The following is a 57671-nucleotide window of genomic DNA, read 5'->3' on the forward strand; positions in this document are numbered from 1 at the left end:
GTATCTGATTGAAAAGGATAAGGAGATTGATTCCCAAAAGAAGAAGGATCTGGATTTAGAAGCACGTTTAAGTCAACTTGAAAAGCTAATAAAGAAATAAATATGATTTTTCAACTACGCAACAATAGTTGAGTCTTCGCTTTGTTGGTTCTGTTTTTAGTGAGCTATATTCCTGTCGCAAGAGCGTAAAATGGTGTTTCCTCATTGCCGCAGTCAGTACCCCCATCACCTACTACCGGCTCTCTCGGTAAGTTTGATGACGTGCCTCTTCGTTACTATACAGGAACACATGACATGTCCATTCCTTTTTATGAAATTAAAACAAAAGATCTTTCCGTCCCCATTACCTTATCGTATGATGTCAATGCTTAAAGGTTGGGCAGGACGCCAGTTGGATGGGATTAAATCGGTCGCTCTTTGTTGGTGGTTTAGTTTCACGTATAATTCGAGGGAATGAAGATTTTACAGGGGCTTTGGGGTTCTTATGATTATGCACAATTGCCAAATACCTCATACTCGCCCACTGAATGGCCTACAACAAGCTAGTATTACCTTGAAGTTCAAAATGGGAAGAGGACTTATTATTTTATCTTTTTCGATCAAACGTTTATCTTTGGTCACAAATCATACCTTAATTTTATCACGATGAAAGAAAATTCTATTGACCCAATCCTTGAGTTGATCGTTAGTTAATATCGCTGCCCCCCAAGCTTAACCTTACAATAAAGCCTTTTTTAGCCACAACTTATCATGAAAAAATTAGTTTTCTCTTTATTGGCGATGTCATTCGCTTGTAGTTCTACTTATGCCCAAAATACATTTCCGGCGAGTGGGAGTGCAGGTATCGGTACAACCAATCCGACCGTAGGTGCGTTACAGATCAACGCGCCGGACAAGACCGTATCATCAGCGATCGCCATCAGGCAGAGCAACAATCCAGCATATGGCTTCGACCTGGCATTAGATCAGCTTGTTGATGGGAAAGGTTATATCTATGGTGTCTCTAATAATACAAAGACCTCTTTGATCGAATTCGACCGGACAGCCAGCGTGGTGCGATTGCCCAATCTGGCCCTAGGTACAGGAACTCCGGCAGGGCGTTTCGACATTGCTGCTTTATCTGGGGGGCAGCATTCAACAGGTATTATACACTCATCTGGTTCCCAGGCTTGGGGGCATACGCTCATACTTGCTACAGACGCCGCTAATGGGGACGATGCCAGATTACTCTTTAGCTACCGAAATAAAGCGAAACAATGGGGAATAGGCGGACAATATTCGTCCACCCGCTTTAGTATTTGGGAGGACTGTGGAGACGGTTTTATTGGTTCGACATACGGTGCTGAACGTTTGACCGTAGCCAGCGGTGGTAACGTAGGTATAGCCACCTCAACGCCGATCTCTCTTTTTCAGGTCGACGGCGGTCAGGCCAAAGCTTGTATCGGTGATGCTGGTGGAGCGGATCTGAAATATGGTACCAGTTATTTGGGCTTCAATGCCGGGCGAAGCGGAAGCAATTGGACGATCAACGGTGATAATGTACATAATGGTGCTGGCGTGATCTATTCAACAATAGAAGGTGAGATCTTATTCGCGCCCATCGGTTCAACAGCGGGTAGTGATAAAACGTTGACCGATGCCAATATAGCAAGTGCCATCAACTTTAAGATCACACCAACGGGAACTTACGCTAAGAAAATAACGGTACAGACGACCGGCTTTCCCGACTATGTATTCAAACCGACCTACAAGCTACGCCCGCTTTCAGAAGTAAAGACCTATATCGATCAAAATCAGCATTTGCCCGAAGTGCCAGCTGCAGCGACCGTTGAGAAAGAAGGAATGGACATTGCTGAAATGAACAAGTTACTGTTGAAGAAAGTTGAAGAATTGACACTCTACCTGGTCCAACAGAATGGCCGGCTTGACGAGCAGCAGAAATTATTAAAAGAGCAGCAGCAGCAGATCAAAAAGCTGACCGACCAAGGTCAGCATGCTCGTAAATAAAACCAATGATCTTACCTACAGAAGCGATCATGTATTCGGAAGGATACAGTCGACTTTGGTACCTTATTGTGCCCTGATAATGCTCAATTCATCTTAAAAAGTAGCAAAAATCTCAAATTTTAAATAATGTCAAAAACTGTTAACGACCGACTGTCTAAACTGCTTGTACAAGCTTATTTTGTGCTTATCACTGTTGCTGTTCTATACCTGTTGTATGGACATTTTTTTCAGGCCGATAAGATCGCCTATGTAGATTCAGGAAAAATACTTAATGAGTATAAAGGCGCAGTCACCGCAAAAAAAGAATACCAATCCAAAGCGAAAGTTTGGCAGGCCAATATAGATACACTGACGGAAAGGGTAAAAAGCTCGATCGCTAATTATGAAAAGACACTTGCAAAAATGTCGCCTAAGGAGCAAGCCTTGGCAAAAGAGCTGATCCAAACCAAACAGAAACAATTGACAGACTATCAAAAGGCGATACAGGATAATGCAAGGGCAGAAGATACAAAGCTGACGCAAAGAGTTGTCGCTGACGTTAACAGTTTTCTACTTGATTATGGCAAAAGGAATCATTACAAAATGATACTGATCGCTAATCAATCAGGAACGATCGCTTACGCCAGAGAGGGACTGGATATTACCGCATCAGTATTAGATGAGTTAAATTCTGGTTATGCTTCAAAATAGAAGATCGGTATTACTAGTTCATCTGATATTAGGGTGCTTTTTTTTCTCATGTTCCAGGTCACCTCAAAATAAAGCTGAATTGTTAGCTTATGTAAATGATCCAGCTAATGGATTAACCAAGAATACGCAGATGGACGGTGTTAAAATATCTTTAGCCTATCGTCCAAAACAATTGGCGCCTTCATGGCGAACAACGGTGTCAGGTAGGCCTTGTTGTTTCCTATTAGGACTGTCAAAGAATAATAAAGAATTGCTGAGGCAATTATCTTATAATGAGTATAGTGACCTGGTGCAGATACTATCTTTCAGAATCAGTGATTTTATAGCATTGGTTCCTGACGGCAAAAAGCCGGTCAGCCCTATGACTTGCTACTTTTTACAGACGTACGGTACAACCACCGCCAACCAGGTATTGATCGTTTTTGATGAAAGGGACCTGGAGCGTTGTCGTCGATTTAAAATACTAATAAAAGAATTCGGATTAAATATAGGAAGTCTTTGCTTTGAGTTCGAGCAGAAAGACATTACTGCAATTTCAACTTTAAAAATAACATCATAAACTAAACCTTATGTATGCCTTTCGAAAAATGAAGCCTGGTCAAAGAAAAGCTATTGCCATTTTTTTTGCCTTGCTGATTGTTAATCAATTTCTATTTCCCTGTGTCGCCTTGGCGTTAACAGCGGGGCCCACAGCGCCGGAAGCAACGAACTTCGAACCGGTCGACACGACCGATATGGTAAATCCGTTAACCGGAGATTTCACTTATTCTATGCCATTGCTAGAGGTTCCGGGGCCAGAGGGTGGCTATCCGTTGGCTTTAGCTTATCATGCCGGTATTCAGCCTAATGAAGAGGCTTCCTGGGTTGGGTTGGGTTGGACACTTAATCCAGGAGCTATCGCCAGAAATGTTAATGGCTATGCAGATGATTGGAATTCCGTGCAAGGAGTGCAAAGAACTTACTGGAGTGGAGGAAATACCAAAACTTTTGGGGTCGATGTAGGGATCGGTGAGGGGCCTGTAAGTGTTAATTTCGGATTGTCCTTTGCTCAAGATACCTATAAAGGTTTTGGTGTAGGATATTCTTTAGGAGCCACGGCTGGTATGAAAAATAGCCCATTTCGAGTTGGAGTAAGAGTGGACGTAACCCCATATGGACAAGAATATGTAGGGACAAGTATCGGTATAGTAAGTGGAAAGACCGATGAAGGGTTATTCGCTAGTGCCGATCTGGGGATCTCGACCAATTTTAAAAGCGTAAGTGCTGGGGTATCCGGAGGTATCAACGTGAGTGACGGTAGTACTACCCGATCGCTTTTAGGGGCCTCTATCGGATCAAATGGTCGAGGGACCTCAGGAGGTTTCAGCGTTGGCGGTGCATCCGTATCGGTGAGCAATGCTAATGCTGGGAAAATTCAAACAGAGTCTTCCGGATTTGGTTTTACATTGCCTCTACCGGGGTTTAGCGTCGGGGTCAGTTATAATTATGAGCGATATTGGTCGGATGAAACGGCAACCGTCTCGACGAACGGAGCACTGCACAATGTTGATCCATCAACGCTGGTAAGTAGTAATTTTTTTGATAACAATGCCTTTGATACTTATAGGTTGTTGAACGACCGACAGACAAATATCGTTGATAATCCTGATCCTGATCGTATCGTAGGGGGGACCTACCCGAGCTTTGATGATTATGTCGTTACTGCCCAAGGTTTGAGCGGGAATATACGGCCCTATGCATTCCAAAATATTTTGTACAATCAAAACAAAAAGAATAATCAAGATCCACAGAACGACGTAGTGCAAAATGTTACGAATGTGGTCAATATATCTACTAAAACAAATTATCAGTTCAGATTTATTAAGGACTTTTCAAATAAATACACACAAGATCCGAGTTATGATCCATCTGGGGCTGTCGTATTTGATACAGCTCCTAAGTATGGTGAGGCCGCTAATGACGGGGGGTATAATTCCAGCACTAACCAGTTGGAAGGATCTCGACATATAGAATACTTTACCAATCAAGAGATCGCTGACGCAGCGGCTAACCCCAATTCTACTAATCGTGTTAAGACATTGGGTTTTTTACAAGCCCATGCCACAGGGTTCGTGCGTAATCATGATGGACAGATCGGTGGATTTATGATCACGAACGAGAGCGGTGTAACTTATCATTATGCGTTACCCGCTTATAGTTCGAATGAATTGGTACATACGGAAAAGGTCGATCAAAGTGGAGGCTATCGCTTTAACGATTTGCAGAAGACAGGCGCTTATGCTTATACGTGGTATCTTACAGCTATTACCGGACCAGACTATGTAGACGTTGATAACGATGGACAAGCTGACAATAATGATTGGGGGTATTGGGTTTCTTTTGAATATGGAAAATGGACAGGAGATTATACATGGAGAAACCCATCTGAAGGATTTCACAAAGATCTGGATAATCAATTTCAAAGTTATTCTACCGGGAAAAAGGAAGTATATTATCTGGATGCTGCTAAGACCAGAACTCATACCGCCTTATTTGTAAAGGAGATACGCGCAGACGGAAAATCATTAGGTTCTAATGGATATGATGTGCCAACCCCGGGGCGTACAGATGTTTGCCCTAGAGCGACCCTGAGGTTAAATAATATTTTGCTGTTGCAGAACGATCAATTCACTACATCTACAGATGCTATTCGGTCGGCGTCGACAGTTTACGACTGGTCGCAGGAACGTCCCGTCAGCGGTGTATATGATTATACTCATTTCGGACATAACATTATTGATATCCATGATATCGAACAGTTGAGTGAAAATCTGAACCAGAAGTGCTTACGGCGTATTCAATTTAATTACGATTATTCATTATGTCCTGGAGTGGTCAACAGTTATGATCCTAGTGGACAAGTGTATAGTACGTCTCCCGCGTCTATTCCATCTGATCCGACAAAATTAGGTAAGTCAACGCTACTGTCCGTTGATCTTCAGGGCAAAGGTGGAGCTGAAACGATCCCTCCGGTTCAATTTGAATATGATCTGGATCCCAATGATGTGAATAATACCGATATACTGATCGCTAATCAGCCAAGCGGGAGATCAGGTACGATAACAGCGGGGAATATTACTAATAGGTTTCAGGAGGGCGATATATTGACCTTTACTTCTAATAATGTAAAATACTATTGCACATTATTAAAAGATACAGGCAACGGCAATTTTAATGTTTTGTATTTAGATAAGATCCCGACCAGTGCGGTAGGGCCTTTAATTGCTTATAAAACAAAGAACCCGCCTTACAATAAGGATGCCTTTGACCTTTGGGGGGCTTACAAGTCTGATTACATCGGGTCCGACAATGAGAACCTCTCCAGGATCACCACTAAAATATCTAATCTCTCTGCCGACGTTTGGTCTTTGAGAAAGATCAAGTCAAGTATTGGAGCAGAGATCAATGTGAACTATGAAGGAGACACCTATAATCGGTCGGTTTTGAACGATAATAAGAGTCTTGTTATCAATAGTGCTATTACAAAGACAGGTTCGCAAACGTTTAGTTTTTCGGTCAATAATGAAGATCTCAATATTAACAATGCGCTCCAGCCGGGTGGTAAGCTGGATCTGCTAATAATGAAGTATGTCTATACTGATCAATATCCCAGCACCCGGATCATTAATCCCGCTAAAGTAATTAACTCCGAAAATTATGGCTCTCCGGTCAGGGTGCAAAGTTTGAATGGTAATGTTTTGACGATAAAAGTGGATCCTCAAATGGATTACGATCTAACGACACTCGCTGGATTTGAATGGGTTAATAGTAATGGACAAACTGGGTCGACACCATTATCTGGTGAGCAAGTGTTATTGGCAGGAGGAAATGTGGCCGCAAAAGGGATCTCTCTCTTTTATGGGGGCGGTATAAGAGTGAAAAATATAACAGTAGACGATCTAGCAGGTCAGATCAGGAGAACCAATTATGATTATGGCCTATTGGGGAATTCGGGGAGTGATATTCCCTCCGGTGTAACATCTTATCAACCGGTAATATTTGATGTCTACAAGTTTCAGACTTTTTTTTACGGTCACGACATGTTCTCCGATCCATCTTTAGAGCCTGCGCCGTTATATAAGAAGGAACTATATAAAAAGATGAATTCTTTACTGGTCGTTAGTAGAGAAGTTCCTCCTCCTGGGGTAATGTATGAAAATGTCACCGTTAGTGATGAGGTACTTTTGCCGGCATCTGGCGGTTCTTCAACTTATCAGCATATTGCTTCAGCAGGAAAGACTACTTATGAATACGAAGTATTTAGCCGGGGGATGCTTGGTATCAAGGATTACTATTTCAGCCAATCGACCAACGACAGAAGACTCAATACGTCCATCAAAGATTATACGGCAAGGATCGGGAATCTGAAACGAATGATCACCTATGACGATAAGGGGAATAAACTGACCGAAAAGATCAATCATTATCTGCATGACGATATCGCCGATAAATCATTTGATACACAGGTTCAAAGCTACGAGCCCCGCTTGAGCGCTTATAACAATATTGGAGTTATTCAAGAAAGATACGCTGATGCCCGAACCGTTTATCAAAGTGGTATAGCTGTCGATAAACGCGTCATGTCGGGAAGAGATGTATTTCCTGCCATCATGACGGGTACGACCCAGATCGATTATAAAAATGGTACCAAAACTGAGCAGCAAGATTTAAGCTATGATTTTTATTCCGGTGCAATTTTAAAAACCCGAATAACAGACTCTTACGGGAATAAATTTATCAACGAAGTATTGCCAGCGTATCATATTTATCCTGCGATGGGACTTAAAACCGCAGATGCTACTAATAAACACATGCTCATCCAACAAGCTGCTAGTACTACCTTTAAAGTGGACGGCTCGGACCAACATCTTGGAGTGGTGAGCGCGTCAGCCAATACTTGGAGCAATCAATCACAAGTATTGGATCCGGACGGGAATCTGACCAACACAGGGCAGTCAAATATTTGGAGAATGAAAGCCAGTTATGCTTGGATGCCAAGTGGGACCTCAAGCGATGATCTTTCCCCAACGAACAGTTTTCAAGCATATTTCGACCCGGGAGGAAGTGGAAACTCTTCTTGGAAAAAGGTCAGCGAACTGACGCTCTATAATGTGTTTTCAAAAGGTCTTGAGCAAACTGACATCAATAACAATTACTCTGCGTCAAGGTTGGGCTATAATAATACCAAGGTCATAATGACCGGTAATTTCGCAAAATACAATGAAATAGCATACTCTGGCGCTGAAGATGAGTTTAAAAACAATACGGGAGTAACTAGTTTTATTGCACCGGGGGACGGTGTGTTAAATACCGCAGTTGCTCATACCGGTACTAATAGTTTAACGGTACATGGAGGAAATGGAGGTTTTAATTATAGCGTTCCGTTAACTCGTCTAAGTGCCAGAGATTATTATGTGGCGGTTTGGGTCAAGGCCGCTAATGGAAATCAGAACGATGCAGGTCTCTACTATAAGATCGGTAATGGTGCATCACAAGCTGCTACACTTAACTACAATAAGCAGGCTGCTGGATGGTATTTATTAGAGATGCGTATCCCCAAAGCTGCCATTGTGGCTGGGACCGGTAATTTACAAGTTGGGTGTGTTAATAATGGAAGCCTGGATCTGTATTTTGACGATTTCCGTTTCCAGCCCGTTACTGCCGCGGCCAAGGCTTATGTATATGACAAGCATACTGGAGAATTGAGCTATATATTAGACAACAGTAATCTTTACTTGCACTATGAATATGATGCGGCAGGTAGACTTACCAAATGTTACAAGGAAGTATTGGGCAAAACCAGTGTGCCGCTTATTAAGTCAATAGTTTACCATTATAGCAAAATGCAATAGCAAAAAATGAACATGAGAAAACGAGTTTTAATTATTTGCGTTTTTTTAAGTATAGTTGTTACTGCTACGGCGCAAGACATTCATTCATCGACGGCAGTAGTATTGCCTTTGCCTGGCGACAATGCTTATGTTGTGTCCAATGGAACAATAAGAAATATATCTAGCGCTCGGTCCGTTGTGCTCGGGCCCGGAACATTATTCGAAGAAGGTTCTACTGTTAAAGTAGATATAGATAACACGACAGTTTTACCGCCGCCACCAGACAATCCATCAGCTGACTTGAACCGTAATTGGGTCATGACAACCAGCTATGATGAGGACGGACAGGTAGTTGGCGAGTCAAAAGATTTTTACGACAATAATGGCAACTCGATCCAGTCTCAGACGAAAAATCAAACTACGGGTCAAGTATTGGCAACTCAGACCCTTTACGACGCAGAAGGAAGGGCCGCGCTTACCACCTTGCCCGCACCAACCAATAATGCTTCTTTTGCTTATAAAGAACATTTTGTTCAGAATTCGAGCGGAGGCGATTACGGATATTTGAACTTTGATGGAGATCCATCTAATGTGAGTAGCCGGTATACCAAGGTAAATAACCCTGATCCGATCTCTAATACCCAGATCGGCACGCTAGGCTGGTACTATAGTAATAATAATACATTGGAGCCTTTAATACCGGCTACTGGATTCCCTTATTCGCGGATAGAGTATGTAAATGATGGTAGTGGGGATCAAAACCGAGCCGCTAGTGCAGGAGAAGGATTAAATATGGGTACAGGCCATGAACTATCCATTCGAAGTTTTCCAGTGATATCCGAACTGGATCATTATTTATCCATCCGTAATAAGTATTGTCCGGCGACGCAGATCGGAAGTTATCCATCCGAGATGAGTGGAGAGGGAATACAACAAATTTCCGTTGACGCGAATGGGAATCAAACACTTAGTATCAGTGACCTTTCCGGTAAACCTTTGATCAGTGGAAGAGCTGATGAGAACGGATGGTTCAGCGTGGAGAATAATATCACACTGGTGCCTTCAGCAAACGATTTTGAAGTAACCATCAATACCAACAATAAGTCGACCGACGAATTCTACCATACGAACAGTTTTTCCTTGATCTCTTCGTATAATGTCCATATTACGCGAGACGGTGTCACGGTATATGATGGTTCTGGTAATGATTACTCCTTTGATAACGTCGCCGATCCTCAATCCAGTGCAGGTTTCACTTATGTGATCAGCTCTACTCAGCCCTTTTATTATACAAAAAAAGCGTTCGTTAGTCCTTTGCAGAATCCCAATGTGACCTTGGTGGACAATGCGCCGGCAAGATTGAAAGAATCACCTACGACCACGGCACAATACTTTTATATCACAAAATCTCAAAGTATCAATATAACAGGGCCTTATCGATTGTTCGATATGCGAACAGGGACAGAGATCACAAGCTCTTTCAATAATGGCAGTGATCTACCGGCCGGCTATTATAAAGTAATGGTAAAACCCGGCAATGATGGTAATTCGGCTATGGCAAATGTGCAAATGTCTTATATCAATACTTTCGCTGATGTCAGTTACAATTTTTATAATCAGCTTGGTCAATTGATCTTGAATGTCGCACCGAATGGTGTAAAAGAGTTGATCCTGCATCCTGATAATTATGCGCAGGGAGGAACGGCGCCATTTTCTACGGCTAATGAATACGATCTGAAAGGACGCTTGGTCGCATCGACATCTACAGATAACGGCCGTACCGAGTTCATTTACAGTACTGACGGAAGAATTAGATTCACTCAAAATGCTGAACAGCGAACTGCACTGTTCGGTGGCCGTTTTTCTTATATTAATTATGACCCTTTAGGGCGCTCAATCGAATCGGGTGAATATACTCCGCAAAACAGCGGCGATCTGCAGTTCTCTGCCTTAAAGACCAACACAGGATTACAGGATGCTACGGACGATGCGTTGACCGGAGGATTAAGAGGGGATTGGGTAAAGATGCACTATGATCTGCCTGATAATAGCCATGGACTTAGCGGTTATACACAAAATGAAGGAGCAATGCGAGGGCTGGTCAGTTGGACAGAAAGCGAAAATAGTAAGACTTGGTATAACTATGACGATCAAGGGCGGGTCAGTTGGTTAATTAAGAAGCAAACTGGTTTGGAGGCGAAAACGGTCAATTATACCTATAATGCAAAAGGATCTGTAGCCGTTGTCGATTACCAGCGGGAACATCCGACAGATAGATTTTTACATTATTATGATCATGATAGCGACGGTAGATTGGTAAATGTTAAAACCAGCCGTGATAACGTCAACTTGATCCAGCACGCGAAATACTATTATTATTTACATGGTCCGTTGAAACGAATTGAATTAGGAGATCAATTACAAGGAATAGACTATGTTTATACGCCTCAAGGTTGGCTGAAAAGTGTTAATAACGCTAGTGGGGATAAGGCCAAAGATCCTAACAATGACGGGCTTTATAACAGCTTCGCGCCTGATGCTTTTGGGATGCAGATCGAATATTTTTCTCACGACTATCAAAGAGACGGCAGTAATATTGGAAGTATAAACACAGGTCAAACCTCATATTACAATGGGAATGTAAACGGTATAGCTTGGCGAAGTGCAAAAACTCAGGCAGATGCTGGCAGCACCCCTGGAATTGATGATCCGGCGATGTATAGTTACAGTTACGATGCTAAATATCAAATGACCCAAGCAGAGTGGGGCTCACCTGATCTTACTAATGGTACATTTAATGTTGCTAGTAGTTTCAAGGAAAAAAATATCAGCTATGATGCCAATGGTAATATTCTTGGGCTGCAGCGCTATGATAAGAATGGTGCTTTACATGATAATTTTAATAATTATCAATATCAACCAGGTACTAATAAGCTGGTTAGTGTAGGTTCTTTATCTGATCCTACTGGATATGCAAGTTATACTTATGACAATGTTGGACAATTAAAAAGTTTAAAACACGGAGACTCGAATCTTTATATCAAGTATAATTCGAAGGGTTTGATGACAGGCGTTTATGACGATGCCGCAATGACACACTCGTTGGTTTCTTATACTTATGACGAAATGGGCGACCGTATCAGTCGTACGGATGCCATGAACGGTACTCCGGTAACCACAAATTATGTATATGATGTGATGGGGAATATACTTGCGATATATAACGGGGCGTCGGTGTCGGAAATGCCTGTTTTTGGCTCAGACAGACTCGGTACCTATTATGCTGAAGGTAATAATTATGTTTATGAGCTGAAAGATAACGTTGGTAGTGTTCGTGCTGTTATAAATCGGAACAAAAAGGCCGACGGCTCCGTGGATGTAATAAGTTACGATGATTATTACCCCTATGGCGCAGTAGCACAAAGTGGCGGAAATGGTTACCGTTATCAATATCAGGGCGAGTATGCGGAGAAAGATGCTGTTACTGGCTGGAACAACTTTGATCTGCGGATGTATGATGGCATGATAGGGCGTTGGTTAACGATGGACCCGATGGGACAATATCATTCTCCCTATGAGGGAATGGGTAACAATCCAGTTAATAGTTTTGATATCAATGGTGGTTGCGATCCATGCAACGTGCCTCCGCCTAACGCACCAAGCAATCCTAAAACGGGTACGTCTTATAGCGATGGAAAAAATACGTATATTTACAGCGAAGATGCACATGGCTGGACAAAACTGTACGCACCGGGCATTTCTGGCGGCGCGTATGCATATGGGCCTAGGAGCTACTTTAGCGACAACGGTGTGACATCGAGTTTTGGAAGGGTTGGTGCTAATTTTGGTGTTAATTCAGGAGTGTACTTTGCGAACGGTGATATAGATTTAACTACTTTAGGTGCTGATTTTACCGTGCAACCGTTTTCTTTCAAAGATGGGTTTGAAGAGTCGATCGATGCCTATGTTTTTAAAGGTAATGCCTCTTTCAGCACCGGTGTGAACGTTAAAGGCTTCAAAATAACTAATAAAATAACCGGTAAAGTTGAATTCGTGAGTGTAGATGGCAAAATCGCTCTCCTTACGCCAATGAGTAATGACAAGGAGAAAAGAGGTTTTAATGCTGAGGTTAGCCTTGGAGTGCATGCCGTTAAAGCTGAGATTGGTGGAATGTTAGATATATCAGGATATAAAATAAATTATGTCGCGGGTGCTGATGTCGGTGATCATATAGGATTAGGATTTGGAGCATACTATGATAGCAAACAACAAGCTTTCATCATCAAGTTTGAGCAGAATTTAGGTTGGGACGTAGGTGAAAACTTGGGCGTCGATGTAAAAATACCTTGGAAATGAGTTAACTTAAACTAAAGATATTTTAGAGATTTTATTGGTAAATTATAATGGACTATTTTTATATTGCTTACTTTGCACTAGTAAATTTGATCATCTATCTGAGGCTAAATAGACAAAAGGTGATCGGTAAGAACGTGTTTGGGTTTTTCATAATTATTGTTTTGATATTTTCCGGATTGCATTTTACAGGCATATCTATTTTGATGGGTTGGCGGTATTATTGGCCATTGATCTTTATGCAAATGGCACCTGTATTAGCGAACTTTTGGTTTCGCTATATTGTACTAAATAAGATCGAAAGATTAAATATCGCCGCTTACGGTGGGCTTAAAAATATTAAAAAAGTTTTTTCTATTTTCTTTTTACACCTGACCTATATAATGGTGTTTTGGGTACAATGCAGTTTGATTCTCGATCCTATAAAATAACATGATCAAATGGCGTTAATATTAATTTTCCTTGTTTTTTTGATACTCCTAGGCTTTTTTATTTTAACCGTTAAAATTTCAATTAGTAGGCCAAGGGATAAAGCGCAAATTCAAAATGGGATAGCTGCGATTGGAGAGATATTAGTGTAAATAATACTTTTGTGGAATATGGATCAGGGCTTGATACTCGGCGGGTATTGAATATATTATTAAGAATAAACGACCAGGTTGTTGGCACAAGAGAAGTGAATGTTGAACAAGCGTTTCGATATCGGTCTACGCCACAAGAAGGGGAGAGGTTTAATATTTTGATCGATGTAAATGACCCCAATAAGATAGTGATCTTAGAGAAATTAGAAGTGTAATTGTTTATCTCTTACTTTAATTGTAAAACAATGGCGCCGTCAAAGTAGTACAGGAGAATAACTACTATGCATTTGGCCTGATTATGTTGAGCCGCGCGGTGGCTACACAAACTGATACCAATAAAAAGTTATACAACGGTGACGGCGAATGCCAGAATGATTTTGATAACCAACTTGACCTGTACCAAACGCTTAATCATTATGTGCCTACAATGTGCCGGAACATCAACAAGATTTTAATTACAGGTCTAATGAAAGTTTTCTAAATTAGTGCTGCAATTATTTTGACATGGAGCCGCCTGAAACCTTATTGAATAAAAAAGTTAAAGCCTATACGCTCACCGAGATTTTGGTGGTACTGGTGATCATCGGCATATTGGTGTTACTGGCTTTGCCTAACTTACTCCCGCAGATTACCAAAGCCAAAAGCATGGAGGCCAAGTTGCAACTGGAGCACGTGCAAACACTGGAGCGCAATTACTTCTACGAGCATTCCAAATATTCGAAAGACTTAACGGAGATTGGGTTCATCCAGGAAAAACTGGTGACCGATGGTGATGGCGGGCATGCCAACTACCGGATTGAGATCACCAATGTTTCCAGTTCTGGTTTTACCGGTCGCGCTACCTCTGTGGTTGATTTTAACCAAAACGGCGCCTTCAATACCTGGGAAATTGACCAGGACAAGAACTTAAAAGAAGTTACCCCCGATTAACGTGTTGTTAGCCTGTAAATTACTGGTGATGATGCTACTGCTGCTGATCTTTAAACAGGATGTAAAAGACAGAATGGTATGGGTATGGGCGTTTCCCTTACTGGCTGTGGCGTTGGCATGGCTTAATTATAGGGAGCAACACATATATGATTTTCGGCAGTTGGCCGTCAATCTGATCTTTCTCTTTGTCCAACTGGGCTTAGTGTCACTTTACTTTTCGATAAAGAATAAGACCTGGACAAATATTACCAGCGAATTATTGGGTTGGGGAGATATTCTCTTTTTATGCGCATTGGCTTTTTATTTACCGGTAGTAAATTTCATTGTCTTTTATCTATCGAGCTTGCTATTGATCCTTTTGTATTGGGTGTTGCGCAAACCTAATAATCGGCATATTCCTTTGGCTGGATTGCAAGCTTTGCTGTTTGCACTTTTGTTGTGTTCTGGTTGGTTGGTGCCAGCTCTTAATTTACAACAGACCGACTGGATCTTAAAACTGATGGCATGAACGAAGCGGCCGTCATATCCATACAGCGCGATCAGTTGCATTGGCTCACCAAAGAGCAAGCCTGGCATTATCGTGTTTTACCGGTAGCTAAAACTGCCGATAGCTTCGAACTTTATTGCGAAGCAGAGGCCGATACGGATACTTTGCGCGATGAGTTGGAGATGCTGTTTGGGATAACTGTGTCGTTTGTGCCTATCCCAGCCGAACAATTGGCGAGATTGTTGTCTACCCATTACCTGAGAGATCAAGGGACGAAGGCCGGGCTTGATGTAGAAGCACTACGCGAAAACGGTGATTTCCTGCTCACGCTGATCGGTGAGGCCAAAAACCTGAAAAGCTCTGATATCCATATCGAGATCTATGAGTTTAAATGTCGGGTGCGTATCCGTATTGACGGGCAGATGATCGAACGTTACCGTTTGAGCCAGGATGAATATCCGGCGTTGGTCAATAAGATCAAAATTTTGGCTAACCTGGATATTGCCGAAAGGCGCTTACCACAGGATGGCCGTATCAGTTTTAATCATGGCGGTCATCAGTTTGATATCCGTGTTTCCGTATTACCTACCTTACATGGCGAGAAGGTTGTACTCCGTTTGCTGAATAACGATGCGACGAACATCGACTTGAATGCCCTGGGATTCTCCGAGTTTGACTTGAATAGCTATTTACAGGGTGTTAAAAGGCCGAACGGCATCCTGCTCATTAGTGGGCCTACCGGTTCCGGTAAAACCACCACCTTATACGCTACGCTCAAGCTGCTCAATAAAGAGACGCGAAATATCCTGACTATCGAAGACCCGGTGGAGTATACGCTGGAAGGCATCAACCAGGTGCAACTGAAAGAAACCATCGGATTGACCTTTGCGGCCGCATTGCGTACCTTTCTACGGCAGGACCCGGATGTAATCATGGTGGGTGAGATTCGTGATACGGAGACCGCCAATATGGCCATCCGCGCGGCGCTGACCGGTCACCTGGTGCTGTCAACCATCCATACAAACTCGGCTTGGGGCATTGTTTCCCGTCTATCAGATATGGGGGTGCCACCGTTTCTGGTCGCTAATACCTTGAATACCGCGGTGGCACAACGTCTGGTCAGGCTCATCTGTCCGCATTGCAAAAACAAAGAATTATTTGATGAGGCGCTTTACCCAAGGCAGTTTAAGCCTTGGGCAAAGGTGGAGGAACATTATACCGCAAAAGGCTGCGAGCAATGTTTTTATACGGGTTATAAAGGACGTAAGGCTGTCTATGAAATTATCCCGATAGATCAGGAACTGGCGGCTGAGATCAAAAAAGAAAATATCGATGTGCAACAGTTATTGGCTGAGCGCGGCATCAAAACACTGGCAGAAAATGCCTTTAACTTATTTAAAGAAGGATTGACAACGATGGAAGAGATTTACCCGCTTCTGTTTAACTATTAACGAAGCATGCAACGATTACTAAACCGAATCACGATTTTATTTTTTTTACTCATCTTACCCTTTGCGCTAAAGGCGCAAGACGATGAGCATATCAACTCGATCAAAAACAAGCTGGATAACCTGTCGGCGGCTGTACCCGGCCTGAGCCAGAAAGTGCAGCTGAACCTAAACAATGTCACCATCAGCGAATATCTGGGGGCATTGGGTAAAGCCAGCAACCTGAGTCTGAGCATCGACTCCCGGCTGACCTTCAAGGTGAACCATAATTTTAATGATGTTACAGCCGAGGATATCCTGATCTTTTTGGCCAAACAATACAGCCTGGATATCGAGCCCGTAGGCTCGATCATTATGATAGCGCCTTACATTGATCCTAAAACATTGGTGAAGCCTACCCCTCGCGAACTCAGCATCAAATATAATCAGTTGGAAAACACCCTGAGTTTTGAGCTGAATAACGATAGCTTATTGCTGGTGGCCCGCAAGATTGCCCAGTTATCCGGCAAGAACGTGGTGGTGCCGAATGCACTTCAAGGCAAAAAGGTGACCTCGTATATGAACTCGGCACCATTTGAGACAGCCTTGGACAAGATGGCCTATGCCAACGAGCTGAAAATGGTCAAGACCAGCGATAACTATTACCTGTTCCAAACATTGGGCGAAGGGGAAGAGCTGTACGTCAATGGCGATAAAAGTACTGGTGTCCGTAAGAATTTTAAACTTGCTACGCCTACGACGGGTGGTGCCAACATCAATCTCTTTAGTAAAGTAGTTGGCGGCCAAAAATTATTGTCAGCCGAAGCGGTGAACGCGCCAATCGCTGATCTGGTCAAAATGGCCTCACAGGAGATGAATAAGAACTATTTTCTGTATTCAGAGTTAAAAGGCAATATCACGGTTCATATCAGCGATATCAGCTATGATAATTTTCTGTCCGCTCTTTTTAAGGGGACCGATTATACGTTCATCGCTGACAACGGTATATACATGATCGGAGACCGTAAGTTAGAGGGGTTGAGAACCAGTAGAGCAATTAAACTGGAAAATCGACCGATCGATACCGTTATGGCAATAATCCCGAATGACTGGAAAAAAAGTGTAGAGATCCGCGAGTTTCGCGAGCAGAACACGATCCTGTTATCCGGATCGAGGCCGCAGATCGCCGAGATTGAGAGTTTTATTAAGCAGGTCGACTTGTTGGTACCGATGGTATTGATCGAGGTTAATATGATCGATATTCATAAAACCCGCACGGTATCTACCGGTATTGCTGCTGGCGTATCCGATAGTGTTAAAACAGGTGGCTCTATTCTTCCCGGCATCAATTACACGTTTGGCGCGAGCTCCATTAATGACTTTTTAAGCCGTATAAGCGGATCAACAGGTTTCAACCTCGGACATGTAGTGCCTAATTTTTACGTCAGTCTCAAGGCGTTGGAAAACAATGATAATGTGGATGTGCGCGCGGTACCGAAGCTTGCCACTTTGAACGGGCACTCGGCTAAACTTAGCATCGGCCAGAAACGTTATTACCAGATCAAAACCCAGAACGTGATTCCGTCGATCACATCGCCCACCAGCATTTTTACCGATCAATATAAAGAGGTGGAAGCGAACATGGATATTAATATCAAACCGATTGTCTCGGGCGATGATCAGGTGACGCTGAATATTAAAGTCAATATCTCTGACTTTATCGGTACACCACCGGATAATGCGCCGCCGCCAACGGCTAACAGTGTATATGAGTCCATTGTTAGAGCACACAACGAGGATATGATCGTATTAGGCGGTATTGAGCGAAATGAAACCGATGACTCCACTTCTGGCGTACCGGTGCTTTCACGCATCCCGATCTTAAAATGGATTTTTAGTAATAAGACGAAGACCAACCAGAAGGTGGTGACGGTACTGTTTATTAAACCAACCATTATTCGTTGATATGCTGGAACAATATTACCGGTTGAACGAAGTAGTGGGTGTTAGCATCCTGCTCAAGCCGGATGGTAGTCTGGTGATCGATGCCTGTCAGATCGTTATTAAGAAGAACGAATTAAGCTTTGAGCAAAAGCTAACCAACGTTGCTTCGCTTGCTGCGCTGGCCAAAAAGCTCCCGGCCAAAATACCGGTATCACTAAACCTGACCGGTGCCGGTATCATCACCAAACAGTTAGAACAAGCGGAAGAGATCACTGAATCAAATTTCTCTCTCGTCTTGCCAAATGCCCGCTGGGAAGATTATTATATCCAGCAAATCCATAGCGGAACACAATTGTTTGTTTCGCTGATCCGGAAGGAAAAGGCTGACCAATGGCTGGAGCAGTTCAAAGCAAACGAGCTGAACTTATTGATGCTATCGCTGGATGGCCTGCCTATCCTGCATATCGCGGCGCAGTTGAACCTGTATGATCATGATTTTGAAATCAATGGTCATCACATCAAAAGGAACGAAAAGCAGGAATGGATCGCTTATAAAAAACAGCCAATCACACCACTGACATTTGCCCTCAAAGTAGGCAATGAACCCTTACCGCAGGAACTGGTATTGCCCTACGCCGCCGCTTTTCAGCTGGCGATGAATGACCGGTTACAAGCGGCGGCGGTGCAATCCTCTCCATTGGATCAGCCCCTGGCAGTTACCATAGAAAACCGAAAAGTTAAAGCGCAGGGCACCGTCGTCTTACTCTGCTTTTTTGTTCTGTTATTGGTCAATTTTTTTGTTTTCAATGCCAAAAATTCGGCAAACATTCAGCTATCAGGAAAAATCGGCGCACTGGCACAAGCGACCACCGGCAGGGACACCCTTGAAAAACGAATCGCGGAGATGGAAGCCGAAATCCGCGGGCTGGGCATCGAACAGCCGTTAGTAAGAAAAAGTGTACTTATTGATCAGTTGGCCTCGCTGTTGCCGGAGAGTATCAAACTAACGGATATGGCGGTCAATCCAACTGACGATGCCGCAGGCCGGATCAATAAAACAATCGTGTTTAGTAATCACCTGATTAAAATATCAGGGACATCTGCCCAGATCATCCCGGTTAATGAATGGATGGCCCGCATCAAAACCCACGCATGGGTAAAAGAAGTCCAGATGCTAAATTACAGCTATAATCACGAAAAGAACACCGGTGTATTTACCATCGCCATTAGTTTTTAAGCCATGGAAAAGCTAAAAGGAAAAATTAAAAAAGAATACTTGCTCCTTGCAGGAACCTTACTGCTGCTGGTGATCAGCTATCGCCTGGCTTTTCAGAAAACAATTGAGGCCTGGCAGCTCAATAACCGTTTAACCAAAGCGCTTATCCAACAAAACGATCTCAGTTACCAACCCGGATACCTGGAACGCAAGCAGCATAACCTTCAACAAGTGATCAGTCGCTATCGAATTGATTCAACCACTTTTCGGAATAATACTTTGGCCAGATTATCAGAAATGGCATCGACCAACCAGTGCCGAATCATTGAATTACCCTCTGATGCTCAGGAAACGCACGCAGCCAAGTATATTATCAACAAAGTGGTCTTTGAGGGAGATTATGCTGGATTAGTTAAGTTGTTAGATGCTATTGAGAAAGCTAAAGATGCCGGAGTCTTGCGATCTGCTAATTTCAGCACCACTCGCCATGATCAGCTACAAACGGAAGGTCGGTTGACTTTGACTGCATGGCTGGAGATAGTTAAATAAGAGGCTTGTCATATGGATGTAGCGTTGTTTAAGACACTAACAGCTAGTTCTATAACTCTCACAAGGCTAAATGTGAACCATTATGTTATTAGATAATATACTGTCGGGGGAGGGTGTCAAGTTGAGGTTCGCATGATGCAAATGGTTAAGCTCAAGAGATTGCATTTTTATAAATCTTGTCGAAATATAGGTTAATAGTCAATTTGGCCAAAAACATAGAAAATGCAGAGCCTCCTCAGTTTCTTTTTCATCAATAGTTCCTGCTCACTTAATGCCTTGGTCGCTTTTCGGCTTGAAGCATCTTTGGATTTTTGTCCTGATGCGTTGTGCTGTTATTTGGTGGGGAACTGATTTCGCCGCCAGAAGCTTTTACGTACTAACCTGAAATTTCCAAGGTAACTTTTTATAGGCTTATACATCATTATCCATCTTCCAAAAGATGCTTCGAAAAGCAACGATAGCGCTCTCTCCTGCTATACCGACCTTCACCAGAACGCAACTATTTATCCGATTGACAAAGAAAAATTTAAGGAGATATATAAAGGCCTCGATAGGTAAGCGATAGACGTCCTCAGTGTGTTTATCTTAGAGATTTGGCAATACTCCATACATTTTCTAAGTCAGCAGAAAAATGTAGATCGTTTATCATTTTATCTAAGTATTCGAGAACGCTGATGATGAACACAGAACATTATATAATTATAGCAATGGTGAGAGAATCAATTAGGGGGAAACATCTCAATTGAATATTATTTGTTTTAAATATTGAATATTATTTAAAATAATTTGGAATTAAAAAATATGCTACCTAAATTGGATTGCCTCAAATTTATAACCTTAACCTGAATCGTATGAGACCTTTTGCTAACACTTGGTCAAGCCGTTCGGCTATGTACCTTCATTTAATGAGATCTTATTTCTATTGCTCGATCATTCGCTTACCTAATAAAAAGGCTTGACAAAGCATTTAACAGGCGCGGCAGTTCGTGTCAAGCGCCAACCTTTTTTCGATTGACAAATCCTCGTTATTGATTAACAAGATTTTCGATTATTATATTTTATATCCAGTCTTAATATTTCGATTTCTGGCTTTTCCTAGTAGAGAACCGGAATCAAAAGGAAGCAAAGTCATAAATCTAAGCATACTTGATATTCTCAATTGGCATGAAATTCATCAAACTTACCTTACTTTTTCTATTGATCAATTATACAAGATCAATGGCTCAAACTGTCCCTGCACCAATGCCCAACGTAATACCGCCTTCGCCGGAAGCACAGTCTTTTATGCGCTATGGGGAAATTCCGGTTGATGTAAGTACTGGTGTGCCGGATATACAGGTTCCATTATATCAAATTACCAGTGGCAAATTGAGTTTGCCGGTATCTATTACTTATCATTCATCCGGCATAAAAGTTAGCGACGTAGCAAGTGTGGTGGGTTTAGGTTGGAGATTATCAGCAGGTGGTGTACTCACAAAATCCGTAGTCGGAAAACCTGATAACAGCGCAAATTATGGCATGTTTAATTACCCTTATCTTACAAAAGGGCAAATCGATGCGCTTCCACAGGATGGGAGTCAATTTATGGAATTGAAAATGGTTGCCGACGGTACCATGGACGGGGAATCAGATAAATATTATTACTCTGCAGGCAGTAAATTATCTGGAGAGTTTATTTATGACCACTCGCTTAACATCGTCCAAGCGGAATATACGGATAATAAGATAATCGGATTATATCCTTTGTCATATGAAACAGGGCCATCTGCTTATGAAGTAATAAGTGCCGACGGTACCAAATATTATTATGAGGCATGTGAATATTCTCAGACCGATATGGATCCTCACTACATTTCCTCCTGGTGGCTAACAAGAATAGTTTCGGCTGATAACGCAGATCAGATTTCGTTCGAGTATCAAACATTGAATACGCCGACTGTCGTTTTCACTCAATCACAATCTTTGACGTTTGATGGACTTTCTTCTCCGGTTTCGTATGGCGGCTCCCAAACCAATACTTCTTCATTACTTTTAAAGAAAATCACATTCAAGAACGGTTACGTAACATTCGATTATTTAAATGGTCGTAAAGATTTACAGGATAACCGACTTTCTGTTGTTAGTATTTATTCTAACGCCTCGGCGTCTCCTCTGAAAAAATACCAGTTTTCACAGTCTTATTTCTATTCAGGCACTGGCGATAATAAATATAATTACCGGCTTAAGTTAGATCAGCTCGCAGTTTATGACGTTTTAGCAAACAATGTTGAGAATTATTCTTTCGAATATGATCAGCAGTATCCGATGCCTCCGTACACACAACCGGGGCAATATAATAATACTCCATTTGCTTACGCTCAGGATTATTACGGCTATTCTAATGGAGTAAACAATAATCAGCACTTGATCACAGGTTTTACCGCGCAGGCCTGGGTCAGTCCCGCGGATAGAACTTCAAATTTTGATTTTGCAAAAACATGTATACTAACTAAAATCAATTATCCAACGGGAGGCTCGACTTCGTTTGAGTATGCCTCCAACGAAGGAGCCTCACAATACGGCCAATTTCCCGGGGCGGGATTGCGAGTGCATCGAATCATATCGAAGACAGATGCAAATACCATAGCTAAAATAAAAAGGTATGAATACGCAAATAACTTATTAAGGGCTGATTTGGACTTAGACGTTGCGGGACAGAATAGTTACGATTGGGAACCGATGGTATTTAGTCCCGCTAACTGCGGTCTTTCGGTAATCGCAAACTACACTACATATTTAACAAGTCCTTTTTTGCCATTTGCCAGTTTTCATGGTAATCAGGTGGTATACCAGAATGTCGACGAATACGATGACGATCCGGTATCAAATATAAATTTGAAAAAGAGCTACGTGTACGGGGCCAGTAATGATCAAATTATTGGCGTAACCTCTCCAAGATACCACAATCAATATTTCGTGGATTGTTCTTGGAAAAAAGGGCAGTTGCTCGGGGTGCTCTATTATAAATATGATTCCTCCGCAGGGTACATATTAAAACGGGTACAATCAAACACTTATAGCGACTTTAGAGATAATACGGTTATCGCCGGAACTAAAGTTGAACGGGTGCATCCTAAAATTGGCGGTTGCAATCCTGACCAATATCAAAACGGGACTTACTCACAACTTTTCACATGGTTTGATATACCTATAGAAGTTGGCACCCGAAAACTAACCAAAGTTGAGACAACCGATTTTGATGATAACAACAACCCTATTGGAACGACAACAACGTCGTCATCATTTAATTCACTGAATCATTTGTTTCCCACTGCGCAGACAAGTACGACCAGTAAAGGCGAAACGCGAAGGACAGAATTTACTTATCCCACTGACTACTCGGGAGTAGCAGTCTATGATCAGATGACACTTCGCAATTTAATCAGTCCCGTGATAGAAAAAAGAACTTATAAGGTAAATGTTAACAATGTAAGCACTCTGTTGGAAACAACTAAAACCAATTATGGTTTTTGGGACGGGACGGCGTCCGGATGGACGAACAGTATAACCGACCTTATTGTTCCGACCTCTGTTGAATATCAAAAAGCCAATTATAGTTCTGAGCCCCGTGTAATATTCAATAATTATGATAGTAAAGGCAACATGCAATGTTTGTCGCAGAGTATGGGGGCACCGGTTTGTTATTTATATGGTTATGGCGGTTCATACCCTATTGCCAAAATAAGTAATGTGGATTATAGCACTGTGCAATCTGTATTAGGAGGACAGTCGGCGATAAATAACTTCAGAGACAATTCCACCCCGACAGACGCAGCAGTTAGCTCTTTCCTTGCTCCGCTACGTGCATTGCCGAATGCCCAGATTACCTCTTATACTTATATCCCATTAGTCGGTATGACAAGCATGACCGATGCGATGGGAAAAACTATTTATTACGAGTACGATAGTTTCCAGCGCCTTACCACTGTAAGGGATTTGAATGGAAAGATATTAAAACACATGGATTATCACTACAAACAATAAACCCAATCAAATGAAAAAAATATTAGCGTTATTAATCCTTGGTATAATATTTACAAATAGTAGCTACAGTCAGCAGCGGGACACGACTAAGCACAAGGAAAGCGACAATCACAGGATGAATCGCTTCATTCGCCAGCGTCTTGGTATCGACTCCATAAAGGCGGAACAAGTTGATGCTATTCAGGCAACATATAAAGCGGGTATTGCCCGGGTGGCCAGCAGCGGCCTGAGTGAAGATCAAAGACGCAGGGCTATTGATTCATTGATGCGTCAAAAGAATGCCAGACTTGCGGCAATCTTGACGCTAGAGCAACAGGCTAAAATTATTCCAAGCACCGAACGCAGTAAAGAAAAGTCTACTGTGACAAAAAAACAATAAACAGGGCGCACCTTATCACCATTAACACATGAAAAAAAACATTACCTTTTTGGGTACTCTGCTTTTTTGCATCCTTTCATTTCGCGCACAAGCCCAGGATGGACAACATCAATACAGCGCTATTGACGCAGGTACCTATAGTTGCTCCGGAAACTTTTCGGATGTCAACAATACGGATTATGCTGCGGAAAGTTATGGAATGGCTTACAATGTGGTATGGCATAGGTTTACGATAACACAAACGTCTAACGTTAATATATCTCTTTGCAACTCGGGCTGGGATACTTATTTATATCTGGTGGATCAGTATGGCAGTGGCATCGCTTCGGATGACGATGGGGGCTGTGGTGGCGGTACGTCGGCTATTGCAATTAACAGTCTGCAAGCGGGAACGTATTATATAGCTACAGGTGGTTACGGGTCAAATACTGGAGATGTTGACCTGGAATTGAATGTAACCGGTACAGGCAGTGCATCTCCTGGATCGGGAATGAACAATGCCATTTCTGCAGGAAGTTTCAGTTCATCAGGCGGGACATATACAGATACGCGGAGTAATGGAAGTGGGTGTTTAGGTAGTTTTATCGGCCAGCCGAGCAATGACCTCTGGTATGTGTTTACGGTATCTTCGTCGGCTACAGTTACCATCGGTACCTGTGGTAGTGGCATAGACACCTATCTTCATTTGCTAAACGCTAGCGGCAGCGAACTTGCATCAGACGATGATTCAGGTTGCGGTAATTTTACCTCGGCAATAACGTACAGTTTATCACCCGGTACTTATTATGTGGTTAGTGAAGGCTATGGCAATAACCAAGGCTCGATTACCACTACAATCAATATAGGAGCCGGTACCACGGTAGGCGGTACAGGTTGCACGTTACTAACAGCTGTTCCGAGTAGTGATCGGAACTATATTACTACTTATGTGCCGAGAAGCGAGATGAGTAACGTATCCGATCTTGCCACATCAACCACGTGTGATGTGATGGAAACTATCCAATACTTTGATGGTCTAGGCAGGCCAATGCAGACGGTGCAGGTTAAAGCTAGTCCTGGCAATAACGACATTGTACAGCCCATTGTTTATGATCAATACGGACGAATTAATACCCAATATTTACCTTATGCTAACAATCCGAACGTTGCTAGTGATGGTAGCTACAAAACGGATGCACTAACTCAACAGGCGAATTTTTACGGCTCTACTACTGCGTGGGCTCAGGGTATAGTAAAGACCCAATATCCCACCTCAAATATCAATTATGAGGCGTCGCCTTTAGATAGGATTGTCGAGAACGGAGCCGCCGGGCAATCCTGGCAGTTGTCAAACAGTGGTGTTTACAATAGTGGTCATACAATTCGTATTGCTTATGGAGCCAACAACAACGAAGTAATTAAGTGGGAAGTGAATAGCAGCGGCAACGGAGCTATCGGTTCGACCACGTACGCTCCGAATACACTTAGCAAAAGAACATTGACCGATGAAAATGGGAACAATACCATTGAATTTAAAGATACAGAAGGTCTCCTTGTTTGTAAAATGGCTCAATTGGGAAGCTCTTATTTGAGTACCTACTATGTATATGACGACTACAATAACCTGACTTATGTTATACCACCTATTCCCGCAAATACAACATACCCTACTGCATTCCTTGAAACGGATGCTGTATTTATAAATTTTATTTATGGTTATCACTATGATGGGAGAAATAGGCAAGTGGAAAAGAAAATCCCAGGTAAAGGCTGGGAATTTATGATCTATAACCCCCTTGATCAGGTGAGCTTCAGACAGGACGCCAACCAGCGGAATAAGCCGAACCAGGAATGGACCTTTATACGGTATGACGCACAGGGCAGAGTGGTGATCACCGGCATCTGGTATTCGGGTGATGGAGCCGACGGCAATATAGCCAGTCCAAGTCATAGTCGGGAACAGTGGCTACAGAGTTGGTCGACATCCCATGCCCCGCTATGGTCGACGCCGGATAACACCACGAGCACTGGCTATAATAACGATGATCCGCCAGGGCAGATCCTGACGATCAACTATTACGATGACTACACTTTTCCCGGAAACCCTTATGGCTCCTGGAACCCGTCGATGACCCGGCCTGTCGGGTTGCTTACTGCCAGTAAAACGACCGTGTTGGAATCCAACGGTACTTATGGGCCGATGCTCTGGACGGTCAACTACTATGATGCAAAAGGCCGGTTGCAGCAAACCTTTAAACAACACTACCTGGGTGGCGCGGCATCGTACACGACGAATAACTATGATGCCATTCAAACCACTTATAATTTCGATAATAGTGTAGCGGCAACCTATCGTTACCATTATGTGAACGGTTCACAGAACCTACGGATGGACAATGCCTACTTCTATGATCATGCCGGCCGTAAGTTCCAGACGTGGACAGCGATGAATAATGGGACGAGCATCCTCGAGAACCAGGAAGACTATAATGAGATCGGGCAATTGATGACCAAACACCTGCATAGTGAAGACAACGCGGCCAGCTTCCTACAAAACATTAGTTATAGCTATAACGAGCGCGGCTGGATCAATCATATCGGCTCTGTTTATTTCGATGAGGTACTGCGTTATGATCTGCCGGTCGCCGGGGCAGTGGCGCGATATAATGGGAATATCGCAGAACAGCAGTATACGGCTCAATATAGCGGCACCCAGACAGTGACCTACGGCTATGATGAGCTCAACAGGCTGAACTGGGGCAACTCAACAGCTGGCTTCTCGGAAAGTGGTATTACCTATGACTATTTGGGGAATATCATGGGGCTTACTCGGAGCAACTATGGGACATTGGGCTATAGTTACACGAACGGCAGCCAACTGGATCATGTGAACGGTTTTATCAACGGCAGTTACGTTTATGATTCGAATGGTAACAAGGTCACGGATGGGCCTAAAGGCAATACGATTTACTACAATATGCTGGACCTGCCACGAAGTATTACCGGAAGCAATACCATCAGCTATACTTATTCTGCCACCGGCGAAAAACTAAGTTCAGTCAATTCCGGGGTGAGAACTGACTATATCTCAGGTATTCAGTACAACAGCAGTGGGGTAATCGATTTTGTGCAAACTGAGGATGGTAGAGCGATTGCCAGTGGCAGTGGATTCAACTTTGAGTATACCCTGACCGATCACTTGGGAAACAACCGGGTGACCTTTGATAGGACCCACGGCAAAGTGGGAGAGGATGATTATTATCCGTTTGGCCTGAATGTCCATCGACAAGCAAATGCCGGAAATAAGTATCTTTATAATAAGAAGGAATTGCAGGATGGATTAAATGAGTATGATTACGGCGCGAGGTTCTATGATCCTGTTATTGCAAGGTGGACGGGTGTCGATCCGTTAGCGGAGAAATATCGGAGATGGTCGGCGTATAACTATTGCGTTAATAATCCGATAAGATTTACAGACCCTGACGGGATGGGAGTTCAAGAGGAATACGATAAGTTGAAGAATGCAGTGGATGCCGCACATGCCAGAGAACAGCGTGAGGCAGACTACGCTAACTTTTTTGGAAGTATTTACATACCGACGAGTTTGACAAGCCAGGAAAACGCTAACTTGCATGGAGATGATACTGAAAGCACAAATGAAAGCAGCGGCGGATCAGAACAAGCCAGCAATACCGATGACAGCAATACCGATAGCTCCGTTGACGCTGCCAATCAGGGGAGGCCGCTATTTAGTGATCTAGTAAAAAACTATCCGACTACGAGCAATGTCGCAGATGTTTACGCTCTTGTTGGTGGAGATTTGCTGAGAAGTTACAACCAAGACCCGGTAAGTTACGGTAATACTTGTGCTATGAGATTATCTTATGCCTTGAATAAATCTGGTGCCACTATCCCATACATACGTGGAAAAACATTTAAAGGTTCAAACAATCTAAACTACTTTATTAGAGTAAAGGACATGGCGAGCTATATGGATGCTACCTACGGACAGCCTAATATTAATGGGATGCGTCCAGGTGATTTTTCAGGTAAAACAGGGATAATACAGTTTAATGTTTCTGGTTGGAGCGATGCTACGGGGCATTTTACTCTTTGGAATGGAAGTAGCCCTCTATATGGAAACTATTTTAATATAGGTCAACAAGAACCGGGAGTTACCCTAACTGGTGTACACTTATGGGTATTCCGGTAAAACTTAAAAAATCATTGAATTATGAAACTCACATTTGGAATTTTAATTATTACCATTCTTTGCTCCTTCCTTAACTTTCAAGAGAGTTTTTTAGCAAAGATTACTATAGGAAAGTATTCCTATTCAATATGCAAAAAAAATGCTTATCTACATGATGATCGGTTGAATGCGGAATACTTTGTTGTATATAAAGCAAGGACACAAAAAAGACTTTGTAGTGCGTTCTTGAAGGCGATCCGTAGTGATTCAGTGTTTGTTAGCGGAGATTACAAGGTTTATAGAGATAGAATTGAATTTATAGAACATTATTACTACAATAAAGAGTCAAACTCAACAGATTCTATAAAAAATGTATTCTATCCTAATAAAGCTGGAAACTTGATTCTTAAACAATCAATAACGTTTAAGGGTAAACAGAAAATCAAGAAGAACTATTAATAGTTATTGATCATTAAGATAATGTCAATCAGGGGAGAGATATCCGACTTGATTAAAAGATCTCAGTGCAATAAATAGCGGCAGGTGAATCAGCGGGAAATCGCCTTTCGGCTAGGCCAATAACAAATACTATATTAAATAGGTTAGATGCGGATGGAGCGGATTTAAATGATCCTAATTGGATGGCTGCCTGCCTCAATACATGGTAAAGGTTATTTGCCAAATTCTCCGACATTTTATCGGTTTTAATATAAGATAGTTATGAGAATGGCGCACGAAAATTGAACCATTCATCAACCAACTCTGATATGGAGACCGGCGGGAACATAAAGGCCTTGATTCAGTTCGTTGCCCTGATTTTAAGAAATAGGTATTGTCTTAATGTTAAAGAACAAATAGCTCTTCATTTTAACCATATTTAAAGTTTGAGTTTAATCCGTCCGGCGGCTTCAATTTTCATCTTGTCTTTTACTTTAGCATAGATCTGTGTGGTCTTTAAGCTTCGATGCCCCAGCATTTTTGAAACGGTATAGATTTCAGTACCTAATTCCAGTTGAAGTGTAGCGAAGGTGTGTCTAAAACTGTGAAAGGTGATGTTCTTTGAGATGCCCGCGTCTTTTATCCATTTCTCGAAACAGTATCGCATACTGGAATAGGTAAGCTCCTTAAAAACTTTTTGATGAGGTTCTCCTCTTTCTCCAAGCAATTCCATTGCCTGATCTGATATAGGTAATATCTCTGCGCCTTCTGTTTTTTCCTGTACGAATTGTAGTTTATATTTTCCGGGAACGCCGCGCACTTCCTCCCATGTCAGGCCATGTACATCAGAGAAACGCAGTCCGGTAAGCCCTGCGAAAATCGCGGCCTTTTTGACCACATCCGGCTTTGCGGGGGTGTTGGCTAATGCTTGCAGCTCTTCCAGCTCTAGTATTTCTCTATGTGTTTCTTTCGGGTTGATTGGGTCCACTGTATTGCAAATATCCTCCGTTAATAGTTTTTGTTTGTGCGCACGCCTCAAAACGGTCCTCAACTTTGCGAAATAGTTTGATGCGGTATTGTAGCTGATCGCTCTGCCCCGTCGGCCGAGCCCCGGCCGTCCGAGCAGATAGCTTCTGTAATCGCTGATCAGGAATTGATCAACGTCAAAGAAGTTGACATCCTTGCCGGCGAATTCGGTGAAATAACGTAATGACATGCTTAAATTGTCATTCGGAAGGCTTCCTTTTGACCTAATATAATCGTTATAATAGCTGATGAAGCTCTGTTCCCTTGTCCTATCCGCAATAAAACCAAATTTGCGGTTTTGAATATCTAATTGTCGAGTGGCCCGTATATTTTCCACTAAGGAGTTGGTTTCTGTATTATGTTTACGTTGCCAAGCGTTCGCAGGCTTATCATAAACAAACAAGCCAAGGAACTCGTATCGCTGAGGTTTACCTGTTTGAGAATTTGTTAAAGGAGGAGAGAAGTCCAGGTAAATCGACTGACGATCTTTACTGATCTTTTTCTTTCTGATATGTACTTTAGGCATGATGACCTCCCGGATTAAATATGTTATCTAAATGGATTTTGAGCACATAGGTATACCAACCTACTTGATATTTAGGAATTTGATAGCGTTTTATGATGTCGCACAATGCTTTTTCAGAGATATTATATAGTTGCTGTGCTTCCCCCATATGACAGCAATCAGACAAATTTGAACTGTTAGGTTTCCGTTCATCCGGCATGTCGGGTAATGCAAACAAATTGTCTATATCAGCACGGTTAATCACCGTTTTCCTGACAGAAAGATTGGTCGCTTTTAAACGGCCCGACCGGATCATCGTGTATACGATCTTGTTCGATGTGCCTAATAATTTGGCTGCTGCCTTCACACTTAAGAACTCAAGCGAAGTCAGCTCCTGTAATTGATGACTAATTGCCTGTTTAACGGACTCCTGAGCAAGACCTATTTTTTCATTGCGCATCCGTTGCTTGTAATTTCTGCTATTGCATTTGGAGCTACAAAAGCGCGTAACAGTGGTTTTTGCAATGAAAACTTTTCCGCAATGCTCACATATTTTATTAACTGTGAAATTAGAACTCATATCAACTTTCTACTTTCTATTTCTCACTTGCCAATCCGATATCCCACTAATTGGCTCATTTTGCAATTCTTTGATTATTAAGGTGTAGTATATTTTTTCAGAAGGAAAAGATATACCGGTTAAGTCTCCCATAAGGGTGAATAAGCATCTATTAGACAACATAAGAGCCCGAAGAGACTTAATTCATCCAAATTTCAAATAAGCTCGAAAACAAATTTTTCAAGCACCATTTGAGTACCAAAATTGAGAAAAATAAGGGCAATTATCCAAGAATTTGGATAGGGTAAATTGATGTAAGTTACTAACAGTGAGTTGTTTAGTTGTCGTAAGTTGTCAAAAATTTGGAGTGTTTGCCGGGCTTATTTGCCGATCAGCGATTTGAGGAATATTTACGGGAACAATGCGGTTACAGCAATATAGAAGATTTCAATTTTGTTGTACATAAGCTTTGCTATCTTTCAGAAAAACGGGAAAATTTAGCATGGAATATGGAGGCGCAAACACGCATTCTCATGCAAATATTAGCTGATCCAAATGCAGAGAACTGGTTTCGTAAGCGTAGAAACACGATTAAGGAGATTGATAGTGCCATCAGACACAAAACTGTAAGTATTAACGCACTACAAAAAAGGATACAACAATCTACGGATGGCCAAGTTAATAAGCAACCCCCGACTGCGGATATTGATGTTGTAGATTTGACTGAAAAATCATTCGATCAATCCCGACTGGATGTACTACAGAAAAATATATTGGAACTCAATGGCAAACTAACTAATAAACGCCGTGAATTTTACGATTTTAAATTCAAGCATACAAATGCCGTTGTAGAAATCGATAAACTGAGAGATGATCTTTCAAAATTTGAACATGCTTTTTTCTTTGAGCAATTGAATAAGTTAGAATCTAACGAGGCAAAATTATCAGTTTATAAATTATTGCACTACAAATTATGTCCTGCATGTGGTAATCAATCGGAAGATTTATATAACAGGGCAGTTAATTTTATTAAAGAAGACCGGTGCCCCATCTGCGGAACAGAACAGGTTCTTGAATCTGGATCATTAAAACCTGGCACCGAAGCAGAGTTATCCGAGAAACTCAAATTGAAAATTGACTTAGAAAAAGAAATTATTTCTATTGAAAATGATATAAATAATTTTGAAGAGTCGCTAAGAGTATACAACCAAGAAATTAACGAACATATTCTTACTAGACGTTCATCGGTAGTGTATATTGAAAAAGCTGCCGATGCCAATGAGGTTGAAAGCGCGCCTCTGGAAAAATTGCAGGCAGCCTACAATGCTTTAGTCACTGACAGAAACGAACTTCAAATCCAGTTCGACGTGTAACCCTCCCTTAGTTCGGACCGGTATTTTATAGAATTATTTAATTCAAAAATATAATTATCATTGTTGTAACTGTGGAGATGTTGGAAACTCGCCAGAGTTTTCAATATCCCCACAGTTTAGCCGTTTATACAGGTCAGGCGTTATCCCTCCCAATGCTTCATGAGGCCTGCTGTAGTTATAATCATCCATCCATTCATCAGCCAGTACCTGTACCTGTTGGATATCTTCAAATAAGTAAGCGTCCAGAATATTCTCCCGGAAGGTTCTATTGAACCGCTCGATATAGCCGTTCTGCATGGGTTTGCCAGGCTGCGTGAATTGTACTGTAATGCCTTTGCTTTTACACCAATCCTTAAACTCTTTACTGTTAAACTCCGGCCCGTTATCTACCCGGATACAGTTTGGTTTACCTTGTTCATGAATCGTTCGCTCCAATATCTGAGTTACCCGAACGGCTGGCATGGTATAAGCAGCTTCTACGGCAATAGCTTCCCGATTATAGTCATCAATAATGTTCAGCGTTCGGAACCTTCTTCTGTTCATCAGAACATCACACATGAAGTCCATCGACCAGGTATCTCCAGCTTGCTCAGGCACGATCAGTGGGACCTTGACTCTTGCCGGCACACGCCTGCGGACCTTGCGGCGTTTATTCATACCCAGCAGCAGGTAAACACGTCTTACACGCTTGTAGTTCCATAGCAACCCTTGATGCCGAATCCTGCTGTAATATAGATCCTGACCTTCGGTTGGATGACGTTCAGATAACTCAATTAGCTTATCAATAGTCTCTGAATCATCCCGGACATTCTTATAGTAATACATGGATTTGGGCAGCTTTACTACCCGGCAAGCCCTGCTAATGCTTACGCTGTAAACTTCCAGTAAGTAAGCAACCATGTCTTTGCGCTGGCAGGGCTTTAGAACTTTTTTGAAAGAACGTCCTTCAGCATCTTATTGTCCAGAGCCAGTTCTGCATACATATGCTTAAGCTTGCGGTTCTCTTCTTCAAGCTCTTTCAATCGTTTCAGTTCTTGGCTATCCATGCCGGCATACTTCTTTCGCCAATTATAAAAGGTTGATTTGTGGATGCCCAGTTCCCGGCAGATGTCGTTTAGCTCACGGCCTCCTTCATATTCTTTGATGGCTTTGACAATCTGTGCTTCGGTAATAATAGAGTTCTTCATTGTTGACTGTTTAAAGTTAAGACTTTTCGTCCTTTAAGCAGTCCGACTTTTAGGAGGGGTTACAAAGATTTTCCATAGATAAATGATTTGATTCAAGACAAAATTAGCGCCCGGTCTCACCCTTGCCGGGGAATTAAGGGGTCGATTTTAAATTAATCTTCTGAGTGGAAAAAATGCCCGCTATTCATGACGCACGTCTCAATGTCAACGCAAAAACTAATGCAAACTAAAGCAGTATTCCCTCCAGGAACCCTGCTCAAATTATTAACTGATTCATTAGTCCAATCCCCTTGGGGAAAAGCTCATTTGGTGGCTAAAATAATGGGGCCTACTATAACGGCCTATTACTGCAAATTGTAAGTATTCCGGATGAGCAAAAAAGATACCGACGCGGGTTCTTCATCTATGCAGTCCATCAAATTTTGGTCTACCCCTACTGCATTTACTGTTTATTAACGATCAATCTGAGTTTGGCGACCAATTCTCCTATGCTCCCTTGTGTTTTATTTCGAAAGGCCCGATCCGTATACAAGGTCGCACAATATTTACTTGATGACTTCAAATGATGCCATTCAGCCCATAATTCATCGTAACGTTTGAGCGCCGATCTGAGTACTTCGGTATCTTTTTCGCCATTCTTTGCATTTTGGAGCATCATGATCCACATTTGTTCGATCAGTTCGTATTTAATGCGGCCATAGGTACAGGAAACTTCCAGCGCCTCCTGCCGGTCTTTGTTAATTAAATGGAGCTGTTTCGATATCGCTTCAATGCTGCGCCAAATAGCAGAAGCTTCTGCCTTTTCAGCAAGTACCTCCTTTTCTTTATTCGCAGCGATAACTTCTCTAATGACCGTGCGATTGTCACTCACGGTAAAATATTGATCCCTGGTCCACCAAACTGAGTTTGACACATAGCTGTTTAATTGACCTTTCCTTACGCCTTCAACGCTTTGTAAACATAATTGCCTGAACAGGTCCGCTTGATAGCCTGATAAACCCAATTTTGCTACAAACCTGTAAAACAAGGTATCTTCGGACAGTTCCGGGTGCTGCCCCCATTGGGAAACGACATAAGTATTGAGGTCGGTCCACAGCTCATCCTTGATATAGGGGCCATCCCAACCGCCCCCGTTTGACCAGGTCATCACACCTTTTAAAAGACCTTTGTTCAATATATCTTTTATGCCGCGTGGATTAGCCGGATCGTTCAGCTTCCCGGTAAATTCATGCCTGCCATAGGCGATCTCGTATTTCGTTTCCGGCCAGCCGTCGATTACACCTTTGGCTGTATAATAGGGATGGGCGCCTTTACCATAAGCTTCCATCCTTGATTGCGCTTCCACCAATTGATAATGTTTGCCGATGCCTATGGTGGGGTTAAAAGGGGTCATTCGATGGAAATCATCCTGTTGATATTTGATCACAAATATCAGGTTGGGGTGCGGTTCAACTCTGTTGGTTACTGCCAGATAATATTCGGGGTTATTGTGAAAGTTATAGCCAAAGTCCCAAGTCCGAAAGAAAAGCTTTTTATTCCTTTTCACACAAACCTCATCCCGCAATATATTGATCATAGTGACTTGGTCTTCCATCCCTTCCTTACCATCCCGGATAGGTCCGCCCCCCACATGATAAGGAGCATCCTGAAGATAGGTTTCACCGAAACGCAATGTCAGTCCATCCAACTGAGGAAACCGGTCAAAAATCCCGGCAATTTGCGCGCGCAGTAAATCCTGCGTGCGCTTACTTTGCATATTAGGCTTTTTTGATCGTGCGTCCATTCCGCCGGTTCCGGCTACTTTACCGGTACCCGTCAGTTCAGCCGCATATTTTTCCCATACCGATTGTGGAAATACAATAAAATCGGTAAAAGGATAAACAGCCATTCCGGCTTTTTTGCACTCAGCCAGTTTTTTGTCGATCTCAGCCGCCTTATTTAATATCCAGTTTCTTTCCTTGGTATTCTGCGGTACGATGTCTTTTTCAAAATTGTCATAGGTGATGGCACAATTAACAAACCAATGTGTCACCATCCCATTGAAGCCCTGCGATTTCATATAGACGGGGTCATTGTATTTGGTGTCATACGGCGCTTCCCCCGGATTGTTATGTACCATGTCCAAAATGTATGGCAAGGGAGTGCTATTTGACTGAGCAAATGCCTGCCCGCAAAATGCGGACAGGCAGAAATGCAGGGATAGGCAGGCTAAAGTTATCTTAAAGTTCATGTTTAATAACCGGGGTTTTGGGTCAAAACAGCGTCCTTGTTGCTTTCGATCTCGCTTTGCGGGATAGGCCACAGATTGCTGGTGGGTTTAACATTCGCTGCGACCGGGTTATGGGCCACGTTAACGGTACGATCGTAAACCAAACCCAAACGGGCAAGCGTTAGCCTCCTCTTTTCTTCTATACCTAATTCGCGCATCCGCTCATCAAGGATATAATTGATATCCACATTAGCCGGCAAAACCGGTGAAGCGTTTGCCCTGGCGCGCACGATATTAATATCAGCTGCGGCATTGCCAGGGTCATTTGCACCTAAATAAGCCTCAGCACGGATCAGGTAGGTTTCGGCTAACCTGCACATATACTGATCGGCATAGGTTCCGCCGGCCGCGGAGCTCAAGAGACCTGTGGTAGCATTGAGGTACAAGGCTGACGGATGGTGACCTGGTGTAGTGCATTTGGATTGATAGGCGTAAAAGACCCGGCTCGGTACGGTCACACCGGCAGGAGGGTTTTCGGTCGAAATGGTCTGACCAAAAAATGCCGGCTGATTGGGATCATTATAAGTGAACTGCCGCACAAAATTGTATTTTGAATTGCGCATATCATTGTTAAAGTCGCTCTGCCAGATGGTGTTCGTAAAATACTTCGTGGAAATTGCCCATCCTATACCGCGTCCCCCGGTGTAATCGGATACCGGCCATAGAAAAGGTTTTTTTCCACCTGCCAAAGTCACATCCCGTGTGAGCGGCGCACATTGCCGTTCTAACTGATAAGAACCGGCGATAGCGGTAGCTGAGGAAGATCCCCCGGGAACATCGTTTTCAAACTGGATGACCCATAATGCCTCTCGGTTGCCCGCACTCCGGTTTTGGTTTTTTGGCCGGAAGAGATCCCAGTACACGTCACCCGGATCGGTGCTTTGCGAACCAAAGCGTGAGTTCATCAGGGCCATATTGGCATTGCCGATTACCGCCGTCGCGGCTGTGATTGCATTGGTATATTGCTTGGCGGCCAAATAAACTTCTGCAAGAAAATGATAGGCGACAAGATTCGAGACCTGACCGTCCTTCACCGTATTGATAGCCGGTAGGCTAGTCGAGGCAAAAGCTAGATCACTGATGGCCTGGGCATATACCTCGGTCTGGCTGGCGCGGGTATAATTCGTTTTAGGGGAGGTTACTTCTTGTAACACGAGCGGCACGCCCCCGTATAAGTAAGCCAGCGTACGATAGGCAAATCCTCTGAAAAACCTGGCATTGGCCTGTATAAAGGCCAAATCGGCCCCAGTCACGGAAGATGTAGGCAGTCTGCTTAAAATGGTATTCGATTCCGAAATGATTTTATATAGTCTCGTCCAGTGGGACGTTAAATAACTATTGCTGGGATTGGTTGAAACAGCGTAATCATTGAAACGTTGCGGGCCGCTTGGCTGCCCATCGTATACCAAGTCCAATCCGTAGATGTAATCGAACGGGCTCTGTTCATCCGAGCTATAGAACTCTGTGCGAACGGCAGCATATAGATTATAGATCGAAGCGTTGAAATCCTGCGCCGTTTTGAAAGAGTTGACGGTACTGGCAAAATCTAAAGGCACTTCATCTAAATAACTTTTTTTACATGAAACTGTACAAAATATTAGCGTACAGACCAAAAACTTATGGATGTTTCTCATCTTTTTTTAATTATAATGTAACATTTAAACCTATTGCATACGCTTTAATCACGGGCGCTGCTCCGTAAGCCAGTCCTTGTATCGATTCCGGGTCCCAGCCTGTCCATTTCGTCCAGGTTGCCAGGTTTTTACCACTGATATACAACCGAAGGTTTTTAAGCCCCAATTTAGTCGTCAGCTTGGTGCTGAAATCATAGCTCAAAGAAACTTCCTGCAGCCTTATGAAACTCCGGTTCTGATAAAGGCCGGGGTCTGTTGCTGGTACGCTGCCTGTTACTCTATACGTGGCTCCGGGATTTCGCGGAGACCAATAGTCTGTACCTGAGAACCAGTTGTTCCTGATCGCGTTATCGCCTTGCTGTATACCCAGATCTGACCAGGGGTTATTATAGCCTAAATAACCATTGTTACCTCCTTGTACCGAATTGATAAAAGCGAACAGTGATAGCTGTTTATAAGAAAAAGTGTTGCCGACGCTGAAACGGTAAGCCGGCTCTGTATGACCCAAGATTACCCGGTCATCCGAGGTGATCTTACCATCACCATTTTGGTCAACGACTTTGTTACCGCCAACATAAAAACCAGCAATCGGAGTTTCTCCGATTTGCCACATTCCATTGGTCTGGTAATTGTAAATTGCGCCCAAGGGCTGTCCGATAAACAAGTTACTGGTAACCAGGTCACCCGACCCTGTCAAAGCAACAACCTTATTTTTGTTGCTGGCGAAATTGATCGTGCTCTTCCACTGAAAATCTTTGAGGCGTACGTTAACTGTATTTAAAGTGATTTCCGTGCCAGTATTATTTAACTTGCCGACGTTGGTGTTGATAGATCCGAAACCGGTGATTGTTGGGATCTTGACATTGAACAATAAGTCGTTCGTATTTGTATTGTACCAGTCAACGGTACCGCTGATCCGGCCTTTCAGAAAACTGAAGTCAACGCCCACGTTGATACCCGTTGTGGTTTCCCAGGACAGGTCGCTGTTGGATAATGAAGTCACCTGTTGTCCGAACAATGTTGCACCATTATCTCCGAATACGTAAGCCGCGCCCTGTGACACGGTTGCCAAAGAAGCATAGCGGTTCGTCAGGTTTCCGTTTGAACCGTAGCCGGCACGGAGCTTTAAGTCGTCCACCCATGTCAGTTTAAAAAATGACTCGTTGCTGGCGACCCATGCAGCCGCAACTGAGGGGAAAAGACCAAACTTTTTGTTTGCCGCGAATCCTGAATAGCCATCACGTCTGATCGTCGCGGTCAGGAGATATTTACTTTTATAACCGTAATTCAAGCGCCCCGTTTGGTAATTGTATTCATCGCTATAAGCATTGGATGTATTTTTCAGGATCAGTCCCTGCTGAATACTGTTGTAGCCCAACGCTATATTATTGTAACCTGTACCTGTTGCGTTTGTACTTTGGAATTCCAGTTGCCTTGCCCCATAAACCAGGGTAAGATCGATCTTGTGCACCTGGTTAAATGTCCGGTTATAGTTCAGGATATTGTCAATACTGTAATCATAGGTATCATCGTTAGACTTACCTACGGCGCCCGTAAAATTCGCGGAATATTGGTTGGCGGTATAACGCTGGTTCCAGTAGTAATTATTACCAAAGTTGACCCGGTAGCTCAATCCATCAACACCCGGTATATTCAAGATGCCGTAAAAGTTGCCGGAAATCGTATTCCGATGATCAAAATCATTTCCGTAAGTACCCAAAAACGGGTTGTTTATCGACCCGTTGGGCGTAAGATTAATTGATCCTGACGAAGAGAAAGGCGTATTCAGCGGACTGTAAAGTTGAATGCTCCGCAGATCCGGAGAAGTCCCGGAATAATCATTCAATGTTGCGAAAGTTTGTGTACCGATGCTAAGCCAGTTAAATACCTTAGTTTCAAGATTCACCCGAACGGATTTCCTGATGAACTGGTCGTTGATGACAAAGCCCGTCTGCTTGGTATATCCCCCCGAAACATAAAAGTTTGTTTTGTCTGTAGCGTTGCTTACGCTCAATTGATTGTCAAAAATGAACCCGGGCTGGGTAGCCGCGCCGTACCAATCGAAATCAGTCCCGTCATCATATCCTGCAACTTGGGTAGCGTCTAGCTTAGACCTCACATTAAAAGCGGGGTTAGGTGTCAGGTAATCCGGTGCCAGGTAGGCCTGTTGCCAGAGAATATCTTTTACTTTTTGAATGAACTCGTTTCTGTCAAGCGGATGGAGGACTTGCGCCGGGTTTTGGCTGGCATAGGAAGTGGAGAAATTGATAACAGGTTTGTCACCTTTCTTGCCTTTTTTGGAGGTGATCAGCATGACGCCGTTGGCGGCCGATGCGCCGTATATCGCTTTACTGCTTGCATCCTTAAGGATATCAATGGAGGCAATATCGTTTGGGTTAAGGCGCGAAAGATCGCCCGCATAAACAATTCCATCCAAAACGATCAATACGCCGGTAGAACCGGATATCGTAGACTGGCCGCGAACCTGAATACTCGGGGTCTGTCCCGCAGAAGTGACCTGGCCGATATTTAAACCGGGGACGGCTCCCTGTAATAACTGAAGGACGTTCACATCCGGGGATTGCCGGAAGGAGTCCAGATCCGCCCGCACCACCGACCCCGTGATGTCGGATTTCTTTTGGGTACCATAACCAACGACCAATACCTCGGACAGGTTATGTTGATTTTCCTTCATAACTACGTTGATTATCGTGGTATTGCCGACCACTCGTTCTTCATTATCGTAACCAATAAAACTAAAAACGAGTACCGATTCAGCATTCGGCACGCTAATGGAAAAAACACCGTTGCTATTTGTAGAAACTGCGGTGGTTGTCCCTTTGATCTTAATCGTGACGCCCGGTAGCGGTTCCCCTTTTTTTTCATCTACAACTTTCCCTGTGACCATAATTTGCGGCGCTGTATTTATCTGACCGGTCTGACTTGCGGTGATATTCAGGTTCCTGATGACGATCACATCGCCAGAGGCTTCGTAAGTTAGCTTCAATGGTGTCAGTATTTGGTCTAAAATTTCAGACAGCGGCCGCATCTGCGTAAATACATTTATTTTTTGCTTCACGTCGACCAGCTGGGGACTGTATACAAAATTGATGTCATAATTTTTTTCCAGCTTACTCAAAACGACACCGAGTTCGGTCCCGGTTTCGTTAATGCTGATTTTTGTTTTGAGCACCGCTTGCGCTTTCCCATTTTTTGCAAGGCTGCTCCCAACGATTGATAAAACGATGGCTAACTGTAAAAATGTAATTCTCATAATTTTTACGAGTAAAGGTTTATATTTCATACTTTTGATTTGGGTTAATAATTATTTAATAACTCGACAAAGAAAGCCCGGTCACAACTTTTAAAGCTGTGTCAAAAATGGGTACGAATCATTATTGGGCTTGAAATTGGCCGGTAGTACGCTATACTGCCGGTTTTTTTATGAAGGATGCGTTTTTATTTTTCCATGTTATATAATTAAGGTTATGTTATTGGTTAGCGGCACTGTTTTCTTTGATCACGATAAGCCCGTCTGTAAAATCACATTGCGCGTTTATGGCCTTGGCAATCAATTTTACTTTTTCATCTAAAGGAAGATTCGATAAGGAGGCGGTTAATGTGGCATTGCCGAATCGCTGCTCATCATACGCAATGTTGACGTGATAGGCTTGTTCTAACTTACTGATGACGGTACTCAATGCGGCGTTTTTAAATGTAAACTCTTTAACCGCGACTTCTTTCGATAAAACGGATGGTGTTATGACAGAGTCTTTTTTAAATTGTGCTAGCGGACGCTGAAATGTGGCCTCCTGGTTGGGCACCAAAGTAACCGAATGGAACACCTGATTGGCCGCTTGCTTGCTGTTAAATACCAAAACCTTACCCGTATTGACCACCACCTTGAACTCATTGTCGTTTGTAAATGCACGTACGGTGAAGCTCGTGCCTAATACTTTGGTGACCATATTCTTGGCATAGACAAAAAAGGGCCTGAGATGATTTTTATGCACCTCAAAAAAAGCTTCTCCTTCGAGATACACTTCTCTTTTATCGCCGGTGAATGAAGCAGGGTAAGTGAGTTTCGAATTTGGTTTTAACACAGCGAGGCTACCATCACTCATACGTATAAGCCGTGACTGACCAGTGTTATTCAGGTATGACATGAGATGGCCAACTTCGGTCGGAGGAAGTTTACTTGCCGGCTTTCTGGATACCATCTTATTCAAGGCGATTCCGGCAATAATGAAAAACAGAATGCTTGCGGCTATTTTAAACCAATGCAAGCGGTCGTGCTTCCTCGGTGTTTTTTGCAGCGGAAAGAATTCCTCTTCGCTTCTTTGAACAAGAAAATCCGTACTGTTTTCCTCAACATATTCAATTATGGAATACACCTCGGCATCTGAGAGCTGCTGGTCTATGGGCTCGATAACGATCGACCGTGCAATTTTTTGGGCCTGTACAATGACTGGTTCGCGATCTGGATGCTTTGACCGCCATTCCTCCCAAAACAAGTCCAGTTCTTTTTCAGGTTTTAAGACCCATTTTATGAAAAATTCGTCACACAAAAAATCTTCGACATCGAAATTTTCGTAGTTTCCCATGAAATTGTTTAGTTGGTTTATATCTGTAATATTCCAAAGCGGTGGAAAATTACCCCCCAAAAAAGGGACAAATCAGAAATAAAATGTAAAAAGCTGTTTTACAGACCGATAAAAATCAATAGAAAGGATAAGAACTTGAAAGCAATAAGGAATATCCATTCCAGACGAAAATTCTTATAGGCTTTTTGCAACAGGTTGTGAACCGATTGTTTACTGATGTTCATGATCTGACAAATATTGTCGAAATCAAGATTTTCATAAAAACGCAGGTAAATAATTTCCCGCTGTCGGGATGGCAGGTGATTCAAAACAAGTTGAATCCGTGACGTCAAACTATCTTGATCACCCTCATTAATTATTTTGGACTCAATATTGAATTCCACCATAAAGTCGTAATCGTCGGATAACTGCTCGTTCCTGCGCCATTTCGATTGGTCTCTAAAAATTCTTAGCCGGACTGCTTTGAAAAGATACCACTTGACAGATGCCGTGGCGCTTATTCTTGATCTTCTGTTCCAAAGCTCCAAAAAGATCTCCTGGATACAATCTTTCAAAAAATCACGATCCTGGCAAATGCGGTAACCATAATTGAATAATGGCCGGGAATATTTGTTGATTAAGCAAGTATATGCACGCTGGTCTCCGTTACGGAAATTATCCCAAAGTTCACTATCCTGATCAGGATAGCTATCGTAATTTTCGGAGGGCATCATAAACCCAATTTATAATTAATCTTCGGCCTTGTCAAGCTTCAGAAGGTAAACTTAAAATAAGTTTTAATAAATGTCAAATATACGATTATTTAGATATAATTTAGTTTTGAATCGGGTAGGCGAAGGCGATTGCAATTAGGTTAACTTCGGACAAACCCTGTAGTTACTGACGCGCTGATAAAAGATAACATACTACCTTAAACCAATGAAAAATATACTGATCCTGATCGCCTTTATTCCGGCTCTGGCCTTTAGCCAGGGGTACAAAAAACATACCCTACAAAAGGATAAGCTTTTGATAACGCTTACTGAAGGGGTATTAAACATCACCCCATTAACGGATAAAGCTATCAGAATCCAATGGCAAAAAGAGTTGGCTGCAGAAAAAGAGGAGTTCGTACTTGTTAATAAGCGCCCCATACCGGTATTTAAGGTAACTGAAACGCCTGCTAAACTAAATTTGAGCACGAGGGATGTTATTGTGTCATTTGATAAGCAAACCTGCGCGCTTAGCTACAGTAACAGCGCGGGCAAGGTTTTCTTAAATGAAAAAGCAAATAGCCGAAGGCTGACGCCAGCCACAATTATGGACCTGCCTTGCTATGTGGCAGAGCAGGCCTTTGACTCGCCTAACGATGAGTCGTTATTCGGCTTAGGACAATTCCAGGACGGTCATTATAATTTACGGAACGTATCGCGCAAATTAATCCAGGTCAACAGCCAAATCGCCATCCCTTTTCTTTATTCCAGCAAAGGCTATGGCATTTTGTGGCATCAGTACGGTCTCACCTATTTCAACCCTGCCGACAACGCCATACCCTTAGTTAAAAAAGACACAAACGCGGTGCAGATACGCGATGTGGAAGTGACTACAACCGCAGGGACACAACGGGTATCTCAGCAACAGTCGCTTTATAGCGGCAATTTTAAATTAGACAAGGCCGGCGATTATACTTTTATGCTGGATCTTGATAATATGGACAACCGGCATCTGCTTGTTATTGACGGCATAGCACAAATAGATCAGTCTAACCTATGGCTGCCGCCTGCTGTCAGTAAAATTGTACATCTGGCGGCCGGTGAACATACAGTACAGGTATTGTGCAAATCCGCTAATAAACCAGAGTTAACCTGGAAGATAGCATCGGATGAAAGCGTATTCCGCTCACCTAACGCTAAATCACTTGATTATGTGGTGTTTTATGGCAAAAATGCGGACGAGGTGATTGCTGGTTATCGTGGCTTATCAGGCAATGTACCTATGCTGCCCTTATGGGCTTACGGATTTTGGCAGTGCCGCGAACGTTATACATCAGGAACCCACCTGATCGAAACGATCAAAGAGTTCAGAAAAAGAAAATTGCCCGTGGATGTTATCGTACAGGACTGGCAATACTGGGGAAAATATGGCTGGGGCGTGCCTAAATTTGATGAAACCAATTACCCAAACCCGGATCAGTTTATAAAAGGGCTCCACGATTTGAATGCCCATTTTTCGGTTTCTGTATGGGAAAACCTGGACAAGAAATCGGATGTGGCCAAACCCTACCTGGAAAAGAATCTGTACCTGGCTAACAGCCCATGGATAGATATTTTTAATCCGGAAACACAACGCACCCATTGGAATGCATTAAACACAAATCTTTTTAGTAAAGGAGTAGACTCCTGGTGGATGGATGCTACAGAGCCGGAAAATGATGCTTTAGCTGGTAAGCAAACCTATTTTGGGCCGGGTGACTTTTACAGGCTTACTTATCCGCTATTTGTAAGTAAAGCGGTTTATGATGGGCAGCGGACAACTGATCCTAATAAAAGAGTAACTATTTTAACCCGTTCGGCATTTCCGGGGCAACAGCGTTATGGAACCATTAATTGGTCGGGCGATATTGGCTCAAACTGGGATGTATTAAAAAGACAAATTGTAGCAGGCCTTAATTACAATTTAACGGGGATGCCCTATTGGGCTACAGACATTGGTGGTTTTTTTCGCCCAGGCCGGGGACAGTATACCGATGAAAAATATCACGACTTGCTTACCCGCTGGTTTCAGTGGGGTGCTTTTTGCCCTATATTCCGTATCCATGGTTATCAAACCGAAACAGAGCCCTGGAAATATGGAGAAAGGGTTGAAGCTAATATGCGCAGCATGATGAACGTGAGATATCGCCTGATGCCTTATATTTATTCAGCAGCCTGGGATATTTCAAAAAATGGATCCACCCTGATGCGCCCTATGGTGATGGATTTTAGCACTGACGAAAAAGCTGTTCAACAGCCTTACCAATATATGTTTGGCAAAGAACTATTGATAGCCCCGGTTACCGAAGCGAATACCACCGAATGGGAAGTTTACCTGCCTAAAGGCGCCGGCTGGTACGACTATTGGACAGGAAAAAGGTATACAGGCGGGCAAACCATTAAAGCCGCCGCCACGCAGGATAAGATCCCGGTTTTAGTAAAAGCAGGGTCCATTATTCCGATGGCGAAAGAAATGCAGTATACCGGCGAAAAGCCTTTAGATACGTTGGAGATTCGGGTATATAAAGGAGACAATGGAACCTTTAATTTATACGAAGACGAGGGCGACAGTTATCATTATGAAAAAGGCAGCTACACTCTCATTCCATTTAGCTGGAATGAAAAGAACCAAACGCTCACCATTGGTGCAAGGCAAGGTACTTACCCCCGATATTTAAAAAGCCGGGTTTTCAATATCATTATGGTTAAAGAAAATAATGGTGTCGGTATTGCAGAAGGTAAGGCTTATAAAAGTGTTGTTTACACTGGTAAGGCGTTGAGGATAAAGTATAAAATTAATTAGTCTGGATAAAACAACACTGTTTTGTACCTGATTGACAACTTGGCAAATCTGATGATTTACCAAGTTATTTTAAGAGAATAAGATCCAGGGCTTGAGGCTATTTTCTTCTTATCCATCTGGTTTTGTTAAGCGGGTGACGATTGCGTCTAGGTAATATTGTTTGCCCATGTATGGCTGGTCGCAAGCGCTGTAAAGCCATCTCATTATACTATCGCCCCCTGGATTTTAAGCACAAACGCATCCTTACATGGTGCATAATCCGGCAACCGTATTTTTAAACCTTCGGTTGTTTGCTCAAAGTGGGGGTTATCGTGATAACCAAGTAAACTAACGGCCTCAACCTTTCCGGCATTGGCGGATAGTTTCTTTATTAAAGCTATTTTATCTGTCGGCCAACCCAACATAATGGCATATAATGTTTTGCCTTTTGTGGTAAAACGTATATCCGTTGCTGTGAATGGTTTACCTTTACCCTCATTGAATCCCTGGGCACTGATAGGAGCAGCTGATTCCATAGCCGGTCCTTCCCCAAATACTCTCCAGGGCCGGGTACTGTAAATAGCTTCGCTATTTATCTGCATCCAGGCAGCAATATCTTCCACCACAGCTCGTTCCTTTTCATCAATGCTGCCATCCCCCCTTACCGGTATATTGAGCAGTAGATTCCCATTTTTGCTGACAACATCGACCATGGTGTGGATCACCGTTTTAGCAGTCTTGTATTTATTATTATCATACAACCGGCGATCATAATGCCAGCCGCCGATACAGGTATCTGTTTGCCAAGGCAAAGGCTCTATTTGGTTACTTTGGCCGCGCTCGATATCCCATACCATACATTTACGTTGTTTTTCATCTAATATCTTGCCGTAAATTACAGCACGTAAATGGCCATGTTTTTTGATGCTGGTATTGTATAAATGCGCAGCTATACGTAGCCCGGCATCGCTTATAGGCCATAAAGGTAGTGCGGTATCGTCAAAATAAATCAGTTCAGGATCATACTTATCAATGAGCTCAATGGTGCGTTTGTAAAACTTGTCACAATATGCTTTGGTTGGAACAGCAACGCCGTTACCCCAGTTCCATTGTCTATGGATCATGCCATTGTCCAGACTGTTTTCACTTAAAGGATGGTTTTGAGCATATAGCTCCTGCGGGTCATATCCATTCCACCATTTATTCTTACCATCGGCCTCTATTATTTTACCATCATAAGGGATGCCTGCGTATGGCCCGGTTTGATCCGCCCGCTGCGATGTTTCGTACCAGCTCCAGGCGTGGGCCGCGTGCACACTAACACCAAATGGCAGTCCGTTATTTTTGGCTGCTTTTGCCCATCCGCCGATCAGATCTTTTTTAGGCCCCATGCGCGTGGAGTTCCACTGTTGATACTTGCTGTCATAAAGGTCGAAATTGTCGTGATGATTAGCCAATGCCATAAAATATTGAGCGCCCGCTTTTTTATAAAGCGAAACCAGTTCTTCAGGATTCCAATTCTCGGCTTTCCACTCGTTGATCACATCCTTAAAGCCAAACTTTGATGGATGCCCATATTTTTGACAATGGAACTTATATTGATCGCTACCTTCCTGGTACATGCCACGGGCGTACCAATCACCGCGCTCCGGTTGGCACTGCGGCCCCCAATGCGCCCATATGCCAAATTTGGCATCCCTGAACCATTCGGGTACTTTATACTGTGCCAGCGAATCCCAGGTAGGTAAAAACGGTCGTTTTGCCCCGTCAGCAATTAAATCAGAGAACAGGCCATTGCCTGAAGCGCGGGATAGCATCAATGCGCCAGCACCCGTAGCTAATCCTTTTATTAAACTTCTTCTTTTCATACAAATTTTTTGTCAGTTCAAAACAACATCAGGAAGGTGGCTTAAAGGCCACACTTCCATCTGTCGCCATCCCGGGAGGGACTACCAATTTAAAAAAACCAAAATCTATCTAGTAACCTGGATTCTGGGTCAGGTTTTTATTCAAATCACGCTCGGATTGTGGTATTGGCCACAGTTCGTTTTTACCTGCCACGAAATTTCTCTTTTTGAAAATATAATATCCATCTGCATCTACCGGGAAAGCAGTGTATGTAGCTGGCGTATTGGTTAGTTTCATACCGGTAAATTGTTTATTGTTCTCTGAAGCAAGGATACCCCAACGCAGGCAATCGTAGTAACGGATACCTTCAAAGGCAAATTCTACACGGCGCTCCCTTCTTAAAATAGCGCGCAGCGCCGTTGGGTCTGTTGTGGTTACAGCAGGCATGTGCACCGCCGCGCGGCCGCGCACTTTGTTTATGGTGGCGTCAAGCAAAGCCTGGTCTATTGGAGCGCCGGACTCTATCTTAGATTCGAGGTAGCCTAACAATACTTCGGCATACCGGATAAGTGGGAAGTTGTTGCCGTCATTTGAAGTGGTGCCTACTGCCGGATCTTCTTCAATGAACTTATAGATGGAATAACCACTCCAAACACCCGGATACTCATCCAGTCGATCAGCTTTGGTGGTACCTGGCTTGGCAGAGTAGGTTGTTCCACGCAATACCGTCCGGTCGGATATCATCAGCGTAAAATCTAAACGCGGGTCGCGATTGTTATAAGGGTTATTTTTATCAAATAACGGCGACTGATCAATTGTTTTGCCATCGGTACATTCAAATTCCTTCGCTAACTCATTAAAAGGCGAGTACTGGTGCCAGCCACCCCAGGTTTCGGGTGTCAAGTATTGGAGCAAAGCATGGTTATAGGTATCCTTGATGTATTGCATGGACATAATGACCTCCTTGCTCAACTCGCCTGCATTTAAAAATAATTCTCGGTACCGCGGGTCAATAACATAGTAATTAAAGTCCATGATCGTTTTATAACTGGCGGCAGCCTCTGTCCATTTCTTTTCGGCCATCTGTAACCGGCCCAATATCGCCAAAGCGGAAGCTGCGGTCATATGGCCCTGTTGGGCATCAGGCACACTGGCCGGCAACACGGTGGCAGCAGCTTTTAATTCAGCTTCACAGAATGTCCAAACATCATTTTTCGGTGCCCGTGTAACACTGTTAGCCTGATCAACCGTTAATAAATGCTGGATCAAAGGCACATCGCCAAAATAAAGAGCTAGGTTAAAGTAATCATAGGCCCGAATAGTGCGGACTTCCGCAATCATCACATTTTTCGCCGTTGCGTCCATCGTTACCTGGCCAATGTGATCCAAAAAATTATTGCACCTGCCAATTTGCGCGTAAGCTTGAGAATAATATGAACCGACATATGAATACGCGGGGCTTAAAGTACCGTCGGTAAAATGATCAGGTATCGCTTCTTTCTCGGAGCCATTCCCGGCCATCAGGTCCAGGTTAACCATGGAGGTGCCACACCAAAAATTATAACCGGTAAACCCGGATCCTGAGTCATATACACCGTTTAAAGCCAAAGTCGCATCGTTGGAGGTTTTCCAAAATGTCGCATCAGATATGGACGATAACGGTTGTTTATCCAATAGATCTTTTTTACAAGCGGGTATGGCAAGGCTTAGCAAGCCTACTATACACCAAGCTTTCATGGTCATATTATATTTTATTTCCTTTTTCATTTTTGATAATTTAATGTTTTATAGCTGGGACGCTTTTCTTTAAAATTTCACATTAAGGCCAATGGTATAAATGGCCGTAAGCGGATAGAAATTAGGGTTATCGCCGGAGCCCTGGCTGTTTTCCGGGTCCCACCCTTGGTAAAAATGATTCCAGTTAAACAGGTTCTGACCGCCGGCAAAAATCCGCAGTTTGTTGATATGCAATTTTTGCAAAGCCCCGGTAGGTAGGTTATAGCCGACCTGTGCATTTTTCAATCTTAAAAAGGTGCCCGATCTGTTCCAGAAGGAGTTCGTTTGCACGTTTGCACTACCCTGGCTTAAATTAGTGATCTTAGGATATTGGGCATTCGGGTCAGGATTCGCTGTTGTCCAGGCATTGTCAACCTGCCATTGTTGAATGTTACCGCCGTTATAATAGGCATAAGCCAGGTATGAACCCATTTGCACCTGATAACCACCTAAGCCCTGAAATAATATGGCCAGATCAAAACCTTTAAACGCGGCATTAATATTCAGGCCATAGGATGTTTTGGGGTCTTTAGTACCGATAATGGCACGATCATAGGTAGCATCCACCTTGCCGTCGGGCACGCCATTAGGGCCGCTGATATCTTTAAAGCGGATCTGACCAGGTTGCCCGGCGATGGGTTGCGTCGGGTAACTCGCCACATCAGCTGCATCCTTGAATAGACCATCTGCCACATAACCATATATAGGATTTAGAGGCTGGCCTAAGAAAAAGTTGGGTATAACTGTCTGAAGGTCGCCGGCAATCTTTACTACCTTTTGTGTGTTGTAAGAAAAATTAGGCGTTACGCTTAACCGGAGCTTTCCAAGTTGAGTGTTATAGGTGATGTCAGCTTCAATCCCGCGATTTTGAATAGAGCCCGCATTGAGTGTTGGAGCACTCAATCCCAGTGTACCCGATACCGGAACCTGGTAAAGAATATCCTTGGCAGTCCGTTCATATAAATCAACAGTACCGCTAAATTTACCTTTAAATAAAGTAAAGTTAAGCCCTAAGTCCTTTGAAATGGTTGTTTCCCATTGTATATCAGCGTTTGACGCTGCCGTAACCGCGGCGCCGGGAGCGATAGTGCCTCCAAAATCATATTTAGGACTTGTACTGATCGCATATTGATAAGGGTAATTGGAGATATTGGCATTACCTAATGAACCATAAGATGCACGGATCTTCAACTCATCGATCCAATTAATTTTATTTTTGATAAAAGGCTCTTCTGAAATCCTCCAGCCTGCAGAAATAGAGGGGAAAAAACCATAGCGATTATCCGGCGCAAAGCGTGATGAACCGTCAACCCGGCCATTCACCTCTAATAGATATTTCTCTTTAAAATTGTAGTTTAAACGACCAAAGTAAGATTGAAACGCATACTCGTTAGCAGACCCGCTGTTTTGTTGATTGGTAGTTGCACCGGCATCCAACTGGTAGAGCAGATTGTTGGGAAACTTGTCGCGATAAGCACTGAAGGTGTTATCCCGGTGTTCCTCCTGCTGATATCCGGCCAGCAATTTAAAATTATGCTGCCCGATAGATTTATTATAAGTTGCAGTGGCAATCAATGTAACTTCCTGACCATCGACAGACGTGTTACGGAGGCTATTTGGCCCCACATAGGTTGTTTTGTCCAGGTTTACATCCGGGATAAAGGTGGTATTAACACTGGTGTAATAATGGTATGCCGCGGTTCCGGCTAATGTTAGCCCCTTTAACGGCTCCCAGGATAAAACCGAACTGCCGTAAAAGTTTTTTGCTCTGAAATTGTTAAATCCGGGATTAGCCAGCCAGGCCTCAGGTGCGAAAAAATCCTGGTGACCGTAGGTGCCGTCGGATTTTAACCCCGCATAAGTATTTGGTTCGCGAACCGAATAGCCAATAATCCCGCCAATCCCGGCTGCATTGGATTGTGGTTGTTTTTGAATTTGGGAAAAGCCCATTAGGCTGGTTTTCAGGCTTAAATTATCCTTAAGTTTACTATCAATATTTGCTTGAATATCGTAACGTTTGTTGTCAGTTTTGGCTGTTATCCCGTTATCATTGCGAAAACTGCCGGAAAACAAATAAACCGTTTTACCCTCTCCACCCGAAAAACTGGCATTATGGTACTGTTGGAAACCAGAACCGGAGTTTACAAGGTCTTTCAAATGAAAGACGTTAGGATAGTTATCCGGGTCAGCACCACTTTGATACTTGGCAACGATATCGGCAGTAGCACCGGTTAATTGTGCGTAGGTCCAGGAATCCACAAACTTTGGCAGGGCAGTTACTTGTTCTTTACCGAAATAGTTATTGTAGGCTACCTGTATTTTACCTGTCTTGCCGCGCTTGGTTTCTATTAAAATAACCCCGTTGGCAGCACGATTGCCGTATATGGAGGCCGAAGCTGCATCTTTTAATACCGTGATGCTCCCGATGTTGTCCGGTGCTACATCGTCTATAGACCCGGCTATTCCATCAATTAAAACCAAAGGGTTACGGCCTGAATTGAACGTACCTATACCGCGAATGGTAATATTAGCGCCATCGCTGCCCGGGCGCCCACCTCCTTGTTGCACCTGTACACCCGTTGCCAATCCTGCAAGCGCCTGTGAGGCTTGGGTTAGCGGTCGGTTATCCAGATCTGCTGAGGATATGGTTGAAACCGAACCGGTCAGATTCACTTTTTTCTGTGTTCCGTAACCTACAACCACTACTTCATTCAGGGTTTTATTTTCGGGTTGTAACTGTACATCAATGGTCCTCTGACCATTGATCGCTATTTCCTGAGCGGTATAACCAATAAAGGTGAACACCAGGATACCATTGGCATCAGGAATATCTATATTATAAATTCCTTGTGCATTTGTGGTCACTGCGGTGTTTGTCCCTTTTAGTTTAACAACAACACCAGGCAATCCCTGTCCTGTATCATCAGTAACCTTACCTTTTACAGGCACGCTTTGTGGTACGTCGGCCATAGGGGCGTCGCTTTTGATTAGGCGAGCAGGATCAGCTTGTAATTTACTTAAGACAATACGGTCATTCACTACATCATAATGAATGCTGTAAGGTTTCAACAGTTCTTCCAGCACTTCATTAAGCGTTCTTCCGTGCGCATTAATCGTGATATTCTTTGGTGTTTCTGCTATATTACGGAAATAGATGAACTTTACCCCCGCGGTTTTTTCGAGTTTCTTTAGGGTACTATTCAGATCAGCATTAGTAGTGCTAAGATCGACCTTCCGGGTTAGGACACTTTGTGCGCGACTGGAATTTGCCATAGAAATTCCGGTGCATACAAGGGCTATTAATAGCTGGCTAAATGTTATTTTCATGATTTTACACCAGTCGATGGATTGTAAATTAAAATTCATACATTAGATTGTTTTATTTGGTTAAAAAATGAGACAAAACAAACCCCATCACCTTGTTTCAAGGTGTCATTCCGTGACTTTTGGGGTAACTGAGAGAAAGAGTGTCACAACCACTCTTTCTTTTCATTTTTGGAAAATTGAGTTTTTTATTTTTTCATAGCTGGATTTTTAGGTTAACTAAATTGGTTAAGTTAAATGGAATAGCCCTTTTGCAACATAAATTTCTTCCCATCTGTTACATAGGTGAGCCTTAACAGTTTTTTTAACATCTCCATAACGTCCGGCAGACTTTGGTCATTAAAATCGGCCTGGAGCAGGTAATTACCCAACTCTTTATCCTGCAGGATGATTTCCACATTAAATTGTTTGTTTAACGCCGAGACCACTTCTTTTAAAGGAACATTGTCAAAAGAAAGACTGGCTTTTTCCCAAATACTGATAGACGATGCCGTATTGACTTTACCGATCTGCAGGTTATTCTGTGCTTTTTCATAAATAACATTTTGACGCGGTAACAGCATCACATTGTCTTTCAAACCGGCGTTTGATTTGAATAAGCCTTTGCGCTGATTATCCGGGGCAATCGTAACCGAGACCTTACCGGTAACCACCGCAACTTCGGCGAGAGATGAATTTTTGAAATCACGTATCCTGAAACTTGTGCCCCAAACCCGGGTTGTTATGTTCTTACTGTAAACCACAAATGGGTGGGCTTTATCTTTAGTTACTTCAAAAAATGATTCACCGGACAAAGTCACTTCCCGCAACTCCTTTTTAAATATTTTATGATACTTAATTTGAGCATCGGGACTAAGCCACACAATACTGTTGTCTGGAAGGATTTGCTTTGCTATGGCCTGCGAACGGTTGGTGATCACAATTTCCTCATCCTGAACAGAAGCAGTTGCTTGTGTTGATCTTTGAGGTTTCAGTAAGCCCGGGAGATAAATCACCAGGATAATAGCAGCGGCGGCACCGATAAAATAAACAACGCGTTTGAGGTATTTTACCCTATTATTTTTTATTTCTTGATCAGGATGGATGCCCGATTCGATATTGTCAAACATACGCGTACTTAATTCCTGTTTTTGCAGGTCCGTTAGCGTTTCGTAATGATCCATTTTAGCATCAAACGAATTGTACCACTTCAATACGATAGCCTTTTCTTCCAGGGTGCATTCTCCCCGCAGGTATTTTTCTATCAATTCAGGCGAAATTGGTTTCATTTATCGGGAATATAGGTTTCAATTTTACTGTAACATATTCATGACAGTTCTCGACAGGCCTACCCCCTAAACGTTTAAGAAATTTTTTTCAGGCGGCTATTGCTGTCACTTTTCACATTTCATCATACACATTTTTCACATTTCATCATACACTTTCTATTATTGCCGATTTGATACACCGTTGCTGATGTTGGTCTGCCAATTCAATTCCAGCACTCCTCACGGTTAAACAGGTATCTTAGTCTTCTTGTATCGTCGATACCATACAATCGCTGTATCCTTTCTATATTGTCCGGATTGATACAGTCGGAATCATCGTCTTCATATTTATTGTCATCGTAAAAGTATTCATCATAGTCATAATCGAGCCTTTTAAGGCAGGGTTCTTTCATTCTGACTGTACAGGTATCTGTGTTATCGTGTTTTAGGTTATCAAGTTTGGCCGGAAAGGATGGTTCTAAACCGTGACGAACTGCCTCCCAGAACCAGTAAGGCGCATTGGGGAAGTCGGATAATAGGCTACTCTTTTTAACCTTATGAGTAAGGCAGAGATCAATGAACCTATGCGGCCAGTCTTGCAGCACCCAATGTGCCAGCATGATAACGACCGCTCTTTTTTTAACTGGCAAGTCTCGGAGGACTATAGTATCATTATACGGACGAAGATCGCTGTGAGACAGATTATTCTCCCAATAAACATACTCTGCAAGCTTTTTTATATTTCTGTCAGTCTGTTTGTCGATTAGTAATAATGAGGCCATGTGATGCAGAACTTTGAAGTAGGACTCTGTGTAAATGACTTTTTCGTTAAGCCCGTGTTCCATGATTTCAAAGAGTAGCTGCTGGGTTTTAACAACCCGAACAGGTGCAATTTCCGGTTCACAATCCGTAACATCCTTGCCGCAATGGTGACAATAAACCATATGTTCATAGACGCTTTGATGAGCGAAGTTAGGCTGGCGCACATCAATAAAGGAGTTGCCTTTATGGCAATGCGGGCAACTTTCTATCAGGTAATATCCACATTTGGTACAGGCAAATGATATGGCTAAGCGCCATTGTTTTTTAAAGTAGGGTTCGCTTTCCAGGCATTTAGGGCAGAACATCAGGCCGGAGCTATGCTGCATATAACCACTTTTGCTTCCTATCCTTTTACTGGGTATGATCCATTGCTCCGGGGCATACAACAGGTTTTTTTGAGCAAACAGCACATGCTTATAAAAGGCCATCGTTGTGGCATTAACCTCTGCAAAAGTGCAATTGGTCTTCTCAGCCAGTATATTAAGATTGGCATCGCCTACTATACGGTCAATGTCTGGGTTGCCACTATAGCTTGGCCAAATGTAGGCGCACATTTCCTTTGTGGTCAATCCATGCTGATAAGCCATTCTTGCCATCCAACTGCTCAAAAGTTCATCGGGAAAAGGTTTACAAAGCGCCGGTAGCAGTTGATTATTTCTCGTTTCAAACAGGTTAAAGCTCATATGGCCATCTGTTCGTATTGTTTTTGGCGGTTATCCGGCCCTACATAACTGATATTATTCAGTATAGTATGTCGATATGTTCTTTACCAGTGTGGATTGCCATGATCGCCGCTTTCTTGATAATGGTAGATATTTCGCCAATGGTGCCGCCGGACATCCCCAATATTTTGATGGCAATATCTTCTTTGGTCAGGTTGGAACTTTCGTGTAATGGCAGCATGGCCTCAAAGCTGGACAACAGCCGGAAGTAATCACCATCCAGTTTCCAGGTGGGTAATATAGCTGGCTCAAAGCGGTTAGAGATTTGCCGGTCTGTATTGATTGCGCTTAAAGCGTCCCGGATACCTGCGCCAACAATAACGATTTGCAGGTCATTCGCCAGCCCTTTGATCTCGTTTAGAAAAGCGCGTTGGTTCAGATATGCACCGGCCAGTATATGGTGTATCTCATCAATGATCAGGATGCGCGTTCCCACGGCCCGCAAGATCTTAAACACCTGGTAACGAAGCGCAATCTCGTTGCTGGAAACACGGTAAGGAGCATTTAATGCTTCTAATATATTGACAAAGAAAGCTTTTTCAACCGGTTTGGGAGGTGCCTGCACATACACAACCGGGATGGTCAAGTTCTCTGTTTCAGGCGTTACGACCGGCCTGTAGGCATCAAAGAACTTTTGCAAAAGGTGGGATTTGCCGTTGGATGTCCGGGCGCAAAGTAAAAGTGCAGGCATACGTGTGGTCTTCGGATGATCCATCAGGTCTTCCAGCGTTTGCAGTACTTCTTTTGCACGTTTGTAGGGTATCCAGTAGTCAGCTTTGATATGGGCGATCCGCTCGCGGTCAGACAATTTAGAAGTAAGATTTGTTTTTGTTAAAAGGGTCATGTTCTAAGTCTTCAAAAGGTAGATAAACGGCATTGGGGTCATATTTGAACTCGGTTTCTGTATCATCGGGTTCGACAACTTGCATAAACTGATTTCTGATATTATTTGCTGTCGCGTAATTTTTGCGGGTTTGGTTTCGGCGGCGTTTGGCCGACGCAGTATTATTGACCGCGCTGTTTTCCATATTCCTTAACCGTGCATAGGTCTCGAAGATGATATTTTCATCCACGCGGGATATACCCTGCGCCTTTAACACCCGCAGGATTTCTTTATGCTCCCAGATCGTGATGGACGGATACGAAGTATTCCGGTAGCGGATATCATAGTATTGCTCAGTTTCAGGATCATAAAAGTAGATCGTGCTGATATCTCTCGGGTCTCTTTTAAAGGCAAACTTCCTTTTAGACCTGTCCATAGAATTGGGCTGGTTGTAGGCATGTATCCATTTCCGCAAGATGTCACCATAATAAGCTATGCCATCGATGGATACCCCATAGCGCTGAACCGTGCGTTCTTCAAACGGCATAAAGTCAAGCTTCAGCTTTAATTCATCTATCATTCTGATATCCTTACCGACCCCGATCTGATGCAGATTGCCCGATATTCCTTCGTTGTAACGGGCAAGTGGCGTGGTGCCAATGCCGGAATGTTTTCGCTGATGGTAAACACCAACGATGAAGTCGGCGACCCATTTTTCCAGTTCGGTTAAAGTGAAACAGGCTTTACCTTCTGAGTCATAATGTTTCCTGTCTTTTATATTGGAAAAGGTCGTTCCGGGTAACGCATGTATTTCCCGAAGTACGGTACCCATCAGGCGTTCGATATGGCCGCCATAATGTGGTTTGGTTACCGGTCGGAAGTTGATCTCTATGCCATATTCCTGGCAGGATCGTTCTAACGAACGGCCTCTGAACTCGCGGGCGTTATCCATGTAAAGTGATCTCATTACCCCATGACAAGGCCATTTACCAGGCACATCAAGGCGGCTTAACCAAAGTTCCTTTGGCAATATCGCGTGGGATAAACATAGACCTGTTCCCAAAACACCAGGCGGGTCCAGCGATATATAAAAGCCGACGACCATCCTGCTGTACACATCAATGGCCAGCGTGATCCAGGGCCTGCCGACACATTCCCGGTTTATCTCGTCAACAACAAGAATATCAAGTTTGGTATGATCGATCTGTACTGCGGCAAGCGGGTAGTCTGCATTGGGAAACTGATCCAACAAAGGGTCATATTTATAACCGGCAATACTGCTGTCATATCTGCGCGCCAGTTTTTGTTCCTCGCTGATCTGGGCGATGCGCCTCCTGACCGTACTATAATGAGGGACAGGCAGGCCCGCCTCGC

General features: G+C 43.1%; 33 protein-coding genes and 1 pseudogene (2 of these 34 running past the window's edge). 19 read left to right on the forward strand and 15 right to left on the reverse strand.

The window, feature by feature from the left end; all coding sequences use genetic code 11:
- From ABZR88_RS02525 to ABZR88_RS02605, 17 genes are all read left to right on the forward strand, one after another.
- Window positions 1–100, forward strand: partial view of a hypothetical protein gene (locus ABZR88_RS02525; protein ID WP_107831626.1) — the 3' portion only. The gene continues 1352 nt to the left of window position 1, outside the view; the window shows 100 of its 1452 coding nt (coding positions 1353–1452); its start codon lies beyond the left edge, outside the window; its stop codon occupies window positions 98–100.
- A gap of 650 nt (window positions 101–750) precedes the next feature.
- Window positions 751–2007: a hypothetical protein gene (locus ABZR88_RS02530; protein ID WP_107831628.1), complete on the forward strand. Its 1257-nt coding sequence runs from the start codon at window positions 751–753 to the stop codon at window positions 2005–2007.
- Window positions 2008–2133: 126 nt separating this feature from the next.
- Window positions 2134–2697, forward strand: coding sequence for an OmpH family outer membrane protein (locus tag ABZR88_RS02535; RefSeq protein WP_107831630.1), 564 nt, complete (start codon window positions 2134–2136; stop codon window positions 2695–2697).
- A 79-nt stretch (window positions 2698–2776) separates the two neighbouring features.
- Window positions 2777–3256: a hypothetical protein gene (locus ABZR88_RS02540; protein WP_146166617.1), complete on the forward strand. Its 480-nt coding sequence runs from the start codon at window positions 2777–2779 to the stop codon at window positions 3254–3256.
- A gap of 10 nt (window positions 3257–3266) precedes the next feature.
- Entirely contained in the window at window positions 3267–8588 is a 5322-nt protein-coding gene (locus ABZR88_RS02545; RefSeq protein ID WP_107831634.1) for a hypothetical protein, read from the forward strand.
- Window positions 8589–8600: 12 nt separating this feature from the next.
- The gene (locus tag ABZR88_RS02550; protein WP_170113694.1) at window positions 8601–12923 is read left to right on the forward strand and encodes an RHS repeat domain-containing protein; all 4323 of its coding nucleotides are present in this window, start codon (window positions 8601–8603) and stop codon (window positions 12921–12923) included.
- Between the two features lie 876 nt (window positions 12924–13799).
- Window positions 13800–13982 carry a hypothetical protein gene (locus ABZR88_RS02555; RefSeq protein ID WP_107831640.1) on the forward strand — a complete coding sequence of 61 codons (183 nt, stop codon included), beginning with the start codon at window positions 13800–13802 and terminating at the stop codon, window positions 13980–13982.
- 23 nt (window positions 13983–14005) lie between these two features.
- Window positions 14006–14431: a type IV pilin protein gene (locus ABZR88_RS02560; protein ID WP_107831642.1), complete on the forward strand. Its 426-nt coding sequence runs from the start codon at window positions 14006–14008 to the stop codon at window positions 14429–14431.
- Window positions 14432–14459: 28 nt separating this feature from the next.
- On the forward strand, window positions 14460–14939 hold the full coding sequence (locus ABZR88_RS02565; protein ID WP_107831644.1) for a hypothetical protein: 480 nt from the start codon (window positions 14460–14462) through the stop codon (window positions 14937–14939).
- Window positions 14936–16369, forward strand: coding sequence for a GspE/PulE family protein (locus ABZR88_RS02570; RefSeq protein WP_107831646.1), 1434 nt, complete (start codon window positions 14936–14938; stop codon window positions 16367–16369). Before ABZR88_RS02565 ends, ABZR88_RS02570 begins: the two co-directional genes overlap by 4 nt.
- Before the next feature lie 6 nt (window positions 16370–16375).
- Window positions 16376–18310 (forward strand): type II secretion system protein GspD, encoded by a 1935-nt coding sequence (locus ABZR88_RS02575; RefSeq protein WP_245917122.1) that lies wholly within the window; start codon window positions 16376–16378, stop codon window positions 18308–18310.
- Between the two features lies 1 nt (window position 18311).
- Entirely contained in the window at window positions 18312–19526 is a 1215-nt protein-coding gene (locus ABZR88_RS02580) for a PilN domain-containing protein (RefSeq protein WP_107831648.1), read from the forward strand.
- Window positions 19527–19529: 3 nt separating this feature from the next.
- Entirely contained in the window at window positions 19530–20054 is a 525-nt protein-coding gene (locus ABZR88_RS02585) for a hypothetical protein (protein WP_107831650.1), read from the forward strand.
- Between the two features lie 1164 nt (window positions 20055–21218).
- On the forward strand, window positions 21219–24077 hold the full coding sequence (locus tag ABZR88_RS02590; RefSeq protein WP_146166619.1) for an RHS repeat domain-containing protein: 2859 nt from the start codon (window positions 21219–21221) through the stop codon (window positions 24075–24077).
- 10 nt (window positions 24078–24087) lie between these two features.
- Window positions 24088–24456, forward strand: a complete 369-nt coding sequence (locus ABZR88_RS02595) for a hypothetical protein (RefSeq protein ID WP_107831654.1) — start codon at window positions 24088–24090, stop codon at window positions 24454–24456.
- Window positions 24457–24484: 28 nt separating this feature from the next.
- The gene (locus ABZR88_RS02600) at window positions 24485–28648 is read left to right on the forward strand and encodes a T6SS effector amidase Tae4 family protein (RefSeq protein WP_107831656.1); all 4164 of its coding nucleotides are present in this window, start codon (window positions 24485–24487) and stop codon (window positions 28646–28648) included.
- Between the two features lie 21 nt (window positions 28649–28669).
- The gene (locus ABZR88_RS02605; RefSeq protein ID WP_107831658.1) at window positions 28670–29086 is read left to right on the forward strand and encodes a hypothetical protein; all 417 of its coding nucleotides are present in this window, start codon (window positions 28670–28672) and stop codon (window positions 29084–29086) included.
- A gap of 418 nt (window positions 29087–29504) precedes the next feature.
- On the opposite strand, the gene ABZR88_RS02610 is transcribed toward ABZR88_RS02605, so the two are convergent.
- Entirely contained in the window at window positions 29505–30617 is a 1113-nt protein-coding gene (locus tag ABZR88_RS02610; RefSeq protein WP_107831660.1) for a site-specific integrase, read from the reverse strand.
- Window positions 30610–31176, reverse strand: coding sequence for a helix-turn-helix domain-containing protein (locus ABZR88_RS02615; RefSeq protein ID WP_107831662.1), 567 nt, complete (start codon window positions 31174–31176; stop codon window positions 30610–30612). The genes ABZR88_RS02610 and ABZR88_RS02615 overlap by 8 nt, the downstream gene beginning before the upstream one ends.
- Window positions 31177–31526: 350 nt before the next feature.
- Here ABZR88_RS02615 and ABZR88_RS02620 point away from each other — a divergent pair, with 350 nt between their 5' ends.
- Window positions 31527–32528, forward strand: coding sequence for a hypothetical protein (locus ABZR88_RS02620; RefSeq protein WP_107831664.1), 1002 nt, complete (start codon window positions 31527–31529; stop codon window positions 32526–32528).
- 57 nt (window positions 32529–32585) lie between these two features.
- On the opposite strand, the pseudogene ABZR88_RS02625 reads toward ABZR88_RS02620, so the two are convergent.
- From ABZR88_RS02625 to ABZR88_RS02650, 6 genes and pseudogenes are all read right to left on the reverse strand, one after another.
- Window positions 32586–33715 (reverse strand): annotated as a pseudogene (locus ABZR88_RS02625) (IS3 family transposase).
- Between the two features lie 442 nt (window positions 33716–34157).
- Window positions 34158–35945, reverse strand: a complete 1788-nt coding sequence (locus ABZR88_RS02630) for a hypothetical protein (RefSeq protein WP_107831669.1) — start codon at window positions 35943–35945, stop codon at window positions 34158–34160.
- A 2-nt stretch (window positions 35946–35947) separates the two neighbouring features.
- Complete coding sequence (locus ABZR88_RS02635; protein WP_107831671.1) at window positions 35948–37618, reverse strand: RagB/SusD family nutrient uptake outer membrane protein; 1671 nt, start codon at window positions 37616–37618, stop codon at window positions 35948–35950.
- A 10-nt stretch (window positions 37619–37628) separates the two neighbouring features.
- Window positions 37629–40922 carry a TonB-dependent receptor gene (locus ABZR88_RS02640; RefSeq protein WP_245917123.1) on the reverse strand — a complete coding sequence of 1098 codons (3294 nt, stop codon included), beginning with the start codon at window positions 40920–40922 and terminating at the stop codon, window positions 37629–37631.
- Window positions 40923–41109: 187 nt separating this feature from the next.
- Window positions 41110–42222: a FecR family protein gene (locus ABZR88_RS02645; RefSeq protein ID WP_146166620.1), complete on the reverse strand. Its 1113-nt coding sequence runs from the start codon at window positions 42220–42222 to the stop codon at window positions 41110–41112.
- A 98-nt stretch (window positions 42223–42320) separates the two neighbouring features.
- Window positions 42321–42935, reverse strand: coding sequence for an RNA polymerase sigma factor (locus tag ABZR88_RS02650; protein ID WP_107831677.1), 615 nt, complete (start codon window positions 42933–42935; stop codon window positions 42321–42323).
- Between the two features lie 205 nt (window positions 42936–43140).
- Here ABZR88_RS02650 and ABZR88_RS02655 point away from each other — a divergent pair, with 205 nt between their 5' ends.
- Complete coding sequence (locus ABZR88_RS02655; protein ID WP_107831679.1) at window positions 43141–45756, forward strand: TIM-barrel domain-containing protein; 2616 nt, start codon at window positions 43141–43143, stop codon at window positions 45754–45756.
- Window positions 45757–45959: 203 nt separating this feature from the next.
- Here ABZR88_RS02655 and ABZR88_RS02660 read toward each other — a convergent pair whose 3' ends face one another.
- From ABZR88_RS02660 to ABZR88_RS02690, 7 genes are all read right to left on the reverse strand, one after another.
- A complete protein-coding gene (locus ABZR88_RS02660) occupies window positions 45960–47603 on the reverse strand; it encodes an alpha-L-fucosidase (RefSeq protein ID WP_107831681.1) in 1644 nt (547 codons plus the stop codon).
- Between the two features lie 109 nt (window positions 47604–47712).
- On the reverse strand, window positions 47713–49350 hold the full coding sequence (locus ABZR88_RS02665; protein ID WP_245917124.1) for a RagB/SusD family nutrient uptake outer membrane protein: 1638 nt from the start codon (window positions 49348–49350) through the stop codon (window positions 47713–47715).
- A gap of 39 nt (window positions 49351–49389) precedes the next feature.
- Window positions 49390–52725, reverse strand: a complete 3336-nt coding sequence (locus tag ABZR88_RS02670; RefSeq protein WP_107831683.1) for a TonB-dependent receptor — start codon at window positions 52723–52725, stop codon at window positions 49390–49392.
- A 191-nt stretch (window positions 52726–52916) separates the two neighbouring features.
- A complete protein-coding gene (locus ABZR88_RS02675; RefSeq protein WP_107831685.1) occupies window positions 52917–53951 on the reverse strand; it encodes a FecR family protein in 1035 nt (344 codons plus the stop codon).
- Between the two features lie 203 nt (window positions 53952–54154).
- The gene (locus ABZR88_RS02680) at window positions 54155–55435 is read right to left on the reverse strand and encodes a TniQ family protein (RefSeq protein ID WP_107831687.1); all 1281 of its coding nucleotides are present in this window, start codon (window positions 55433–55435) and stop codon (window positions 54155–54157) included.
- 58 nt (window positions 55436–55493) lie between these two features.
- Window positions 55494–56318, reverse strand: coding sequence for a TniB family NTP-binding protein (locus tag ABZR88_RS02685; RefSeq protein ID WP_107831689.1), 825 nt, complete (start codon window positions 56316–56318; stop codon window positions 55494–55496).
- Window positions 56284–57671, reverse strand: partial view of a Mu transposase C-terminal domain-containing protein gene (locus tag ABZR88_RS02690; protein WP_107831691.1) — the 3' portion only. It continues 370 nt past the right edge of the window; 1388 of the gene's 1758 nt are visible here — the last part of the coding sequence; the start codon falls outside the window, past its right edge; it ends in the stop codon at window positions 56284–56286. Before ABZR88_RS02690 ends, ABZR88_RS02685 begins: the two co-directional genes overlap by 35 nt.

This window comes from Mucilaginibacter yixingensis, assembly GCF_041080815.1.
GTDB lineage: Bacteria > Bacteroidota > Bacteroidia > Sphingobacteriales > Sphingobacteriaceae > Mucilaginibacter > Mucilaginibacter yixingensis.

Coding starts and splice junctions, on each gene's coding strand:
- ABZR88_RS02530 (WP_107831628.1), top strand. CDS start 751: ATGAAAAAATTAGTTTTCTCTTTATTGGCGATGTCATTCGCTTGTAGT.
- ABZR88_RS02535 (WP_107831630.1), top strand. CDS start 2,134: ATGTCAAAAACTGTTAACGACCGACTGTCTAAACTGCTTGTACAAGCT.
- ABZR88_RS02545 (WP_107831634.1), top strand. CDS start 3,267: ATGTATGCCTTTCGAAAAATGAAGCCTGGTCAAAGAAAAGCTATTGCC.
- ABZR88_RS02550 (WP_170113694.1), top strand. CDS start 8,601: ATGAGAAAACGAGTTTTAATTATTTGCGTTTTTTTAAGTATAGTTGTT.
- ABZR88_RS02555 (WP_107831640.1), top strand. CDS start 13,800: ATGTTGAGCCGCGCGGTGGCTACACAAACTGATACCAATAAAAAGTTA.
- ABZR88_RS02560 (WP_107831642.1), top strand. CDS start 14,006: ATGGAGCCGCCTGAAACCTTATTGAATAAAAAAGTTAAAGCCTATACG.
- ABZR88_RS02565 (WP_107831644.1), top strand. CDS start 14,460: ATGATGCTACTGCTGCTGATCTTTAAACAGGATGTAAAAGACAGAATG.
- ABZR88_RS02570 (WP_107831646.1), top strand. CDS start 14,936: ATGAACGAAGCGGCCGTCATATCCATACAGCGCGATCAGTTGCATTGG.
- ABZR88_RS02575 (WP_245917122.1), top strand. CDS start 16,376: ATGCAACGATTACTAAACCGAATCACGATTTTATTTTTTTTACTCATC.
- ABZR88_RS02580 (WP_107831648.1), top strand. CDS start 18,312: ATGCTGGAACAATATTACCGGTTGAACGAAGTAGTGGGTGTTAGCATC.
- ABZR88_RS02585 (WP_107831650.1), top strand. CDS start 19,530: ATGGAAAAGCTAAAAGGAAAAATTAAAAAAGAATACTTGCTCCTTGCA.
- ABZR88_RS02590 (WP_146166619.1), top strand. CDS start 21,219: ATGAAATTCATCAAACTTACCTTACTTTTTCTATTGATCAATTATACA.
- ABZR88_RS02595 (WP_107831654.1), top strand. CDS start 24,088: ATGAAAAAAATATTAGCGTTATTAATCCTTGGTATAATATTTACAAAT.
- ABZR88_RS02600 (WP_107831656.1), top strand. CDS start 24,485: ATGAAAAAAAACATTACCTTTTTGGGTACTCTGCTTTTTTGCATCCTT.
- ABZR88_RS02605 (WP_107831658.1), top strand. CDS start 28,670: ATGAAACTCACATTTGGAATTTTAATTATTACCATTCTTTGCTCCTTC.
- ABZR88_RS02610 (WP_107831660.1), bottom strand. CDS start 30,617: ATGCCTAAAGTACATATCAGAAAGAAAAAGATCAGTAAAGATCGTCAG.
- ABZR88_RS02615 (WP_107831662.1), bottom strand. CDS start 31,176: ATGAGTTCTAATTTCACAGTTAATAAAATATGTGAGCATTGCGGAAAA.
- ABZR88_RS02630 (WP_107831669.1), bottom strand. CDS start 35,945: ATGAACTTTAAGATAACTTTAGCCTGCCTATCCCTGCATTTCTGCCTG.
- ABZR88_RS02635 (WP_107831671.1), bottom strand. CDS start 37,618: ATGAGAAACATCCATAAGTTTTTGGTCTGTACGCTAATATTTTGTACA.
- ABZR88_RS02640 (WP_245917123.1), bottom strand. CDS start 40,922: ATGAAATATAAACCTTTACTCGTAAAAATTATGAGAATTACATTTTTA.
- ABZR88_RS02645 (WP_146166620.1), bottom strand. CDS start 42,222: ATGGGAAACTACGAAAATTTCGATGTCGAAGATTTTTTGTGTGACGAA.
- ABZR88_RS02650 (WP_107831677.1), bottom strand. CDS start 42,935: ATGATGCCCTCCGAAAATTACGATAGCTATCCTGATCAGGATAGTGAA.
- ABZR88_RS02655 (WP_107831679.1), top strand. CDS start 43,141: ATGAAAAATATACTGATCCTGATCGCCTTTATTCCGGCTCTGGCCTTT.
- ABZR88_RS02660 (WP_107831681.1), bottom strand. CDS start 47,603: ATGAAAAGAAGAAGTTTAATAAAAGGATTAGCTACGGGTGCTGGCGCA.
- ABZR88_RS02665 (WP_245917124.1), bottom strand. CDS start 49,350: ATGAAAAAGGAAATAAAATATAATATGACCATGAAAGCTTGGTGTATA.
- ABZR88_RS02670 (WP_107831683.1), bottom strand. CDS start 52,725: ATGAATTTTAATTTACAATCCATCGACTGGTGTAAAATCATGAAAATA.
- ABZR88_RS02675 (WP_107831685.1), bottom strand. CDS start 53,951: ATGAAACCAATTTCGCCTGAATTGATAGAAAAATACCTGCGGGGAGAA.
- ABZR88_RS02680 (WP_107831687.1), bottom strand. CDS start 55,435: ATGAGCTTTAACCTGTTTGAAACGAGAAATAATCAACTGCTACCGGCG.
- ABZR88_RS02685 (WP_107831689.1), bottom strand. CDS start 56,318: ATGACCCTTTTAACAAAAACAAATCTTACTTCTAAATTGTCTGACCGC.